This is a genomic window from Arthrobacter sp. ASL1, assembly GCF_056680475.1.
The window spans coordinates 3,895,244-3,952,377 of sequence record NZ_CM155284.1; the positions used below are offsets into that span (position 1 = coordinate 3,895,244).

A 57,134-nucleotide genomic window follows, 5' to 3' on the forward strand; every position below is an offset into this window, starting at 1 on the left:
CCTCAAGGGCACCATCACCGTGCTGGTGGACTCAGGGTTCACCGACGAGGAGTTGATCGCCTGGCTGCACACTCCCGACGAATCGCTTCCCGGGACCCCCATCGAGGCCCTGCGCCAGGGGCGGAAAACCGAAATCCGCAGGCGGGCCCAAGCGCTGGCATGGTAGGCCGGCTCACCTCGGCCCGGCCCGCGGTCCGCTGAAGACCGTGGATAAACTATGCCGCGCGGTTGATGACGGCCTCGCCAAGCGTTCGTAGCTGCGACCTGACGTCTTCGGAGACCGGAAGGCCCGCCAACGCGGAGAAGCCACGCTGGGAGAGCTCTTCGATGCTCGATTCCGTGGCCCGGAGGGCTCCGGATTTCTCGAGGATGCCGGTCATTCGGACGGTCTCATCTGCCGAGAGGTCATCGGCCCCCAAGCGTTCTTGGATGAAATCACGGTCGGTGCCTGAAGCCAGCAACAGCGAATGGGCGATCATCTCGGTTCGTTTGCCTTCCCGGAGGTCGTCCCCGGCAGGTTTTCCGGTCACGGCAGGGTCGCCGAAGACGCCCAGTACATCGTCCCGGAGCTGGAAGGCCTCCCCGATAGGCAGCGCGAATGCCGAATAGCCGGCCAGCAGGTCGCTGTCGGCGCCAGCCAGGGCGCCTCCCAGCAACAAGGGGTTCTCGGTTGAGTATTTCGCCGACTTGTAGCGAAGGACGGTCCGCGCCCGAAGCAGGACATCGGCGTCCGGGGACGTGGGACCAGCCGACTCCTCCAGCACATCGAGGTACTGGCCCGCCATGACCTGGGTTCGCATTCCGTCGAAGATCACGCGGGCAGGCGATCCGGCGGGAGCGGCCGTAGCGAACAGCTGTTCACTCAGGGACAGGCAAAGATCACCCGCGAGAATGGCTGCCGCCTCGCCGAATCTGGCACCATCGCGAGACCAACCTTGCCGCGCGTGGTTGTACTCGAAGTACTTGTGGACGCTGGGACGTCCTCGGCGGGTCGCAGATCGGTCGATGACGTCGTCATGGATCAGCGCTGCCGCCTGGAAGAGCTCCAAGGCTGCCGCTGCGCGCACGATGCCATCGTCGTTAGGGTCGCCACCGGCACCGATATAACCCCAGTAGGCGAAACGGGGACGTAGGCGCTTCCCTCCTTGAACGAGCGACGCGATCGATGTGACCAGATCGCCCGCGGACTCGGAGATCTCGGCGACGATGCCGTACTGCTCGGCCAGGAACCCCGCAAGCGTCTCGTCCAGGCGTTTCGTGAAACCGCTTTCGCTGGACCTTTCGGCGAGGGGCAGTGGACCTGTGGCGTCGATGTGGTTCATGGCATCCATTGTCTGGGTGGGCGGGGTTGCCTCAACTCTATCTGTCGGCCAACCTCTCTAGAATTGGACCCATGGCCGTCGTTCCCGAGCACCGTACCGTCCTTCATGTGGACATGGATGCCTTCTACGTGTCCGTGGAGCTCTTGGAGCGGCCCGAGCTCGTTGGCCGCCAGGTCATTGTCGGCCACCCGGGGCCGCGCTCCGTGGTGCTTTCGGCTTCGTACGAATGCCGCGGTCTAGGCGTCAGGTCGGCCATGCCCATGGGCTCCGCAATGCGCCTCGCTCCTTCGGCCACTGTCATTGAACCGAGCATGGGTTCCTACCGGCGGTATTCCGGGCGCATCATGGCGATTTTCCATGAAGTCACGCCTCTCGTGGAACAGGTCAGTGTCGACGAGGCCTTCCTCGACGTGACCGGCGGCCTTCGGCGACTGGGTGGGCCAATGGAGATCGGGCGGATGATCCGTCGGAGAATCCGTGACGATCTCGGCCTGCCGGCAAGCGTGGGCATTGCACGGAACAAGTACGTCGCCAAAGTCGCTTCTACCCGGGCCAAACCGGACGGCCTCTTGCGGATTGCCCCGGAAGATACCGTGTCGTATCTGCATACCCTCCCTGTCGGCGCACTGTGGGGTGTTGGCGCAAAGACCACGGAGGTGCTGTCCGGGGCTGGGATCTCATTAGTCAGCGAACTGGCGCAGACCCCGGTGGCAACGCTCGAGAGACTGCTGGGCTCCAATGGGCTGCAGCTCTACGAATTGGCCTGGGGGAGGGACCCCCGGCCCGTTGAACCCATCCGGGAGGAGAAGAGCATCGGTGCCGAGGAGACCTTCGCGACCGACGTTCACGACGATGCAATGTTGCGTCGCGAACTGCTGCGGTTGAGCCACCGCGTCGCCCAGCGACTGCGCGAGGCCGGCCGACAGGGGCACTCGATTACGCTCAAAGTCAGATACGAGGACTTCACGACGGTCACGCGGAGTCGCCGTCTGGTCCAGCCGACGAATTCGGCTCAGACGGTGGTTGCGGCAGCCGAGGGCCTTCTCTCCGGTCTCGGTTCCCGTGCGCAAAAGGTTCGCTTGATCGGGATCCGTGTTGAGCAGCTATCGGACGCGGATGGCGGATTCCAGATGAGCTTCGAGCGCAGCGACGGCAACTGGCGCCAGGCGGAAGAAACCATGGACCTCATCCGCCAGCGCTTCCCCTCCGGGTCGCTGCGGCCCGCGACGCTGATGCCCCCACCGCGGGAGGGGAAGGATACCGAAGGGTAGTTCTGCTTCCCGGTGGTGCGGAAGGGGACTATCCTAGGTAATCCAACGGTATCGAAGATCACGTTGGACATACCCGTGAAAACGGGAACAATGGAGTAGCAGGAACCGTTGAAACACATATAGGGGCTTCCTGCCAGGAAGCCAATGGACACGAGGGATTGGGGAAGGGATCATGCCACTTTCCGAACACGAGCAGCACTTGCTTGAGCAGCTGGAGAAGCAACTGCACGAGGACCACAAGTTTGCCTCCTCGATGAAATCCAATGCCTCTCCTGGAGGTTTCTCCACGCGGAACATTGCCATCGGAGCACTTGTCGGGGTTATCGGGATCGTCGTCCTCCTGGTCGGCGTCTCGAACCAGTGGATTCCCTTGGGAGTTTTGGGCTTTGCATTGATGTGCGTCGGTGTTTACGTTGCCTTTTCGAAGAACGCCTTTGGCAGGGTCGGCAAAGGCCGCGCCAAGAATGGTCCGCAGAAGAGTTCCTTCATGTCGGATCTCGAGTCGAAATGGGAAGCGCGGCACCGCGACGAACACTAACTAATCCACGGGCCTGATCGAACAGGTTCCAGCCGGTTTCCCGCAAATAGTAGGGCGCGGACCTTAAAAAGGTCGGCGCCCTTTGTGTTGCCCTGGGCCGCCTCCGCCCCCCAGAAGGGAAGTGACCCGTGCGATTGGTCACGTAGTCGACGTCGCAGGCCGGGCTTTCGCCCGTCCTGCGGCGGGCCCTCCACTTCGCGCCATGGCTTCCTCCACTTTGCACCACTCCGGGCCGCTGCACCATGAATACCGCCGAATCCGTCTGTTATTCGCCACTTATCGGGGTTCCGGCCACTCCTCGATGCGAAATTCCCTCCACGACCCACCACCGACTTCCTTCCCAGTAATCTCGCGGAAAATATTCAGAGTTTCGGTGGAAGAACCCCTCGTTGTGATTGACAGTGGAGGTAAGTGGAGTAAAGTGGGGGACTGTAGAGGTGAATGGGGACGACGGGGTGAATTCGGCTCCTTGAAGACGGGAAGGCGGTGCGTATGTTCCTCGGGACGTACACGCCGCGCCTGGACGAAAAGGGACGCATCATCCTTCCTGCCAAATACCGGGACGAACTGGCGAACGGGCTGGTCTTGACCCGGGGGCAGGAACGCTGCATTTACGTTTTCAGCCAGCGGGAGTTCGAGAACGTCCACGAGCAAATGCGTCAGGCACCGCTGGCATCAAGGCAGGCGCGGGACTACATTCGCGTCTTCCTGTCCGGTGCATCGGATGAGATGCCGGACAAGCAGGGCAGGGTGACCATCCCGGGGGCACTGCGCAGCTACGCCGGACTGGACCGGGAGGTCACCGTCATCGGTGCGGGATCGCGAGCCGAGATCTGGGACACCCAGGCTTGGAATGCATACCTCGAGGAGCAGGAGAACACGTTCTCCGAGACAGACGAAGAAGTACTACCGGGCATCTTCTAGCAACTGCTGGAAAGCACGGTGGGGTTGGACCAGATCTCCAGCCGCCCGAAAAGCACCATCCTGGCTTCACTTCCCCGGAGCCAGGCGGGAGCCGGTCGGGTCGGAGGGGGATCTGGCCTAATCCCTACACCACGATTGCAAGCTGTGACACGCTGAAAGGGGGCAGGGCATGACCGACGACAACACGCCCCGTCCCACCTCCGAGCGGCACATACCCGTGCTGCTCGAACGTTGTGTGGGGTTGTTGGCGCCGTCGATCCAGGCAGGGATCGATGAGCGCGAACGGGCCGTCGTTGTGGATTGCACCCTGGGCATGGGGGGACATTCCGAGGCGTTGTTGAGCCGGTTCGACCGATTGCACTTGATCGGTCTTGACCGCGACGAGCAGGCGCTGGCGCTGGCCGGGGAAAGACTGGCGCCGTTCTCCGACCGGACCGACCTGGTCCATGCCGTTTACGACGAGATCGATGATGTGGTCGCCGATCTCGGATTCGACGGCGTCGACGGTGTCCTTTTCGACCTGGGCGTTTCATCGCTCCAATTGGACGAACGCGATCGAGGTTTCGCCTACTCCTTTGACGCCCCGCTCGACATGCGGATGGACACCTCGACGGGACCGACCGCCGCGGATGTCGTCAACAACTACGTCGAGGCCGACCTGGTGCGGATTATTCGGAGCTGGGGAGAAGAGAAATTTGCGGGACGCATTGCCTCGGCCATTGTGCGGGACCGCGCCACGAGCCGTTTTGAAACCACGGGGCAGTTGGTGGAGAGCATCCGCAGCGTTGTCCCCGCCGCGGCAGCACGGACCGGTGGGCATCCGGCAAAGCGCACCTTTCAGGCATTGCGCATCGAGGTCAATGAGGAGCTCGATGTGCTGGACCGGGCGCTCCCTGCCGCCATGGACGTGCTGCAAGTTGCAGGCCGCGTCGTGGTGATGAGCTACCACTCCCTCGAGGACAAGCTGGCCAAGAAGCACTTCTCCGCCGCGTCGAAGTCCTCGGCGCCCGTTGGCTTCCCGGTGGAACTCGAGGAGCACAAGGCTCGCTTCCGAAGCCTGACCAAAGGCACGGAAAAGCCCACCGAGTTGGAAATTGACGAAAACCCCCGCGCGGCCTCGGCAAAACTGCGAGCCGTTGAACGAATCCTGAGGAGGAGCTGAACATGAGCACCGCAACCCAGTCGCGTGCAGTTCACGCCGGCCACAGCACTGTCGGCATGAACGATGGCGCAAACGCCCGTGCGTGGGCGCCTTCGCCGCTCAGGCACGCCGAACCGAAGCAGCGGACTCCGCTGTCGTTGGTTCCGGCCACGAAGCGGAGCCGACGCGCCGGGTTTGCTGCATTTTGCTTTGCCCTGCTGCTCGCGGCGTTGGTCGGGGTGCTGGTCGTCAACGTCAATGTTGCCAACTCCCAGTACGACATTGTGGGGCTGAACGCGCATGAGCAAACCCTGAATCAGCAGAACGAGGCGCTGACACAGGAACTCCAAAATCTCCAGGCTCCCCAGAATGTGGCCGCCAAGGCGGCAGAATTGGGTATGGTCACGCCAGGATCGGTGGCCTCAATCAATCTGGATAGCCAGAAGATCACCGGAAAGTCCACACCAGCGGAGAAGGGCAAGACGCCCACCACGCTCGTGGCCGCCCCGGAGGTTCCCGGCGGCCAGGTCGAAAGCAAGGCGTCCGACGAGCAGGCGACGGCGGGCGAGGGGTCCACGACAACGGGGACTTCTGAACACCAGGCTCCCGAGGGCAACGCAGTTGCCGGAGGGGCGTCAACCGACCAGAGCAATACCGAGACCCCCCAGGATTCATCGGCGAATGAACTGAACGGCGGAACCATCCCGGCTCCGGCGCAGCAGGACTCCGGACGCTAGGGCCGCCAGCCTGTTCGGTCCGGGCCCCGGGGGAGAATCGATCAGCAAAGCAAGGAAATGAACTATGGCCAGGCCGTCCGCCCGGAACAGCAAGAAGAAGCCACAGCGCACGGAGCCCCGCCGCTTGCGAACTGGATTGGCGATTGCCATGGTTCTCCTCGTCCTGTTGGGGGGGCGGCTTTTCCTGGTGCAGGGCCTGGATCCGACGGCCGCCGCCGAGCAGGCCACGGGACAGAGAATCCGCGAAAGCGTTGAACAACCGGTCCGTGGAAGCATTCTGGACAGCTCGGGCAAAATCCTTGCCGCCAGTTTCGAGCGGTATGACCTGGTCGTCGACCAGCGTCAAGTGCAGAGCGAGTTCAAGCGCAGGAACGACCAGGGTGGCCGCGACATCGTTCAGACCCAGGATGCGATCAAGGAACTGGCCCCGATCCTGGGCATTGACGAGAAGGAGCTGACGACATCCATAGTCGGCGCAGAGGGCGCGAAGAAAAAGGGCTACTCGGTGGTGGCGAAGGGGATTACGCCCCAGACCCGGAACAAGGTGATCGACGTGGGGCTGCCGTGGATCACCAGCCAGAACCGATTTGAACGCGAATACCCGAACGGCACCGTCGCCGGTTCGGTTCTGGGTTTCCTGCGTTCCAGCGAGGACGGTACCTCGCAGACCGGCGCCGAGGGGCTGGAACTCAGCCAGGACCGGGCATTGTCCGGGACCCCCGGTAAGAAAACCTACGAGATTGGTGCCGATGGGATCAGGATCCCCATGGCCACCCTCAAGGAGCAGCCGGCTGTTGATGGCAAGGACGTCAAGCTGACGATCAACAGTGACGTCCAGTGGGCCGCCCAGGAGGCGGTGATGGCCAAGCAGAAGCAATTCAACGCGGAGTGGGTGAACGCCGTCGTGATGGAGGTCGAAACCGGCAAGATCCGCGCCTTGGCCGATTCGACTACCGTCGATCCCAACGACCCCGGTGCAACGGAGGCCAAATACCGCCGTTCCACCACCGTTTCGCAGTCCTTCGCGCCCGGCTCCACGGGCAAGGGGCCCACCTTCGCGGCGGCCCTCGAGGAGGGAGTCATTACTCCGACCGACCACTTCAAGGTCCCGCACGCGTTCAAGATCGGCGGCGAGGTGATCCACGACTCGCTCGAGCACCAGACGTTCAATATGACGGCGGCCGGGATCTTCGCCCGGTCCTACAACACCGGCACCACCATGATCGGCAGCAAGCTCAGCAACGAGCAACGCTACGAGTGGATGAAGAAGTTCGGCATCGGCCAGGGGATCGACATCGGACTGCCGGTGAACAAGGGCATCTTCGTTCCCCCAGACCGCTGGGATCGCCGCCAGCAATACACGACCATGTTCGGCCAGGGCTACACCCAGACCGCCTTGCACACGGCCAAGATCTTCCAGACCATTGCCAACAACGGTGTCCAGATCGAACCGTCACTGATCGAGTCCTACATCGACCCCGACGGCACCGAGCATGAGCGCAAGAACGTCGACAAGACCCGCGTCATCTCGAACAAGACCTCGAAGGAAATGCGGCGCATGATGGAAACGGTTGTCACCGACGGAACCGGATACGCGATGGACATCGACGGGTACCGCGTCGGCGGCAAGTCCGGCACGGGACAGGCAGCAGGACCGACCGGAAAGCTCGACGGATACACCAGCTCATTTGTCGGCATGGTGCCCATCGACGACCCCAAGTACCTGGTGGTGGTGACCATGCAGCGCCCGAAGGGCAACTGGCGCAGCTTCAGCGTCGCCGATACCTTCAAGACCATCATGTCCCAGACCCTGAACAGCTATAACGTCCCGCCCACGACCGACAAGCCCAACCCCTATAAGGTCTTCGTCGGCAAGAAGCAGAACTACGGATGGTAGCCCCAGTGCAGCCCACCCCCCAGGATGCGGAGCGTGCGTTCCGCCCCGCGACCGCGCCCCAAGTGACCTTGCAGGAGCTGGCCAGGCGGATCGGGGAGCGGGGCATCACGACACATGTGGAAGGCAATGGCGGTGCCGTGGTGTCCGGGGTTTGCCTCGACTCCCGCGCCGTACTGCCAGGGGACCTCTACGCCGCGGTTCCCGGCGCACGCAGCCATGGTGCGGACTTCGCCCCTGCCGCCGCGGCTGCGGGCGCCAGCGCCCTCTTGGCCGACCCGGACGGCGCGCGGCGGTCGGCGGGCGTGGACTTGCCGGTCCTCGTCGTCGAGTCCGTACGGGCAGCCGTCGGGCCACTGGCCGCCTGCCTGTATGACACCGTGGGCAGCGGGCCTGCCTTGCTCGGGGTCACCGGAACCAACGGCAAGACCACCACGACCTACTTCATCACGTCGCTGCTCACGGCCTTGGGCCAACGCACCGGCCTCATCGGTACCATCGAGATCCTGGCGGACGGCACGCGCATTCCCAGCGTCCTGACAACCCCGGAGGCCCCGCAACTGCACTCATTGTTGGGGCGCATGCGTGCGACGGGCGTCGACACGGTGGCCATGGAGGTGTCCTCACACTCGATCGACTACGAGCGGGTCGGCGGCATGCGGTTCGACGTCGCCGGATTCACCAACCTCACGCAGGACCACCTGGATCTGCACGGCAGCATGGAAGCGTATTTCTCCACGAAGGCGCGGCTCTTCGAAGCCGATCGAGCCCGGCGGGCCGTGATCACGGTCGACGACGAATGGGGTCGGCGGATGGCACGGACAGCGGGATCCGAGGTGCTGACGCTGCGCACCCTGCCTGCGGGTCGCGGAGACCTGGATGTGTCCGGAAATGCCTGGCACGTGGCGTCGATGGGGCAGCGTGGGCTTGGGCACGACTTCGAGCTCCACGGTCCCGATGGTGCCGTATTGCGGGCACACACCGGCCTGCCCGGCCTCTTCAACGTCTCCAACGCGGCGTTGGCCGTGCTCATGGTCCACGCCTCCGGGGTGCCCCTCGACGCCCTGCAACGCGTCCTGGACGCCACCGACCCGTTGACCGTTGCCGTGCCGGGGCGGATGCAGGTCATCTGCCAGGAGCCCGCAGCGATCGTGGATTTCGCGCACAACTCCGACGCGCTCGAACGGGCCATCGGCGCGGTGCGCGGGGAACGGCCCGGATCGCGGGTGATCGTCGTCTTCGGCGCCACCGGGGACCGGGACGCCACGAAACGCCCCACCATGGGTGCGATCGCGGCGCGACACGCCGATGTCGTCATCGTCACGGATGATGATCCCCACAGCGAGGAGCCCGCCGGAATCCGCCGCCAGGTCCTGGACGGCGCACTGGGTGCCATCATGGCCGAGGGCCTCTCCAGCAGCGCCACAGAGGTCTTCCCCCGGGCCGAGGCCATCACCGCTGCCGTGGCCATGGCGCGGGCCGAGGACACCATCCTGGTGGCCGGGCGTGGACACGAGGTCTGGCAGGAGGTCAACGGGGTGAACGTGGCCCTTGACGACCGGGTCGAGCTGCGCCGTGCACTCGAGGCAGCCGGATTCAGCCCCCGCCCTGCCGGGACGGATGCCGCCGACGCCGCGGGCAACGGGTAAAGTCGGAGTGCCATGATTGAACTGACTACAGCCGACATTGCGTCCATCACCGGTGGCCGCATCACGGCCACCGCCGAGCCGGGGGCCACGGTCTCCGGTGTCGCCACCGACTCCCGGGAGTGCGCGGACGGTTGGCTCTTCGTCGCCAAGCCCGGGGAATTCTCCGACGGGCACCACTTCATCGACCGTGCCTTCGCCGCCGGTGCCGTGTTGGCACTGGCCGAACGCGAGACCCTGGACCCGAACGGTGCGGTGCACCCGGCGGTGGTCGTCGACGACGCCGTGATCGCCATGGGCGCGCTGGCCGCGCACATCGTTGATCTGCTCCGCGGCCGGGGGGCGCAGGTCGTCGGCATCACCGGTTCCGCCGGCAAGACGACCACGAAGGACCTGCTCGCCGCGATCCTGCAGACCGCAGGTCCCACGGTGGCACCGATCGGCTCCTACAACGGCGAGGTCGGCGTTCCCCTGACCGTGTTCGGCGCGACCGCCGAGACCCGCTACCTCGTCATCGAGATGGGGGCGACCGGCATCGGGCACATCAGCTACCTGACGGACATGGTCAAGCCGAGCACCGGCGTCGTCCTCTGTGTGGGCACCGCCCACGCCGGAGAATTTGGCGGCGTGGAGAACATCGCCCGGGCCAAGGGCGAACTGGTTGAGGCCCTGCCCCCCGAGGGCACGGCCATCCTGAACCTGGACGACCCCCGGGTCGCCGCCATGGCCTCGCGCACGAACGCCACCATCCTCGGTTTCGGCGTGGATGACGGCGGGACGGCGGCAGCGGTCGCCGCGTCCGACATTGTCGTCGGCCCGGACGGATGTCCCGAATTCACCCTCACCCTGCCCGGCGACGGCTCGTACCGGATCCGCAGCGGGCTTATCGGACGACACCATGTGGCGAACATGCTCGGTGCCGCGGCCGCCGCCCACGCCCTGGGGATCGACGGGGCCGCCATCGCCGCAACCTTGCAGGACCGCGGGGCCGCGAGCCGCTGGCGCATGGAACGCACCGAGCGTGCCGATGGCGTGAGCATCATCAACGACGCCTACAACGCGAACCCCGAATCCATGCGTGCGGCGCTGCGGACCCTGGCGGAACTCGGCCTGTCCGACGCCGGGGGAACCGCCCGGCGCACGTGGGCGGTGATCGGCGAGATGCTCGAACTCGGTGCCGACTCGATCCACGAACACGACCTCGTCGGCCGCCTCGCGGTGCGACTCAACATCAAGAAGCTGGTGGTGGTCGGCCGGGGGGCGAAGGCCGCCCACAACTCAGCGGTCCTCGAAGGCAGCTGGGGGGACGAGGCGTACTACGTCGACACCCCCGACGAGGCCGAGCAGCTGCTACGTGACCAGCTGGAACCCGGAGACATCGTCTTGTTCAAGTCCTCCAACTCATCGGGTCTGCGCCACCTGGGCGACCGGGTGGCCGCCCACACCGCAGCCGGCGCTGCCGCCGCGACCACGGCACCCGGAGCGGGGGACGCCCGGTGATCTCACTGCTGGTGGGCGCCTCGATCGCCCTGGTCATCACATTCGTGGGAACGCCAGCCTTCATCAGGCTGCTGACCCGCAGGAGCTACGGCCAGTTCGTCCGCGACGACGGCCCGACCTCCCACCACACCAAGCGGGGGACGCCCACCATGGGTGGGGCCCTCATCGTGCTCGCGGTCCTGGTCGCCTATTTCGGCACCCATGGCATCCTGATGCTGACCGCGGACCATTCGCCCGGCCCCACGGCCAGCGGGTTGATCTTGTTGTTCCTCATGACCGGCATGGGGTTCGTGGGCTTCCTGGACGACTACATCAAGATCTCCAAGCAGCGCAGCCTGGGCTTGCGCGCCTGGCAGAAGCTTTCCCTCCAGGCCGCTGTCGGGATCGTCTTTGCCGTCCTGGCCCTGCAGTTCCCGAACGGCAAGGGCCTGTCGCCGGCCTCGACGCACATCTCCATCACCCGGGACACCGCACTGGATCTGGCCTTCTTCGGGCCCGTGGGCGGGGCGATCCTCTTCATCATCTGGTCCAACGTCATCGTCACCGCGGCCACCAACGGCGTCAACCTGACGGACGGCCTTGACGGGCTGGCCACCGGTGCCTCGATCATGGTCTTCGGCGCCTACACGCTGATCGGGATCTGGCAGTTCAACCAGGCCTGCGGCTCCTCCCGCTCCATCGGATCGGTCTGCTACGAGGTCCGGGACCCCATGGACCTGGCGCTGCTCGGCGCGATCCTCAGCGGTGCACTCGTGGGCTTCCTCTGGTGGAACACGTCGCCGGCCCAGATCTTCATGGGCGACACCGGGTCGCTGGCCATCGGCGGCGCCGTCGCGGCCTTCGCCATCCTCTCGCGCACCGAGGTGCTGCTCATCGTGCTGGCCGGGCTGTTCGTGATCATCTCGCTTTCGGTCATCATCCAGGTCGGGTACTTCAAGCTCTCCGGCGGCAAACGGGTCTTCCTCATGGCGCCGCTACAACACCATTTCGAGCTCAAGGGCTGGGCCGAGGTCACCATCGTCGTCCGCTTCTGGATCCTGTGCGGCCTGCTGGTCGCGGCGGCCGCGGGGATCTTCTACGGCGAATGGGTGCTCGGCCTGTGAGCGCCGACCTCGGCGCATTGACCAGCTGGGACGCCGACTGGAAAGGCCTGCGCGTGGTCGTGGCGGGGCTGGGCCTGTCCGGGTTCTCGGCGGCCGACACGCTCGCTGAACTCGGTGCGACCGTCGTGGTGGTCGACTCCGGGACCGGCGGGGAGAACCCGGCGCGGGCCGAAACGCTGAAGATCGTCGGAGTCCACGAGGTGTTGCTCGGGCCGGAACATGCCCAGGCGCTGCCGACCGTCGACGGCCAGGCCGCCGAACTCGTCGTCGCCTCCCCGGGGTGGCCTCCGCACCACCCGATGCTGCGTGCCGCGGCCGACGCCGGCATCCCGATCTGGGGCGACGTGGAGCTCGCGTGGCGGGTCAACCACCGCGAGGGCCGAAAGACCGCCGAATGGCTGGTCATCACCGGGACGAACGGCAAGACCACGACCGTGGGAATGACCGAGGCCATGCTGCGCGCCGACGGGTTGCGGGCCATCGCGGCCGGCAACGTCGGCACCCCCATCCTCGATGCCGTCCGCGACCCCGAGGGATTCGACGTCATCGCCGTGGAACTCTCCAGCTTCCAGCTGCACTACACCCACACGATGTCCCCGCTGGCCTCGGTCGTGCTGAACATCGCGCAGGACCACGTGGACTGGCACGGCTCCTTCGAGCAGTACCAGGCTGACAAGGCCAGGATCTACGAACGAACCCGGGTTGCCGCCGTCTACAACGTCGAGGCGCCCATCACCGAGACGATGGTGGAGAACGCCGACGTCGTCGAGGGGTGCCGGGCCGTTGGTTTCACCACCGGGGTTCCGGCCCGGAGCATGCTCGGCGTCGTGGACGACCTGCTGGTGGACCGCGCCTACATCGACAACCGCCACGATTCCGCCGTCGAGCTGGCTTCGCTCGAGGACTTCGGCGGGGTGGCCCCCCGCCACATGGTCGCCAACGCGTTGGCCGCCGCCGCACTGGTGCGCGCCTACGGGGTCGGGGTCGACGCCGTCCGGGAGGGACTGCGCGGCTTCGACCGCGGCGAACACCGGATCCAGGCCGTGGCACGCCGCGACGACATCCTGTGGGTCAACGACTCCAAGGCGACGAATCCGCATGCTGCGGCGGCCTCGCTCTCGGCATTCACCTCGGTGGTCTGGATCGCCGGCGGCCTGTCCAAGGGAGTCGACTACTCCGAACTGGTGACACGATTCGCCGGCAGCCTGCGGGGCGTCGTCCTCATCGGAACCGACACGACGTCGCTGCGCGAGGCATTGGGCCGACACGCGCCGACGGTGCAGGTGATCGCGGTGCCGGTGAGCGAAACTGGTACACAGACAACGGAAGCGGGGGACCGGGGGTCGAAGGTCATGACCGCGGCCGTCCAAGCCGCGGCGGGCATCGCCCGGCCCGGCGACACGGTGCTCATGGCACCCGCGGCCGCGTCCATGGACCAATTCACCTCCTACGCCCACCGTGGCAACGCATTCATCGAAGCCGTCAGCCGGCTCATGGAGGACGAAGAGAACTAAGGAGAACGCGTGGAACCCCCCACAACACGCCCACCCGGAGGAACGGGACGCAAGCCCCGGATCCGCAGGACGGGCAGCAGCGGGGGAACCAGCCGGCCAGCCGGCCAAGACGCCTCCACCACCCGCCAACGGCCGCCACAACCGCGCATGGACCGCCCCGCCGTCGTGTCCCGCACCTCCGCCGGAAAGGGAACCGCCGACCGCGCGGCCAAACGCTCCGGCGACGGCGAACGGCCCATCGCCCGTTTCTGGCGCTGGATCGAGGGGGACCCGGCCAAGGACGGGCGCACCGGCTACTACCTGATCCTGGGCAGCACCCTGGCCCTGACGGTGATCGGGCTGATGATGGTCCTGTCCTCCTCGTCCGTGGAGGCCATCAGCAAGAACCCCGATGCCTCCTCGTACGACCAGGTCATCAAGCAGGGCTCCTCGGCAGTCGTCGGCGTCGTGCTGATGCTGGTGATCTCCCGGTTCTCCCTGCCGACGTTCAAGAAGCTGGCGTGGCCGGCGTTCTTCATCGCCGTGTTCCTGCTGCTGCTGGTGCTCACGCCGCTTGGCGTCGAGATCTACGGCAACCGCAACTGGATCCAGATCGGGCCCGTCTCCGCTCAGCCCTCGGAGGCGGCCAAACTGGCCCTGGCCGTCTGGTCCGCAGCGGTCCTGAGCAAGAAGGCGAAGCTCATCGGGGAGACCGGCCATGCGCTGATCCCCGTGCTCTTCCCCGGCGGGCTCCTGCTGATCGGGCTGGTCATGCTCGGACGCGACCTCGGAACCGCCATCGTCATCGGCCTGGTCCTGGTCGCGGCGCTCTTCCTCGGCGGCGTGAGGCTCAAGCTGTTCGCCATGGCCGGCGTGGTCGGCGCCATCGGCGCGATCTTGATGGTCCTGGTCTCCGGCAACCGCATGACCCGCATCTACGCCTGGCTGGGGCTGAACTGCGACACCGATCCGGCCGCCTGCTACCAGTCGACCCAGGGGCTCTACGCCCTGGCCTCCGGCGGCTGGTGGGGCGTCGGCTTGGGCCAGTCGCGGCAGAAGTGGAACTACATCCCCGAGGCCTCGAACGACTTCATCTTCACCATCCTCGGCGAGGAATTGGGCCTACTGGGCACCATCGTGGTGCTGCTGCTCTTCGCGATCCTGGCCGTGGCGATGTACCGGGTGGCGGCCCGCCACCAGGACAACTTCGTGCGCATCGCCACCGGCGGCATCATGGCGTGGCTGATCGGCCAGGCGTTCCTGAACATCGGCATGGTCACCGGACTGCTGCCCGTCATCGGCGTCCCGCTGCCGTTCATCTCCTCCGGCGGCTCGGCGCTGATGCTCGCGTTGATGGGGGTCGGCGTCGTGCTCTGCTTTGCCCGGCACCGGCCCGACGCCAGCTCCGAACCGGCGAAGGCCACCACAGCCGGCACCTCCAGGAAGGGCACCCGATGAACCCCACCGCCTCCGTGGTGATGGCCGGCGGCGGCACCGCCGGGCACGTTTCGCCCCTGTTGGCCATGGCCGACGCGCTCCGCGCCGCGGAGCCGGGCATCGCCCTGCGCCTGGTCGGCACCCCCTCGGGCATGGAGACACGGCTCGTCCCCGCGGCCGGATACGAGCTGGAGACCATTGCCCGCGTCCCGCTCCCACGCCGGCCCTCGCTCGACCTGCTCAAACTGCCCTTCCGCTTCGCCGCGGCGGTCCGGGGCGCCAAGGACATCCTGCGTCGCGCGGAGGCCGACGTGGTCGTCGGCGTCGGCGGGTACGTCTGCACCCCCGTGTACCTGGCCGCCCGCAGCCTCGGGATCCCCGTCGTCGTGCACGAGGCCAACGCCAAGGCCGGGCTGGCCAACAAGGTCGGGGCCCGGTTCGCGGCACATGTCGGCACCGCCTTCGAGGGCACCGGGCTGCCCGGCGCCGAACTGGTCGGCATGCCCATGCGCGCCGGGATTGCCGGGCTCGACCGCGATGCTGCACGGGACGGGGCCCGCCGCGCCCTGGGCCTGGACCCGCACACACCGACCCTGGTGGTCACCGGGGGTTCATCCGGGGCCCAATCGCTCAACCGCGCGCTCATGGGCGGATTGCGCCGGCTCGCTGCCGAGGCGGGGGAGTCCCGCCCCGGATTCCAGGTCCTGCACGTCACCGGGCGCGGTAAGGCCATGAAGGACGACGACGGTGCGCCGCTGGCGCTGCCCGGGTACCACCAGGTCGAATACATCGACGGGATGGAACAGGCCTACGCGGCCGCCGATTTGCTCGTTGCCCGGGCGGGCGCCGGAACGGTGTGCGAAATCGCCGCCGTCGGACTGCCGTCGGTCCTGGTGCCACTGCCGATCGGCAACGGCGAGCAGGCCCTGAACGCGCGTGGCCTTCGGGAATCCGGTGCCGCCATCGTGGTGGCCGACGGGGAATTCACCGCAGAATACGTCGCCGGCACCCTTCCCGGGCTCCTCGGGGACGCCGCCGGGTTGCGGGCCATGGCCGATGCGGCCCGTGGACAGGGACGCCGGGACGCCGCCGAGCGGATGGCCGCGATCGTGCTGCAGACGGCCGGCACCGCCGGAGCCGACCCGAAGATGGGAAACTAGGAAACATGCAACAACTTCACACGGTGGCCGAACTTGGTCGCGTCCACCTCATGGGCATCGGCGGCGTCGGGGTCTCCGCCGTGGCCCGGCTCATGCTCGCCCAGGGCGTCGCCGTCACCGGCAGCGACGCCAAGGACCTGCCAGTGCTGGACGAACTGCGCGCCCTGGGGGCCTCCATCCACGTCGGCTACTCCGCCGCGGACCTGCCGGAGGCCGACACCGTGGTCATCTCATCGGTCATCAAGGCAGGCAACCCCGAATACGATGCCGCCTGTGAACGCGGGCTGCGCATCCTGCACCGCTCCGAAGGCCTCGCCGCGACCATGGACGGCCACCACGTCGTCGCCGTGTGCGGCACCCACGGGAAGACCACCACCTCGTCCTTGATCGCCGTGATGCTGCGGGAGGCGGGGCTTTCGCCGTCGTTCGCCATCGGCGCCAATGTCGCGGGGCTCGACGTCAATGCCGAGCACGGGTCCGGACGGATCTTCGTGGCGGAGGCCGACGAGTCGGATGCCTCCTTCCTCAACTACCGGCCCGACGCGATCGTGGTGACCAATGTCGAGGCCGACCACCTGGACCATTACGGCACCGAGGCCGCCGTGCACGAGAGCTTCCACCGGTTCGCGTCGCTGCTACCCGACGGCGGCCTGCTGGTGGCCTGCGCGGACGATCCGGGGTCGATGGACCTGGCCCGGCGGATCCGCAGCGAACGTCCCCTGGTCCGGGTGCAGACCTATGGGTTCGCCGACGGGGCCGACCGCCGGCTGAGCGACTCGGCCCCCGCGGGGGGACGCTTCGCCTGCCGGCTGGATTGGGGCAGCGGGGAATCGGGGCGGCTCTCGTTGTCGGTGCCCGGCGACCACAACCTGCTCAACGCCGCCGCGGCTTTTGCGATCGGGCTCGATTGCGGCCTCACCCCCGACCGGGCGGCCGCCGGCCTTGCGGCGTTCACCGGTGCGGCCCGGCGCTTCGACTTCCGCGGCGAGGCTGCCGGCATCCGGGTCTACGACGACTACGCCCACCACCCCACGGAGGTCCTGGCCGCGTTGCGTGCCGGCCGGGCCGTGGCGGGGGACGCCGGACGCGTCCACGTCGTCTTCCAGCCGCACCTGTTCACCCGCACCCGTGAATTCTGGGCGGCGTTCGCCGAGGCGCTCTCGCTGGCCGACACGGCACTGGTGCTGGACATCTACCCGGCGAGGGAACAGCCGCTGCCCGGTGTCACCGCGGAACTCGTTGCCGATGCACTGCAGACGAACGGCGGGCTCGTCTCCCGCGGCGAGGTCACCGCCAGGATCGCCGAGGTGGCCCGCAGCGGCGACATCGTCATGACCATCGGCGCCGGGGACGTCACCGAACTCGGACCCGACATCGTCACCGCCCTGGGGGCCTGCGCATGAGCCCGGACACCCGCGGCGGCGCGAATGTCGTCACCCTGCCCGAGACCGCCGGGCGGCGGTTGCGCCGTCGCGTCCTCTGGATCGGCGGTTCGGTGGTCGCCCTGATCGTGGCGCTGATGCTGGTCCTGCTGTTCTCGCCGTTGCTTGCCGTGCAGACGATCACCGTCGAGGGCAACAAGCTGGTGTCCACGAAGACCATCCACGCGTCGCTTGCCCCGCTCAAGGGCGTCCCGTTGCCACGGATCGGCCCGGCCCAGGTCAAGGAGCTGCTCGCCGACCAGGCGCCGATCCAGGACGTCGTCGTGCAGGCCCATGCACCCGGCACCCTGGAAGTGCAGATCGTCGAATACGCCCCGGTCGCCGTCGTGAAGAACGGCTCGAAATCCTATGACCTGGTCGACGAGGAGGGGCGGACGCTCTCGACGGTGAAGAAGCGCGACAGCGTGAAGCTGCCGCTGATCGACGCGAAGAAGTCCGCCCAGGACCCCGAGGTCTTCGCCTCGCTGACCCACGTGTTGGCGGCCCTGCCGGCATCGGCGCTGAAGAAGCTCGACCACGCCAGCGCGCAGACGGTCGACTCGGTCCAGTTGACCCTGACCAACGGGCAGAAGGTCCTCTGGGGCAGCGACGAGCGCAGCGGTGACAAGGCCAGGGTGCTGACCGCCTTCCTGAAGGACAACAAGCAACAGGGCGTCGACACCTTCGACGTCAGCACCCCCGACCACCCGGTCACCCGATAGCCCCGGCGGGCCCCGCCGGAAAAAAGGAATCACGGTAATGGGGCGACACGCGGTGGCGGTCGTTGCATGCCGGGGACGCAAAACATAGCGTCTTAGTAGCAGGTACTTGACATAACTCTAACCCTCAACTTGAGGGTTAACGTTGGTCCGGTTGAAGCTTCCTAGACTCAGCAGCACATCGAACAAGGGAAACAGGACGTGGCAGCTCCACAGAACTACCTCGCCGTCATCAAGGTCGTCGGTATCGGCGGTGGCGGCGTCAACGCCGTCAACCGCATGATCGAGGTCGGCCTTCGCGGCGTCGAATTCATTGCGATCAACACCGACGCGCAGGCGCTCCTCATGAGTGACGCCGACGTGAAGCTCGACGTGGGGCGCGAACTGACCCGTGGCCTCGGCGCGGGCGCCAACCCGGAGGTCGGCCGCCAGGCGGCGGAAGACCACGCCGAGGAGATCGAGGAGGTCATGCGCGGCTCCGACATGGTCTTCGTGACCGCCGGCGAGGGCGGTGGCACCGGCACCGGTGGCGCGCCCGTCGTGGCCCGCATCGCCCGGTCGCTGGGTGCGCTGACCATCGGCGTGGTCACCCGCCCGTTCACGTTCGAGGGCCGCCGCCGCGCGACCTCGGCCGAGTCCGGCATCGACGCGCTGCGCGACGAGGTCGACACCCTGATCGTGATCCCCAACGACCGGCTGCTGTCCATCAGCGACCGCAACGTCTCGGTGCTCGATGCCTTCCGGTCCGCCGACCAAGTGCTGCTGTCCGGCGTCCAGGGCATCACCGACCTCATCACCACCCCGGGGCTGATCAACCTCGACTTCGCCGACGTGAAGTCCGTGATGCAGGGGGCCGGTTCGGCGCTCATGGGCATCGGCTCGGCACGGGGCGACGACCGTGCTGTCAAGGCCGCGGAACTGGCCATCGCCTCGCCGCTGCTCGAGGCCTCCATCGATGGCGCCCACGGCGTGCTGCTCTCCATCCAGGGCGGATCCGATCTCGGCCTGTTCGAGATCAACGAGGCCGCCCGGCTGGTCCAGGAAGTGGCCCACCCCGAGGCGAACATCATCTTCGGCGCCGTCATCGACGACGCCCTCGGAGACGAGGCCCGCGTGACGGTCATCGCCGCAGGCTTCGACCAGGTCGACGTCACCAGCACCCCCGCCCAGCCGAAGCAGGTGCCGCAGCAGAACACCCAGCAGCAGGCACCCCAGCAGGCCATCCCCACTACCGTGCCGGGCACCATCCCGCTGGCCCCCGCGCAGGGCGCCGCCTCGGCACAGTCGTACCAGGGCGGCTACTCTGCCGCGTCCGCGCCGGAAGCCGCCCCGGTGGCCTCCGCCGGGTACGAGGAACTGCCGACCGTCGTCGAACAGGACTTCACCTCGTCGTCGTCACACGACGACCTGGATGTCCCGGACTTCCTGAAGTAGCACCCCGGGCCGCCCACGGCCCCGACGGCGCGTTTCCCGGTCCCGCCGGGCGGCGCGCCGTCTCCCTATCCACGAGGTGGTTGAGATGCTCCGCTATGAATTCCCGGGCCGGACGCCGGCACAGGTGGCCTTCACCTCGGTGGCCGAGGGGAACCTGGCATTGCATGTCGGTGACGTGTCCGGTGACGTCCTGCGGCGCCGGCGTTCGCTTGAATCCGGGCTCGGGATGGTTCCCGGGACCATGCAGTTCATGAACCAGACGCATTCGGTCCGCATCCACGAGATCCCGTCCGCCGGGTCCACCGGTCCGCGGCCCGACGGGCCCGATCCCGTGGCGTGGGGACCCGACGCCGACGCGATGATCTGCCGGGACGGTTCGGTCCCGTTGGCCGTGATGGTCGCCGACTGCCTGCCCGTCGTCTTCGCCGCGACGGGGAACGACGGCGGACTGGTCACCGCGGTGGCCCACGCCGGCCGCAAGGGACTGCTCGGCGGCATCCTGCAGGGCACCGTCGACGCCATCCGTGCCGCGGGTGGCCACGGCCTCCACGCCTGGATCGGCCCCGCGGTGTGCGGCGCCTGCTACGAGGTGCCGGCCGACATGGCCGCTGAGGCCGAGGCCGTCGTACCCGGCATCGCCGCCACGAGCCGGTGGGGGACCGCCTCCCTTGACCTCCCGGGTGCCGCCACGCGGCTGCTGGCCGACCGTGCGGTCGATGTGACCGTTTCGGCGTCCTGCACTTTGGAAGACGCCGACTACTACTCGTACCGCCGGGACCCGCAGTCCGGACGACTGGCCGGGATCGTCTGGCCGGCCCCGAGCGTCCCCGCAGCCTAGGAGACCCCATGCCCACCGAACCCGCAACAGGCGCCGCCGACGCCCGGCGAGCCGACCTTGAGCGGCGCCTCGGCGCAGTAAACGCACGGATTTCCGCGGCCAGCCGCGATGCCGGACGCGAACGGACCCCCGAACTGGTTGTCGTGACCAAGTTCTTCCCCGCAGCGGACGTGCGCCTGCTGCACGAACTCGGCGTCCGCCAGGTCGGGGAGAACCGCGATCAGGAGGCGGCAGCCAAGGCCGCCGAACTGCCAGACCTCGACCTGGCCTGGCACTTCATCGGGCAGCTGCAGGGCAACAAGGCCAAATCAGTGGTGCGCTACGCCAGTGCATTGCATTCACTGGACCGCTCCTCCCTGGTGGCGGCCCTGGGCAAGGCCATGCAGCGCGAAAACGAGCGCCGCCAGGAGGGCGGCTTGGCGCCGCGGGAGCCGCTGGCCACCCTCGTGCAGGTCGACCTGCGGGATGCCGCGCAACGCGAGGCGAACGACCACGGCGTCGGCCGGGGCGGAGCGGCGCCTGGGGACGTCGGGCGGCTGGCCGATCTCGTGGCGGCCACCGACGGGCTGGAGCTGGCCGGCATCATGGCCGTTGCGCCCCTGGGGTCCGACCCGGCACCGGCGTTCGAGCGCTTGGCCGCGATCGCCGCCGCCGTGCGGTCCGGGCATCCCGGGGCCAGCTGGATATCGGCCGGGATGAGCCACGACCTCGAACAGGCCATCGCCGCGGGTGCGACACACCTACGGGTGGGCTCCGATGTCCTCGGTCCACGTCCGCCGGTGCTGTAGCGTCATTTGCAGCGGAGACTCAAGCGGGAGAAGACCCCTCGCCGCGCACGATCATAAGGAGAAGACCATGGCTGGCGCCCTGCGCAAGACGATGATCTACCTGGGACTCGCCGACGGTGACGAGCACTACGAGGACGAGAAATACGAGGTGGCGGAGCAGCAGCGGCCCGACCCTGCCCGTGCGGAGCACGAGAAGGCCCCCATGGCCGTCGCCGCCGAACCGGAGACGGAATACCGTGCACCGGTCACCCCCATCAAGCGCGCGCCTTCTTCCAGGGATGAGGATTCTTCATTGCGGCAAATCACGACGGTTCACCCCCGTTCCTACAACGACGCCAAGATCATCGGGGAAAGCTTCCGCGAGGGCATCCCGGTCATCATGAACGTCACCGACATGGGTGAGGGCGATGCCAAGCGGCTGGTGGACTTCTCCGCCGGTCTGGTGTTCGGCCTGCACGGCAGCATCGAACGGGTCACCAACAAGGTGTTCCTGCTCTCGCCGGCCACTGTCGAGGTGCTGGGCGAGGACAAGAAGTCCTCCGAAGACACGGCAACCTTCTTCAACCAGAGCTAGCCCCGTCTCGCCCCGTGGATATTCTTCTTGGACTGGTCTATGCGGTCCTGACGGTCGTTCAGGTCCTGCTCATGCTCAGGATCGTGTATGACATCGTGCAGATGTTCGCCCGCTCGTGGCGCCCCCGTGGGCTGGCCCTGGTCGTGGCCAGCTTCGTGTACCGCATCACCGACCCGCCGATGCGGTGGCTGCGCTCCCGGATCAAGCCGCTGGACCTGGGCGGGATGCGCCTGGACCTGGCATTCCTGATCCTGTACTTCGCCGTCATCATCGCGAAGGTGATCGTGTTGCAGATCGGCGCCTAGCCGCATCCGGGCCGGTTCGTACCGAGGTTCGTCTTCGGTGCGGAAAACGTTATAGTCTTGAAACAGGAAGCGCGACCGGGCACCAGGCCGGCCGCGCTCACACAAACCGGTGTAATCGCCCTCGGGTCGCAATCAGGCGGCCGGGGAGAGAACTAAGTATCGAGGTGACCAGATGGCGCTCACGCCTGAAGATGTAGTCAACAAACGTTTCCAGCCAACCAAGTTCCGGGAGGGCTACGATCAGGACGAAGTTGACGACTTCCTGGACGAGATCGTCGTCGAACTCCGCCGCCTGACCCAGGAGAACGAGGAACTGCGCCAGCGCGTCAGCGGCCTCGGGAACTCCGACGCCGACACCGGCACCGTCCCGGCCCCCGTTGCCGCGGCTCCGGCCGCCGAGGCAGCACCGGCCAAGCCCGCCGACGAGAAGCCCGTCGTGGCCTCCGTGGACGAGCAGGAGCAGGCACCTGCGGCCGCCGAGGAAACCCCGGCCGCCGCCGAAGCCGAGGCTGTTCCGGCTCCCGCCGCCGCTGCCGCACCCGTCGCCGACAACACCGCACCGTCGGCTGCCGCCACGGGCGGTTCCGCCGAATCGGCCGCCGGTGTCCTCGCCATGGCCCAGCGCCTGCACGACGAATATGTCGGTGCCGGTGTCGAGCAGCGGGACAAGATCATCGCCGAAGCCCAGCTGCAGGCCACCAAGCTGGTCAACGACGCGGAGGACAAGAGCACCAAGACGCTCAAGTCCCTGGAAGAGCAGAAGTCGGTCCTCGAGCGGAAGCTGGACCAGTTGCGCGGCTTCGAGCGTGATTACCGGGCCCGCCTGAAGTCCTACATCGAGGGCCAGCTCCACGACCTCGAGTCGCAGGGTTCCATTTCCTCGCAGGACTCGAAGGACAACGCCTAGCCAACCGTTGCCGGTGGGCCACCCCGGTGGCCCGCCCACACCACTGACTGTCGGCGGCCGGGACTCCCGGCCGCCGACAGCATGTTAAGGACCAAGATGGATCAGGACCCTGCAGATCGACCCGATGATGCCGACGCCGATGCACCCGCTCCGGTACGCGGCCGACCCGTGCTGGTCGCGGTCTCGCTGGCCATCGCCGTGCTCGGCGTCGGACTGGACCAGGCCACCAAGGCATTCGTGCAGTCCACGATGGAGCTCGGGGAGAAGATCGACGTCCTCGGCTCCGTGCTGAGCTGGCATTACATCCTGAACCCCGGGGCGGCGTTCTCCATGGGCACCTCCGTGACCTGGATCTTCACCATCGTCATGGCCGTGGTCGTCGTGTATGTGCTGACCCTGTTGCGCAAGGTACGTTCGCGTCTGTGGGCCGTCGCGCTGGGCGGCCTGCTGGCCGGGGCGACCGGCAACCTGATCGACCGGCTCTTCCGTGAACCCTCCTTCGGGATGGGGCACGTCGTGGATTTCATCGGTGTCCGCAATTTCGCCATCTTCAACATCGCCGATTCGTTCGTGGTCTGCTCGATGATCGGCATCTGCCTGCTGCTCTTCCGCGGCATCGGCGTGGATGGCCTTCCGATCGAGGACAAGCCGGCACGCAAGGGCAGGGAAGCCGGGACGCCGTGAACGCCAGTTCGTTCACGGCCGGCCCCGCGGACGCCGGACGCCGGATCGATGCAGTGGTCGCCTCCGCACTGGGAGCCACGCGCAGCGCTGCCGCGCACTGGTGTATGGGCGGCCACGTGCTGCTCAACGGCAGCGCGGTGGCCAAATCCCGCAAGGTCGAGGCCGGGGACGCCGTGACCGTCGATCCCCCCGAGGAAACCGACCCGCTGGAAGTGAGGGCAGAATACGTGGAAGCCATGGGCATCCTGGCCGAGGACGACGACTACGTGGTGATCGACAAGCCCGTCGGCGTCGCCGCCCACCCCTCACCGGGATGGGTGGGCCCCACCGTCGTCGGTGCCCTGGTGGCCGCCGGCTACCGCATCTCCACCTCCGGCGCCCCCGAACGCCAGGGCATCGTGCACCGCCTGGACGTCGGCACCTCCGGGGCGATGGTCGTGGCGAAGACCGAACGGGCCTACACCGCGCTCAAACGCGCGTTCAAGGAACGCACCCCGGCCAAGACGTACCACGCCCTCGTCCAGGGGCTGCCCGACCCGCTCGAGGGGACCATCGACGCGCCGATCGGCCGCCACCCCGGTCATGACTGGAAGTTCGCCGTGCTGGAAGACGGCCGCGATTCCGTGACGCACTACAAGGTGCTGGAGGCGTTCGGCCGGGCCAGCCTGGTGGAAGTCCAGCTCGAGACCGGGCGGACCCACCAGATCCGTGTGCATTTCTCCGCCCTGCGGCACCCGTGCGCGGGCGACCAGACCTATGGGGCAGACCCCCGGCTGGCCGCCGCACTCGGGCTGACCCGGCAGTGGCTCCACGCCCACCGCCTCGGTTTCCCGCACCCGGTCACGGGGGAGTGGGTGCAGGTCGAGAGCGGCTATCCGCGGGACCTGGCGCATGCCCTCGAGATCATGCGCGACGGCGACCTGCGCTACTAACCGGCGTTCCGCCGTCGTGCACCGCCCGGCGTGGTCGAGCCGTAGGCGTGGGGATCATCACCCGCCCCGCGCGGGGTCCTCGGCCACCGTCCCCGGAGGCCTAGACTGGATCGGTGGCCAGCTCAAAACGTGACGGATTCGTCCACCTCCATACGCACACCGAATACTCCATGCTCGACGGCGCGGCGCGCCTGACCGACCTCTTCGAGGAGACCGAACGCCTGGGCATGCCCGCCTTGGCGACGACCGACCACGGGTATCTGTTCGGGGCCTTCGACTTCTGGAGCAAGGCCACCAACGCGGGGATCAAGCCCATCATCGGGGTCGAGGCCTACGTCACCCCGGGGACGGCGCGCACCGACAAGACCCGCGTGCGCTGGGGCGAACAGCACCAGAAGCGCGACGACGTCTCCGGTGGTGGCGCCTACACCCACATGACGCTGCTCAGCCGCAACAACGAGGGCATGCGCAACCTGTTCCGCGCCTCCTCGATCGGCTCGCTGGACTCGGTGTTCGGCAAATGGCCGCGGCTGGACCGGGAGCTGCTCGAGCAATACAGTGGCGGGCTCATCGCCACGACGGGATGTCCCTCCGGGGAGGTCCAGACCCGGCTGCGGTTGGGCCAGTACGAAGAGGCGAAGCAGGCCGCCAGCGAGTACCGCGACATCTTCGGCGCGGAGAACTACTATTGCGAGCTGATGGACCACGGGCTGGAGATCGAACGCCGGGCCACCAAGGACCTGCTGCGCCTGTCCAAGGAACTGGGTATCCCGTTGGTGGCCACCAACGACCTGCACTACACCCACGAACACGATGCCAAGGCGCACGAGGCGCTGCTGGCCATCCAGTCCGGGTCCACGCTGCTGGAGCCCAGCTACGACCAGGGCGGTTCGCGCTTCGCCTTCTCGGGGACGGGGTTCTACCTGAAGTCCCCGCAGGAGATGCGCACCCTGTTCGCCGAGTTCCCCGAGGCGTGCGACAACACCCTGGACATCGCCGAACGCTGCGAGGTCTCCTTCAACACGGACGCGAACTACATGCCGAAGTTCCCGTGCCCGCCGGGGGAGGACGAGACCAGCTGGCTGGTCAAGGAGGTCGACACCGGACTGAAGTACCGGTACCCGAACGGGGTGCCGGATGCCTCGCGCAAGCAGGCGGACTACGAGTTGGGCATCATCACGAAGATGGGCTTCCCCGGCTACTTCCTGGTCGTGGCCGACTTCATCAACTGGTCCAAGGACCACGGGATCCGCGTCGGTCCCGGCCGTGGTTCCGGCGCCGGGTCCATGGTCGCCTACGCCATGCGCATCACCGACCTGGATCCGCTGCAGCACGGGCTGATCTTCGAGCGCTTCCTGAACCCGGAGCGCGTCTCCATGCCCGACTTCGACGTCGACTTCGATGATCGGCGCCGCTCGGAGGTCATCAAGTACGTGACCGAGAAGTACGGTGACGAACGCGTGTCGATGATCGTGACCTACGGGTCGATCAAGACCAAGCAGGCGCTGAAGGACTCCGCCCGCGTGATGGGCCACCCCTTCAGCATGGGCGAGACGCTGACCAAGGCCCTGCCGCCAGCGGTCATGGCCAAGGACATCCCGTTGGCCGACATCGAGGACACCAAGGCCAAGCGCTATGCCGAGGCAGCTGACTTCCGCCAGCTGATCTCCAACGACCCCGAGGCCGCGAAGGTCTTCGAGACCGCGAAGGGCATCGAGGGGCTCAAACGCCAGTGGGGGGTCCATGCCGCAGGGGTGATCATGTCCTCGGATCCGATCATCGACGTCGTGCCCATCATGCGCCGCTTCCAGGACGGGCAGGTCATCACCCAGTTCGACTACCCGACCTGCGAGGGCCTGGGCCTGATCAAGATGGACTTTTTGGGCCTGCGGAACCTGACGATCATTTCCGACGCCATCGAGAACATCAAGATCAACCGCGGGGAGGACCTGGACCTCGAGCACCTCGAGGTCGATGACCGCGACTCCTACGACCTGCTGACGCGCGGGGACACCCTGGGCGTCTTCCAGCTCGACGGCGGCCCCATGCGGTCGCTGCTGCGCCTGATGCGCCCCGACAACTTCGAGGACATCTCCGCGGTCATCGCGCTGTACCGGCCGGGCCCCATGGGTGCGAACTCGCACAACAACTATGCGCTGCGCAAGAACGGGCTGCAGGACATCACGCCGATCCACCGCGAGCTGGAGGAACCGCTGGCCGAGATCCTGAACACCACCTACGGGTTGATCGTGTACCAGGAGCAGGTCATGGCCATCGCGCAGAAGGTCGCCGGCTACTCGCTGGGACAGGCCGACATCCTGCGCCGCGCGATGGGCAAGAAAAAGAAGTCCGAGCTGGACAAGCAGTACGCGGGCTTCCATCAGGGCATGCTCGACAACGGATTCTCCGAGGCGGCCGTCAAATCCCTGTGGGACATCCTGCTGCCGTTCTCCGACTATGCGTTCAACAAGGCGCACTCCGCCGCCTACGGGCTCGTCTCCTACTGGACGGCATACCTGAAGGCGCACTACCCGGCCGAATACATGGCGGCCCTGCTCACCAGCGTGGGCGATGACAAGGACAAGTCGGCCCTCTACCTCAACGAATGCCGGCACATGGGCATCACCGTGCTGCCGCCGGACGTGAACGAGTCCCAGCTGAACTTCACCCCGGTGGGAGCCGACATCCGCTTCGGCATGGGCGCCATCCGCAACGTCGGCACGAACGTCGTCAACGCGATGGTCGAGGCCCGGGCGGAAAAGGGGAAATTCGAGTCCTTCAGCGATTACCTGCAGAAGGTCCCCGCCGTCGTCTGCAACAAGCGCACCATCGAATCGCTGGTGAAGGCCGGGGCCTTCGACGAGATGGGGCACCCGCGGCGGGCGCTGGCCATGATCCACGAGGAGGCCGTCGATTCGGTCATCGTGCTCAAGCGCAACGAGGCGGCCAACCAGTTCGACCTCTTCAGCGCCATGGACGACCCGGCGGCCGGGGCCGGGCTGGCCATCGAGGTCCCGGACCTGCCCGAGTGGGAGAAGAAGGACAAGCTCTCCTTCGAACGCGACATGCTCGGCCTCTACGTCTCGGACCACCCGCTGCAGGGGCTGGGCAGCCTGCTCGAACAGCACGCCGACCTCTCCATTACCCAGGTGCTCTCCGAGGACGGGCCGCGCGACGGGCAGATCGTCACCATTTCGGGGATGATCACCTCCCTGCAGCGCCGCATCGCCAAGAACAGCGGCAACCCGTACGCCCGCTGCGAGGTCGAGGACCTGGGCGGCTCGATGGAGGTCATGTTCTTCGGCCAGGCCTATGGGCCGATCGCCAGCGTGCTGGCCGAGGACCTGATCGTCGTCGTCAAGGGCCGGCTGCAGCGCCGGGACGATGGCGCCGTGTCGCTCAACGCCCAGGAACTGACGATCCCGGAAATCAGCGAGGACGGGCTCGCGGGCCCCGTCGTCATCTCCATGCCGGCGCACAAGGCCACCGAAGCAGTGGTCTCCCAGCTGGGCGAGGTCCTGCAGACCCACTCGGGGAACACCGAGGTGCGCGTCAAGCTCTCCGGCACGCGCAGCGTCGAGCTCATGCGCCTCGGCATCGAATTCCGCGTCAACCCCAACCCGGCGCTCTTCGGCGACCTCAAGGTGCTGCTCGGGCCGGCCTGCCTGGACATCTGAGCGTCCCGGGCCGCCGCAACAGTCGGCGGCCCGGTGGGCCGCGTCGTAAACTTGGACGGTGACGAATTCAGCCAACACCCCGGAATCCTTCAGTGCCCTGCGCACCATCGACCTGCGGGACACCGCCCTGGGCCATGCGGCGCTGAAAGCCGCGCTGCCCCGGACCGGAAACGACGGCGCCTCGGCCGCCGAAACGGTCCAGCGGATCATCGACGACGTCCGGGGCCGCGGCTTTGCCGCCCTGGCAGAACTCGCCCTGCGCTTCGACGGCGTCGAACAATCCACCACCCACGTACCCGCCGAGGCCCGGCGCCGGGCCCTGGAGGAGCTGGACCCGACCGTGCGCCGCGCGCTGGAGGAATCCATCCGCCGGGCCACGCGCTTCGCCGCCGCCCAGGTGCCAACGCCGGCGGCTGTCGACTTCGGGGACGGCGCCACGGTGACCCAGCGGTGGGAGCCGGTCCGCCGGGTCGGCCTCTATGTCCCGGGCGGTCTCGCCGTCTATCCGAGCTCGGTCATCATGAACGTTGTGCCCGCCCTCGCCGCCGGCGTGGGATCGATCGCCCTGGCCTCGCCGCCGCAGCGCGAGTTCGGCGGCCTGCCCCACCCCACGATCCTCGCCGCGGCCGAACTGCTCGGCATCACCGAGGTGCATGCAATGGGCGGGGCCCAGGCGATCGCGGCCTTTGCCTACGGGATCGACGCCGCCGGGACTCCCGGGTCCGCCGGGATCGAACCGGTCGATGTCATCACCGGCCCCGGCAACGTCTTCGTGACCACCGCCAAGCGGCTGGTCAAGGGTGCCGTCGGGATCGACGCCGAGGCCGGGCCCACCGAGATAGCCATCCTCGCCGATGCCGACGCCACCCCACGCTACGTCGCCGCCGACATGATCAGCCAGGCCGAGCACGACCCCAACGCCGCGGCCGTGCTGGTCACCGATTCCCCGGAAGTGGCCGAGGCGGTGCGCGGCGAACTGGACGTCCAGACCCGGACGACCAAGCACTCGGACCGGGTGTTGGCGGCCCTGTCCGGCCGCCAGTCCGCTGTCATCCTCGTCGACGACCTGGAGGCCGGGCTGCGCGTGTGCAACGCGTACGCCGCCGAGCACCTGGAGATCCTCACGGCCGACCCCGCCGCCGTAGCCGCCCGGGTCACCGCGGCCGGTGCGGTCTTCGTCGGCGAACACAGCCCGGTATCCCTCGGCGACTACAGTGCCGGGTCCAACCACGTGCTGCCCACCAGCGGGACCGCCGCCTTCGCCTCGGGGCTGAACGTGTTGACCTTCCTCAAGGCCATCCAGGTCATCGACTATCCCGAAGCGGCGCTGCGTGACGTCGGGGAGCATGTCATCGCGCTGGCCGATGCCGAGGACCTCCCGGCCCACGGCGATGCGGTCAGGCACCGGCTCGAACGCGGATAGGACCGCAGACGGCGGCGGGAGCCCGGCATGTCGAACGTGACATGATGGTCCCGTCGGCACGGCACAAATGACATCGGCGCGGGCATCGGGCCCGGCCCACGACCATGGAAGGGATGGAGCTCATGCGTTGTCCATTTTGCAGGAACTCCGACTCCCGGGTCGTCGACAGCCGCCTGACGGAGGACGGCTCCTCCATTCGCCGGCGCAGGCTGTGCAGCTCCTGCGAACGCCGGTTCACCACGTTGGAGACGACGAGCCTCAATGTCGTCAAGCGCTCCGGCGTCGCCGAACCCTTTGACCGGGCGAAGGTCATCTCGGGGGTCGGCAAGGCCTGCCAGGGTCGTCCGGTGACCGATGACGACCTGGCGCTGCTGGCCCAGGAGGTCGAGGAGACCGTCAGGGCCTCCGGTGCTGCCGAGATCAACGCCAACGAGGTCGGGTTGGCCATCCTGCGCCCGCTGCAGGATCTGGACCAGGTCGCCTACCTGCGCTTCGCCAGCGTCTACCAGGGATTCGACTCGTTGGAGGACTTCGAGACGGCCATCGCCAAGCTGCGCAACGAGGGGAAGGGCGCCCCGGAGGCCGGCAACCAGCGGCCGCTGACCGCCGAATAGGCCGGACCGCGGCACCTGCCACGGTCCGCCGGCCGTTAATTGCTACTTGCGCAGGCCGAAGTGGATGGCCGCCTGCAGGGCGCCGCCGACGATTCCCGCGTTGTTCTTCAGCGCCGCCGGTTTGATCGGTGTGCGCAATGCCAGCTGGGGCAGGAAGTCCTGGGAGCGCTTGGAGATCCCCCCGCCGACCACGAACAGCTTCGGGGAGAAGAGGAATTCGACGTGCGAGAAATAGCGCTGCAGGCGCACCGCATAGTCGTCCCACGCCAGGTCCTCGCGTTCCCGGGCCGAGGCAGAGGCCCGTGACTCGGCGTCGTACCCGTCGATCTCCAGGTGGCCCAACTCCAGGTTCGGCACCAGGACGCCGTCGTGGATCAGCGCCGAACCGATGCCGGTGCCCAGGGTGATGACCAGCACCGTCCCCTCGACGCCCTCGCCCGCGCCGTACCGCACCTCCGCGAGGCCGGCCGCATCGGCGTCGTTCATGACCTGCACGGGACGGTGCAGCACGTCGGTGAAGAGCGTGTCCACGTCGGTATCGATCCAGGACTTGTCGACGTTGGCGGCCGAGAGGGCGATGCCCTCGTGGATGATGGCCGGGAACGTGATGCCGACCGGGGCGTCGGCGTCCGGTGCACCCTCGCGCGAACCGAGCTCGGCGACGATCTGGCCGACGACCTCGGCCACTGCGGCCGGGGTGGAGGGCTTCGGCGTGTCGATCCGGTACCGGTCGCCGAGCAGCTTGCCCCTCTTCAGGTCGACGATGCCGCCCTTGATTCCGGTGCCGCCGATATCCAGGCCAATGGCGGTGGAGATCTTGTTCTTCTTGGTCTTCTCGTCCTGCGACATGGGGGCTCCTCAGCGGATGGGTGGGTCGGTGGGGGCGGGGTCAGGCCAGGGTCAGGATCTCGGCGCCGGAATCGGTCACCAGCAGGGTGTGCTCGAACTGGGCGGTGCGGCTGCGGTCGCGGGTCACGGCGGTCCAGCCGTCGTCCCACATGTCCCAATCGATCCCGCCGAGGGTGAGCATCGGCTCGATGGTGAAGACCATGCCGGGTTCGATGACACGCGAGTAGGCCGGGGCGGCGTCGTAGTGCGGGATGATCAGCCCGGTATGGAACGCCTCGCCGACGCCGTGGCCGGTGAAGTCGCGGACCACGCCGTAGCCGAAGCGCTTGGCGTAGGCGGAGATGATGCGGCCGATGACGTTGATCTCCCGGCCGGGCATGACCGCCTTGATGGCCCGGCGCAGCGACTCCTGCGTGCGCTCGACCAACAGGCGGGAATCCTCGTCGACGTCCCCGGCGAGGAAGGTTGCGTTCGTGTCGCCGTGGACCTGGCCGATGTAGGCGGTGATGTCGATGTTGACGATGTCCCCGTCGCGGACGACGGTGGTGTCGGGGATGCCATGGCAGATGACCTCGTTGATCGAGGTGCACAGCGACTTGGTGAATCCGCGGTAGCCCAGCGTGGAGGGGTAGGCGCCGTGGGCCACGAGGTGGTCATGGCCGATGCGGTCCAGCTCGTCGGTGGTCACCCCGGGGACCACGGCCTCGCCGACGAGTGCCAGCGCCTCGGCGGCGATCCTGGAGGCATGGCGGATGCGCTCCACCGTCTCCGGGGACTTCACCTCCGACCCCTCGAACTTCGCGGGGGCGGGCTTGCCCACGTATTCGGGGCGTTCGATCGACGCCGGGACCCGGCGCATCGGTGTGGGGGTTCCGGGGACGAGGTTTCCCAGGGGGGCAGTTGACGTGCGTGGCATGCCATCGATCCTATCGCCATCCGAACCCGCCGGAGTATGGTGGGCTGGCAGACCCACGCCCCGGGACCCCGGGGCCTTGCGCTAATGAAGGAGCACGATGAGCGACGGCAGCGGAACCACGGGCGGCGACTTCTGGTTCAACGTCAACACGAAGCAGGTCGAAGCAGGTGCGCAGTCGGACTGGTCTCAGCTGTTGGGCCCCTACAACACGCGGGAGGAAGCCCAGGGAGCGCTGGCGCAGGTGGAGCGGAACAACGAGTCCTGGGACGACGACGCCGAGGCCTGAGCCCCCGCCGGGGCAACCGGTGGGCTAGAACCCGTGCTCGTCGGCGGGGAACGTCCCGTCCACCACGTCGCGGTGGTAGTCCGCGGCGGCCTGGCCCATGACCTGGCGCAGGTCGGCATATTTCTTCACGAAACGCGGCAGCTTGCCGGGGTTCAGGCCCATCATGTCCTGCCACACCAGCACCTGCCCCGTGGTGGCCGCTCCGGCCCCGATGCCGATCGTGGGAACGGACACGGCGGCGTCGACGGCCGCGGCCACGTCCGCCGGCACCATCTCCAGCAGCACGCAGAACGCGCCGGCGGCCTCCAGGGCCAGCGCGTCCTCGATCAGCCGTGCGGCGGCATCCCCGCGTCCCTGCACCTTGTAGCCACCGAGTGCGTGTTCTGCCTGTGGGGTGAACCCGATGTGCGCCATGACCGGGATCCCGGCATCGACGACGGCCCGGACGTGCTCCGCGCGGCGGGCGGTGCCCTCCATCTTGACCGCATGGATTCCCGTTTCCTTCATCAACCGCACCGACGATTCAACGGCCAGCTGCGGCGAGGCCTCGAAACTGCCGAACGGCAGGTCGCAGACGACCAGGCTGCGCTTGGCCCCGGCGGTGACCGACCGGGCGAAGACACCCATCTCGTCGAGGGTGATGGGCAGCGTGGTGGCGTGGCCCATCACGTTGTTCGCCGCGGAGTCGCCCACCAGCAGCACCTCGATGCCGGCCTCCTCGAAGATCGAGGCCGCGTACTGGTCGTAGGCCGTCAGCATCGCGAAACGCCGGCCCTCGGCCTTGGCGTGGGCCAGGTGGCCGATCCGGATCCGGCCGGCCGGACGCGGTGCGGGGGAGGGCTGGCCGGAGGCGTAGGGGGGTGGCTGTTCGTGCGACATGTCCCTCAGGATACGGCACCGGCGGGCCCCGGACACCCGGTTGACTACGGTTTCCGAGTAGAGTTGGCGTCGGTGGGACGGCCCGGAACCACCGCAGCAATCGCCGGATCAGACGAGGAGCCAGCCCATGGACCGCCAGCAGGAATTCGTGCTCAGGACCATCGAGGAACGCGACGTGCGATTCGTGCGCATGTGGTTCACCGACGTCGTCGGCTCGCTGAAGTCGGTGGCCCTGGCCCCGGCCGAGGTCGAGGGCGCCTTCGAGGAGGGGCTGGGCTTCGACGGGTCCTCCATCGAGGGCCTGTCGCGGATCTACGAATCGGACATGCTGGCCCAGCCGGACCCCTCCACGTTCCAGATCCTGCCGTGGCGCGGGGAGATCGAGCCGACCTCGCGGATGTTCTGCGACATCCTCACCCCGGACGGCGAACCGTCGCCGGCCGATCCGCGGCATGTGCTCAAGCGCCAGCTCGCCGCCGCGGCAGACATGGGCTTCACCTGCTACACCCACCCCGAGGTCGAGTTCTACCTGCTCAAGTCCGACGCGCTGGACGCCAACGGCGAACCGACACCCGTGGACTACGGAGGCTACTTCGACCACGTGACCGGCGGCGTGGGCCAGGATTTCCGCCGTCGTGCCGTGACCATGCTCGAGGCGGTGGGCATCTCGGTGGAGTTCAGCCACCACGAGACCGGACCCGGCCAGAACGAGATCGACCTTCGCTACGCCGATGCCCTGCAGACAGCCGACAACATCATGACCTTCCGCACCGTGGTCAAGGAGGTCGCGCTGCAGCAGGGCATCTACGCGACGTTCATGCCCAAGCCGTTCTCCAGCCACCCCGGGTCCGGGATGCACACCCACTTTTCGCTGTTCGAGGGCGATACCAATGCGTTCTTCGAGGCCGGCCAGGAGTACCAGCTTTCGCAGACCGCCCGGCAGTTCATCGCCGGGGTGCTGCGCCACGCCCCGGAGTTCACTGCGGTCACCAACCAGTTCGTGAACTCCTACAAGCGGCTCTGGGGCGGCGGGGAGGCGCCCAGCCACCTCTCCTGGGGCCACAACAACCGTTCCGCCCTGCTCCGGGTTCCGCTGTACAAGCCGAACAAGGGCCAGTCGGCGCGCGTGGAATACCGCGGCATCGACTCCGCGGCCAACCCCTACCTTGCCTACGCCGTCATCCTGGGCGCCGGGCTCAAGGGCATCCAGGAGGGCTACGAGCTGCCCCCGGCGACCGACGACGACGTGTGGGGCCTCAGCGCCGCCGAACGCCGTGCCATGGGCCACGCCCCGCTGCCCGGCTCGCTGCATGACGCGATCCGGTCCATGGAGGACTCCGAACTGGTCCCGGAGATCCTCGGCGAGCAGGTCTTCGACTCCTTCCTGCGCAACAAGCAGGACGAGTGGAACGAATACCGCCAGTACGTCAGCCCCTTCGAGACCTCCCGCTACCTCGGCATCTTGTAGGGGCACGCCGTGAGCCTGACCCGACAGCTGATCTCCGCGGGGTTCGACGACGTCGAGCGCGCCAAGCGGTTCCTGGCCGACGACGTGCTCGCCGACGCCGACGAGGCGGCCCTGCTGTCCGGATTGCGCGCCGCCGCCGACCCGGACCAGGCGCTGCTGCTGCTGTTGCGCCTCGCCGAGCGGGAACCGGCGATCCTCGAACGCGTGCACGACGCCGGGGCCGCGGTTCCGGTCATGCGTTTCCTGGGTGCCTCACAGGCACTCGGGGACTTCCTCGTGCGGCACCCCGATCACCTGGACATCTTCGAGACGGTGCCACCTGCCGATGTGGCCACGACGGACCCGGGACCGGCCCGGGAAGGGGACCCCTCCGCCGTCGTGCCTGCCACCGCACCCGCGGTGCCCGCCGGGTGGAAGCCGGTGCCGCCGGCGGTGCTGCGCGCCCGCCTGCTGGCCGCCGTCGGAGCCGATCCCGAAGCCGCCGTCCCCGTGGCCGAACACACCGGCAAGGACGGGTACTCCCGGTTGCGCGTGGCCTATCGGGCCGGACTCGCCTGGCTCGCCCTGCGGGACGTCGGCGCCGACGACCCGTCCCGGGTCCTGCCGGTGGTGGCCGCCGAATTGGCGGACCTGGCCGGTGCCGCCGTCGACGCGGCGCTGGCCGTCGCCCGTGCCGAGGCGGTCGAGCGCTTCGACGCGCAGGACGTGGCGGCGGTCCGGCTCGCCGTCATTGGCATGGGCAAATGCGGTGCCCGGGAACTGAACTACATCTCCGACGTGGACGTGATCTACGTGCACGAGGCAGAGGGCCTGGACGACGACCGGGCAGCGGACATCGCCGCGACCCTGGCCATCGGCATCGGACGCGCCATCAACAGCCCCGGCCCCGAGCCGGCGTTGTGGGAGGTCGACGCGAACCTGCGGCCCGAGGGCAAGGACGGGGCGCTCTCGCGCACGCTGTCCTCCCATGTGGCGTACTACGACCGCTGGGCCCAGAGCTGGGAGTTCCAGGCCCTGCTGAAGGCCCGCTGCATCGCCGGCGACGCGGACCTGGGCCGGGCCTACGAGCAGGCCATCGCCCCCATGATCTGGAGCTGCTCCGAACGCGACGGATTCGTGGAGTCGGTCCAGGGGATGCGCAAGCGGGTGCTGGCGAACATTTCCTCTGACGAACTCGCCCGGCAGATCAAACTGGGCCCCGGGGGGCTGCGTGACGTCGAATTCACGGTCCAGCTGCTGCAGCTGGTGCACGGGCGCGTCGATGAGACGTTGCGCGTGCGGGATACGACTTCGGCCATCACGGCGCTGAGCGAGGGCGGCTACATCGGACGGGGCGACGCCGCGGATTTCGACCTGGCGTACCGCTACCTACGGGTCCTGGAGCACCGGATCCAGCTAGTCAACCTGCGGCGGACCCACCTCATGCCGGTCAAGGAGGAGGCCCTGCGGGTCCTGTTCCGTGCCTCGCGCGGCCGCGCGGTCAGCGGGCGCAAACCGGCCGAGGAACTGACCCGGCAATGGCAGAGCACCAAGCGCTCCGTGCGGCGGCTCCACGAGGCGATCTTCTACCGGCCGCTGCTCGCGTCGGCATCGAACCTGTCCACCGACGAGGTCCGGCTCTCGCCGGCCGCGGCCCAGGCGCGGCTGGCTGCCCTGGGGTACCTGGACCCGCAGGGCGCCATGCGGCACATCGAGGCACTGACCTCCGGTGTCCGACGTCGCGCATCGCTGCAGCGCCAGCTGCTGCCCGTGCTGCTCGAATGGCTCGCCGACGGGGTGGACCCCGACGCCGGGCTGCTCGGCTTCCGCCGGCTGAGCGAGGCATTGGGGGAGTCGCACTGGTACCTGGGCATGCTGCGCGATTCGAGCGCCGCCGCCGAGCGGCTCTGCCATGTGCTCTCCGGATCGCGGTTCATCACCGATCTGCTGGAGGTCTCGCCGGAGTCGGCTGCCTGGTTGGGCGATGACCGCGAATTGCGCCCGATGCCCTTCGAACAGCTGTGGCAGGAGAACGCCGCCAAGCTCAAACGCCACAAGAACCCCGAATCCGGGATGCGCCTGGTGCGACTGAACCGCCGGAGGGAGATGTTGCGCGTTGCGCTGGCCGATTCGGCGAAGCTGATGGACATCGACGAGATCGGCACGGCGCTGTCCGACATCGACCGGGCAGCCGTCCTGGCCGCCTTGCGGGTGGCGGAGGAGCACGAATTCGCCTCCACCGAACGCCTCACCGATCTGCTGGTGGTCGCCATGGGACGCCAGGGCGGTCGCGAGATCGGCTACGGCTCGGATGCCGACGTCCTGTACGTCCACCGGCCACGGGACGGCGCGGATGCGCAGTCTGCGCAGCAGCAGGCACTGCGGATCTTCGCCCATGTCGGCAAGCTGCTGACCCAACCGCTCAAACCCGCGGTGCTCGCCGAGCCCAAGCTCGTGGTCGATGCCGCGCTGCGCCCCGAGGGGAAGAACGGGCCGCTGGCCAGATCGCTGGCCTCCTACCGCGAGTACTACGATCGCTGGGCGCTGGTCTGGGAACGCCAGGCACTGCTGCGCGCCCGCCCCATGGCCGGGGACGACGACCTGGCCGCGGAGTTCATGACGCTCGTGGACGGGATCCGGTACGGTCGGGGCCTCGGCGCGGATGAAGTCCGGGAAATCCGCAGGATCAAGGCCCGCGTCGAAGCGGAGCGGCTGCCACGCGGCGCGGATTCCACGCGCCACGTCAAGCTCGGCCGTGGGGGGCTGAGCGACGTCGAGTGGCTGGTCCAACTGCTGCAACTCGAACACGGCAAAGACCATCCCGAGTTGCGGACCACCTCGACCCGTGAGGCCCTGGCAGCGCTGGCACGGCTGGAGATACTCCCCGCGGGGGACGTGGAGCTGCTGGACCGGGCGTGGTCGCTGGCCACCCGGATCCGCAGTGCCTCGGTGGCCTGCACCGGCCGGGCGTCCGACGTGCTGCCGCGGTCCTGGCGTGACATGGAGGCGGTCGCCCGCTGGTGTGGATACCCCGCCGGGGGCGCCTCGGAATTGGACAACGACTACCGCCGCGTCACCCGCCGGGCGCGCAGCGTCTTCGAACGGCACTTCTACGGTTTCGAGGAGACGGGCCAGCATTAAGGTCGACGGCGGTGCCGATCCGTGCCGCCATGGATGAAGAGGAGAGTGGGAACCATGCATGTGAGCAAGGCTGAACTGGATGAGCTGGTCGCGGAGCACCTGGAACGGGCGAAGTCGGCTCCGCATCGGCGCAGTGCCACGGCGGTACTCAAGGACGGGCGGTTGCGCCAGACCCTGATGGCCCTCGACGCCGGTTCCGAACTGGCGGATCACTCCAAGCCGGAATCCGCGACGCTGCTGGTCCTCCACGGGTCCGTGACGATCCGTTGGGACGGCGGCGAACAGGAAGTGGGGCACGGAGGGCTGTTCATCATTCCGGACGTGGTGCACAACGTCGTGGCCAAGGAGCCGGCGGCCTTCCTGCTGACCACCATCGCCGGTTAGGCACACTCCGCACCACAGGCTCCGGGTACGACGGCGATGCGGACCAAAGGGCATTGTCAAGTGTTCTTGACATCGACTCTGAGTCAAGATAGCTTGACATCATGGAGGTGGAACAGATGAAGACACTTGTCGGGTCCATGGGTTCGGGAGGCCCTGTGCAGCGCTTGCAGGCGGTCGCACAAATGAACACGGAGCTCCGTCGCGCCGAAGCGGCACTCGTCCGCAGGGCGCGAAGCGAAGGTCTGTCGTGGGAAGCGATCGCCCAAGCGCTGGGGGTGACCCGGCAAGCCGTTCACCAGCGGTACGGAAAACGTACCTAGTCCCTTCTCGTCCCGGGCCGGGCGTGCGGGTCCGTCGCCGCCGCGTCACAGGCCTGCACGGATTTTCCCGCCGTGGTGGTATCCACACTTGGGGCCTGGTTCCAAACCGTCGGTGGCGGCTGGCATCGTGGAGACATGGAACAGGTTGCGGACGAGGTCGAGGTCACCGGGTGGCGCATGACCCGGCTGGCTGGATCGTCCGTGACCGGGTCGGAGCGACTGAAGTCCGCCGAGTCTTTGGCTCGTTTTGCCGAGGCAGAGAAGTTCCGTGCTGCGGCGATGCTCCACGACGAGGCACAATGCGCCGTCGAACCGCGTCTGGAGGCGCTGGAGGGCCGTCCTGGAATGCAGATTTCCTTGCGTACAGGCCGGACGGTCTTCTTCGCGGCCACCGATAGTGCCGCCATGGAGATCGCCTTGGTTGCTGGGCTCTCCCAAGGCCAAGCCCACCGTGTCCTGGACCAGGCGGAGACAATGGTCATGGATACCCCCGAAGTCCTGGAATCGCTGGCCTTGGGCCGTATCGGCGCCAGCCATGTGCAGCGCATCCTCGAGCACGCCCAACACATTGTTCCCGAGCCGCTGCCCTTGCCGCCGACGGCAGCCGACGAGGCAACGAAGGAACAATGGGAACGGGAGATGGCCCGGAGGGCGGACAAGGCACGGGAGGATCGCCGTGATTTCGGCGCGGACATGTTGGCTGCAGCGCCCGGAAAATCCCCCGCGCAGTTACGCGTCAGAGGCCGTCAGCTCTTGGAAAAGTACTATGGCATCTCCTACACCAAGCGCTCCCGCACCGAGCTGCGCGACCGGCGCATCACCCTGGAGGAGGCCAACCACGGCATGACGTGGTTTTCGGGGTATCTCCCGACCGCGAGCTGCCAGGCCATTTTCTCGAAGATCGATGGCATGGCCCGCCTGCTCAAAGCAGATCCCGACTCAGCCGCGGCGGTCGCCCGTGCGGCGGCGAAAGCAGGGGCCGGTGAAGCTGACACCCAGCCGATGGACGACCCCTCCGAAGTCCGGACACTGGACCAGCTGCGGGCCGATGTCTTCACAGATTGTTCCGATTCTCAGATTATTCCGAGAAGGGTTGGTGTCGTTGCTGGACGGGCGCGTGACCTGGGGCGGAGTTGCACCGGTGGTGCGGTTGTCGGGATAAAAGGGTTAGCCTCCGGTGAGGCCGCATAGGCGGGTTGCGTCCCCTGGAGTGGTGTAATTTCCCTAGTCAGCGAGTTGCACGCTTAAAGTAGCGAGCCATCGTGCGATGGTCAGTGAGTACCGATCAAAGAACTCACGGAAAGACACAAACACACGATGGCTCTAGACCAGTCTGCCCTTCTCGAACTCCTCGGACAACTCAAGCTCACCGATGTCCCCGACCGGATCCGCACCGCGACCGAAACCCTATACCAGCAGCTCATCGAGGCGGAGGCGACCGCGTTCATCGGCGCCGCCCCCTTCGAGCGCTCCGAGGGCCGCACCAATCAGCGAAACGGCTCCCGGCCCAGGACGCTGAGCACCACCGCCGGGGACCTGAACCTGAAGATCCCCAAGCTGCGCAACGGCTCGTTCTTCCCGGCCCTGCTCGAACGCCGACGCCGCGTGGACCAGGCCCTCTACGCCGTGGTGATGGAGGCCTACCTGCACGGCGTCTCCACCCGCAAGGTCGATGACCTGGTCAAGGCCCTGGGCGCCGATACCGGGGTCTCGAAGTCCGAGGTCTCGCGGATCTGCCAGGACCTGGACCACGAGGTCGCCGCCTTCCGGGACCGCGACCTCTCCGCTCTGGGCTACCCGTACGTCTTCCTCGATGCCACGTACTGCAAGGCCCGCGTCGGGCACCGCGTCGTCTCCCAGGCGATCGTGGTCGCCTTCGGCGTCGCCGCCGACGGTCGCCGCGAGGTCCTGGGCTTCGACGTCGGGGACAGTGAGAACGAGGGCTTTTGGACGGCGTTCCTGCGGCACCTGAAGGCCCGCGGCCTGGACGGGGTCAAGCTCGCCATCTCCGACGCGCACACGGGGCTTAAGAAGGCCATTGCGACCGTGTTCCAAGGGGCGGCGTGGCAGCGTTGCCGGGTCCATTTCATGCGAAACGTGCTCTCGATCGTGCCGAAGGGCTCCCAGGAGATGGTCGCCTCGATCATCCGCACCGCCTTCGCCCAGCCCGACGCCGAGCACGTGAACACCCAGTTCGACGAGGTCATCCGGATGCTTGCCAAGTCCCATCCGAAGGTTGCCGGGATGCTCGGCGATGCCCGCGACGACGTGCTCGCGTTCACCGGATTCCCGAACCGGCATTGGCGCCAGATCTGGAGCACGAATCCCATGGAGCGGGTCAATAAGGAGATCAAGAGACGGACCGATGTCGTCGGGGTATTCCCCAACCCCGCGGCCCTGCTCCGGCTCGCCGGCGCGGTCCTGGTGGAGCAGCACGACGAGTGGGAAGCCGGGGACCGCCGCTATCTCTCGGAGGCGTCCATGGCCGCGCTCCAGACCGTCGAGGCGGCGCCCGCGGCAGAGGTCGAGGAGGCGATTTTGATCCCCGAACTCACTGCCTCATAATCAGATCACTGACCCGCACGGTGTCGAGGTAAACTCCACCACTCCACGGGACGTGACCCATAGGCGCTGGATGATGTCCTCGTGGTGGTGCCAGATCGGTACGGCTGGTGGACTGGTGCTGATTCCGCCGGTGGCTTTGGCGAGGGCTTGACGTTTCATTTCAGTGTCAGCGTGTGCGTAAATCAGCGTGGTCTCGGGGTCAGCGTGACCGAGCCATTCGGTGAGTAGCGCCAGGGGCATGCCTGCTTGGTAGAGGTGCATGGCCCGGGAGTGCCGCAGCATGTGGGGGTGGATTTTCTCTGGTATTTCGGGGCAGCTTTCACGGGCCTTGGCACCGTGCTGCCGCAAGAACCTGGCGACGTTGTCGTCGGACATGGGGGTCTTGCGGTGTCCGTGGATCGTGTAGAACAGCGGTTGCGCCGGGTCAGGATCGGGGTGGAAGGCTGCGGTGTAGCGGCGGCAGTGGGCGGCGGTCTCGGTGGTGATGGGCAGGCGGCGGGGTTTGGATCCCTTCCCTGTCAGCTCGACGGTGAGCCGTTTGACGTCGATGTCGCCGAGGGTCAGGGCGAGCAACTCGGCGTCGCGGGCGGCCAGGTCATACATGAGGATCATGAAGAACTGGTCTCGCGCACCGATCCTGGTGGCGGGGTCGGGAGTGGCCAGCAGGGCGGCGATGGCGGTGGTCGTCAAGTGGCGAACGGTCGGGGTAGCCGGGGCCTTCAGCGCGGGGATGCCGTTGAGCTCGGTCAGGTGCATGGCCAGTGTCGGTTCGGCGGTGGCGGCGTACCTGAAGAAGGAACGGATACAGGCCAGGCGCTGGTTGTAGGTCGTCGCCGTCCATCCACGTGTGGTCCTCATGTGCTCCAGGAATCCGAGGACGCAGGCACGGTCCAGGATCGTGAAGGTGATCCGGTCCAGCGGAACTTGTCGGCTCTCGGCGAGGTAGGCCAGGAGCATGTTCCAGGTGTGGCGACAAGAGGTGATGGTGTGCGGGCTGGCGCCGCGTTGCCGGGGCAGGAACACGGTGAACCACTCGCGCAGATGCCGGTAGAAGCTGTCGTTAGACGTGGTCATGGCGTCACTTCCGGGATGATTCCTGCCACGCCGGTCAGCCCTGTGGCGGACAGTCTCTCGGGCAGCAAATGGATGTAGTAGGCGGTGCCGGAGTAGCTCTCGTGGCCCATGTAGGCCGACAGGTAGGGCAGCCACACGTTGAGGTCGCGGCCTTCCTCGACCCAGCGCGTCAGGGTGCGTGTGGCGAAGTTGTGGCGCAGCGTGTAGGGCGTCGAGCCAGGTGCCAGGTCCCCGGCGATGGCGCAACACCGGTGGTACGAAGCGGTCAGCCAACGGCCCGGATATGGCTGTCCGGGGTGGTATTCGAAGAAGAACTCCCGGTCGGGGCGGCGCAGGTTCGCCAGTTCCTCATAGCGGGCCAGCAGGGCGGCCATGCCGGCATCGATCGGGACACGGCGGTCCTTGTTGCGCTTTGACTGTTCGATCACCACGACCGCCTGGTCGTAGTCGATGTCACGGCGGCGCAGCCGCCGGGCTTCCTGCGGCCGTAGCCCGCAGCCGAGCACCAGCCGGAACAACACCGGGATCGTGTATTCGCGGAACGGGCTTGCCGGGTTCGCCGGGAATGAGTCAGTCGCTGCGAAGAAGCAGGTCAGCTCCTCGTCGGTGAACATGTGCGGCAGGGTCCTGGCGGGGCGACTGATCCAGTCGGAGGGCAGGAGGAACGCTTCGATGCCGATCATCGTCAGGTACTTGCCGAACTCGCGGATCGCGCGGGTTTTGTACGCCGGCCATTCGGTGCAGGTTCCTTCCGCGCACCAGGCCGTCACCAGCTCCCGCGTCAGAATCGTCTCGCCGGGTCGATGGGTCTGGCAGAACTTGTCGAAGCGCTGCATCGGATAGGCCAAGGTCCTCGCGTAGCCCAGACCGGTCCGCCATTCGAGCATCGCCTCGATGTGGGAGGCGAAGCCGCTGCCGAACAACGCGTTCATCGCAGGGCCTCCATGGTGGGGGCGAACTGGTCAAGCGGCAGGCAGCATTCCCGCAGGGACCCGTCGGCCAAGGCGATGTAGCGCCTCGAGGAGTCGAGGCGGCCGTGGCCGAGGACCTGGGCGGCCAGCTCCAGCTCGGCGCCGGACTCGACCAGGCGGGTGCCCGTCGTGCGACGCAGGGCGTGGAAGGTCTTGCCGTCGTGGGCCCGGTGGGACACGCCGGCCTTGGGGAGCCACCGGTTCATGACCTGCGCCCCGGTCGGCCCGCTCAGCTTCACGAACGGGGCGCGGACGCGGACGAAGACCTCGGGCGCATGGCATGCCGGTCTGCCATGCAGGAGCCAGTCCGCGATCGCATTGCCGGCCTCTGCCGACAGCGGCAGCGTCAGCGGTGCCGAGGTCTTGTGCTGGACCAGGCGGATCTCATCCCGGTGCCAGTCGATCTGCTCCAACCTCAGCGAGAGGATGTCGCCGCAGCGCAATCCGGTCGACAACGCCAACCGGACCATCGCGTAGTCCCTCTTCCCGCGCGCAGAGCCGGTCTCGATCGCGGCGAGGATCCGGGCGGTCTCCTCGGGTGTGAAGCACGGCAGCGCCCGTACTCGCCGCGGCCCGACTCTGGCCAGCATCACCTCGACCCCCAACATCGAGTAGCCCTCCTGGTTGGCGAACCTGAAGAACCGTTTGATGGCCCACACGGTGTTGCCCATGCCCGAGGTGTGACGGGGCCCGGCCTCGACGAGGAAGCCGCGGACCTCATCAAGCGTCACAGATCCAAGGGTGCAGCCGGTGCCTTCCAGATAGCGCAGGAACTGGCGCACCTCGCCGACCATCGAGCTCACCGAACGCGATGCCAGCTCGTCATGCAGCGACTCCGCGAAGGCAACAAGGACTGATTCCCCCGGTGTTCCCAAGCCCGAGGGCGGCCTGCGCCGTCGCCAGAGAACGGCACCGGTCTGCTGGAACTGCAGCATCATCTCGGCTGTCTTCTCCAGCGTCGACCGCGTCATGGGACCGATCTGGCCACGCTGCACCCGTTCGTCCATGGCCGGCAGGAACTCCGCCACGATCTTTTCTGTCAACCGATCGATCCCCCGGCTCTCGCAGTACCGAACCACCACGCGGCAGCAGCTTCGGTAGTACCCGACTGTCGAATCGGCCAAGCCAATGCGCTTGGCTTCCGCCAGCACGCCCCCGACAAGCGTTGATAGACCCTTCTCCATGACCCAGACCTCCATCGGATGGTCGCGGCCACTCGGGAACGGGCCGCGGTCACACCACGATGCACAGGCCACTCTTCCCGAGTCCATGGGGAATTCCCCGGCCCAGGATGCCGGGCGCTAGCTTCCGGGCCCAACAGGTTTATCCCGATCGCAAGGAGAGATCGTACAAGCCACAGGACCGCTCACGCAGAAATCGGAATAATCTGAGAATCGGAACAATCGGTGTTATTCCGACCTCGGAATAACACCGACATGGTGCTTAACGGGCCGCGGGGCCAGGGACTGGAGACGGTCAACGCAGAGGTTTTCGTGGCGATCCCCGCCACGATGCTTCCGGGGACCCCCGGCGGACCGTCTTCTGTCGACGACACGGTTGTTGATGGCCGGGCCCCGGAGCCCGGCCCGGTCCGCGAAGTGCCGCAAGTGTCGACCGGCCCGGTCGACGACCGGCTCAACGACGCCGGTGCTCTCGCCATCGCACAGCTCCCTCCGGGTGCCCCCGTCCCCACCATGCTCGGTGCCGGCTCGATCGATCAGGAGTCAGCCGCGAAGTTGATGAGCGCGGCGAAGACCTGGTGGCGGTTGATCACCGATCCGATCACCGGGGCCATCATGGAATTCGGCCAGGACCGATACCGGCCCACTGCTGCCCAACGCGCGGCGCTGCGGTTCCGGGACGGCGGATGCACGACTCCCGGATGTACGGGACCGGCGCGAAATTGCGAAGTCGACCACACGGAGGAATGGCAGGACGGTGGTGGTACGGACATCGCCAACACGCAGCTGAGGTGCAAACGCTGTCACAGATTGAAGTCCCTGGGGCTGATCGAGGTGGAGCAGTGTGCCGGGGGGACGACGCTTGTCACGAGCCTCTTTGGGACCCAGCGTGTCAGATATCCGTCTGCACCCTGGGCCGTTGCCGACAGGCGGCAGCCGAGTGTCCAGACCGGTACCGCCGGTTGCCAAGCCCCGCCGATCGATCCGGATGCGCGGATTCCACGCGTCTCCGAGCCGCAACACGCGGGAGCCGCAGACCATGCCGTGGCGACCCTGACCCGGACGGATTTCCTGGCCACGATCCAATGGGAGCGCTGGCTATGGAAGGACCTCGAGCCCGATGATCCACGGGACCTGTATGGCACGGAATCGAGAAAGATCGAGTCAGCGCGATACCAGTCCCTGCAGATCAGGGAGTGGGGACGCATACAGGACGTACCGGATAGTTCGAGCGAAAACCCAGAGCACGGCCGCTATGCGCGCAGCAAATGGGGCAAGGCGACCCGGAAACGGCGCCTGAAGCGCAATGCCGGCGAATATGGCCCGCCTGCCATCCAGCGGCCGGACGATCGTGACAATCCCTGGGGCGGCGCCCGTCCGCCGCTCCCGCCAACGCCGGAGGATCCACCCTTCTAAGCGGCGTCGAAAGGGGCCTCGGGCTAGCGGCCCATCACGCAGGGAAGCCAGACACCGGGAGTCCGGTGTCTGGCTTCCTGTACTGCTGCCTAGGTTCTAGCAGCCGTAGTAGAGCTCAAACTCGTAGGGGTTCGGTCGCAGCGAGAGCGGCTTGATTTCGTTCTCCCGCTTGAAGTCGACCCAGGTCCGGATCAGGTCTTCGGTGAACACATCGCCGGCGAGCAAGAACTCGAAGTCCTCTTCCAGTGCCAGGAGCGCTTCCTCGAGGGAGCCGGGGGCCACCTGGATGTCCTTGGCCTCTTCGGCCGGGAGCTCGTAGAGGTCCTTGTCGATCGGGTCAGCCGGCTCGATGCGGTTGCGGATGCCGTCCAGGCCGGCCATCAACTGTGCTGCAAAGGCGAGGTACGGGTTGCCGGAGGCATCCGGCGCGCGGAACTCGATGCGCTTGGCCTTCGGGTTCGATCCGGTGATCGGGATGCGGATGCCAGCCGAACGGTTGCCCTGCGAGTACACCATGTTGACCGGGGCCTCGAAGCCCTTCACCAGGCGCTTGTAGGAGTTCACTGTCGGGTTGGTGAAGGCGAGGACCGCCGAGGCGTGCTTGAGCAGCCCACCGATGTACCAGCGGGCGACGTCGGAGAGCCCCGCGTAGCCCTTCTCGTCGTAGAACAGCGGGACGCCATCGGTCCACAGGGACTGGTGGCAGTGCATGCCCGAACCGTTGTCGCCGAAAATGGGCTTCGGCATGAACGTGGCGGACTTGCCCCAGGCATCGGCGAGGTTCTTGACGATGTACTTGAACTTCAGGATGTCATCGGCCGAGTGGGTCAGCGTGTTGAACTTGTAGTTGATCTCGGCCTGTCCCGCGGCGCCCACTTCGTGGTGGGAGCGCTCGACCTCGAGGCCCGCGGCCTCCAACTCCAGGCAGATCGCGTCGCGCAGATCGGCTTGCTTGTCCGTGGGGGAGACCGGGAAGTAGCCGCCCTTGTACGGCGTCTTGTACGCCTGGTTCCCGCCCTCTTCCTTCTTGCCGGTGTTCCAGGGTGCCTCGACGGAGTCGATCTTGTAGAAGGAGCCCTGCGGCTTCGACTCCCACTGCATGTTGTCGAAGATGAAGAACTCGGCCTCGGGGGCGAAGAACGCGGTGTCGGCGATACCGGTGGAGGCCAGGTAGGCCTCGGCTCGCTCGGCCACGCCACGCGGGTCGCGGTGGTACGGATCGCCCGTGCGCGGGTTCACGATGGAGAAGTTGAAGGCCAGCGTCTTCTCGACACGGAAGGGATCGAGGAAGCCGGAGGTGACATCAGGGATCAACTGCATGTCGGAGTCGGCGATGCCCTGGAAGCCCTTGATCGACGAGGCATCGAAGAGCTGCCCGTTGACGAAGAAGTCGGCGTCGACCGTCTTCGCCGGGACGTTGAAGTGCTGCTGCACCCCCGGGAGGTCCGTGAATCGGATGTCGACGAATTTAACCTCTTCGTCGGCAATGTACTTGAGGACTTCGTCCGGGTTCTTGAACATCTGCTACTGCTCCTAAGAGATCTGCTCAGGCCAGGGAAGCACGCGGCTTTTGCACGTGTCGGCCCCTCGCTGTTACCCCTACCCTAGCGAATTCTGGTTTCCCGACCGTGACACATTTGTTTCGGTGACGTTACAGGGCGCGGGAACGGGCGGGGATCCGGGGGGAGGAATCGTGCGCGGTCGGCAACGCAGGTCGGGTCCACGGTCGCCAGAATGCGTGTGTTTCCGGGCACGACGCCGGTGAACGACAAGAGCGCCACGGTAAGGTGGTGGGGTGGAAAGAAAAGACGTCGGTTCGTGGCTCGAGGGCCCGCCGCAGCTCAACCCCGAAGACTGGCCGGGCCAGCGACTCGGCCGTCCGGAGTCCGGGCCGGGGTCGGTCGTCCGCATCGGCCGGCGCGTGGCGGCCCTATGCATCGACTGGGCGCTGGCCATGGTCCCATCCTTCATCTTCTTCAACGGCAGCTCCCTGGCGAACCTGACGATCTTCGCGGCCATGCAGATCGTCTTCGTCGGCGTAACCGGTCACTCCATCGGCCACCGCATCCTCGGGATGCAGGTCCAGGGGATGGACGGCTCCGCCATCAGACCCCTGCAGGGCCTCATCCGCGGGATCCTCGTGTGCCTCGTCGTTCCGCCGTTGGTGACCGACCCCGACCAGCGTGGACTGCACGACCGCGCCATCAAAGCGATCCTCGTCCGCATCTGAGCACGGCTCACGACGTCGTTCCACACATGCAAATGCCGGCCCCCAAGGGGAGCCGGCATTTGCATGTGACGGTTAGCGGCCGCGCATGGACCGGCGGTCGGGGCGCGCCTTGGTCGGATCGATGCCCTTCGGGATCGGCAGCTTGGCGCTTCCCAACGTCGACAGGCGCATGTCCACCGCGTGGACCTCCTGCTTGTTCAGCGCCTTCGGGAACTTCTTCATCTTCTTGGCAACGTCACCGAGAGCGGTCTGGCCTTCGCCCGATCCGGCATTGATGACGTGGATCGGGACGTTCGGCAGCACTCGGCTCATCCGGCGCCGTTCGGAATCCACGAGGGGGCGGACCCGGCTGGTCGGGCCCTCGGTGACCAGCACGACGCCGGGGCGGCCGATACCGCGGAAGACGAGGTCCTGGGTGCGCGGGCTGATGGCCACTGGCTGCTCGGTGAGGATCCAGCCGCGGCGCAGGACCGACATGGAGGCGCCGGCGGCGCCGGCCTTGCCCTCGAGCTGCTTGAAGGCCGCCCGTTCGGCACGGCGGGAGAGGATCAGCAATGCGGCCAGCAGGCCCAAGGGAATGGACACCAGCAGCGTGGTGATCCAGTTGTCGATCAGCAGCCCGACGACCAGGCCGATGGCGATGATGCCGACGAAGGCCAAAACCATCCACCAAACGGCGTTCGGGTCGTTGCGCCGGGTCATTTGGAAGACCTGGCCGAGCTGCTTCAGCCGACCCGGTTCCTTGGCGGCTTTTTCGGCTTTGGGCTTGCGGGAGAACAAGGAACGCTTGGGCTTCGCATCATCATTTGCGGGAGAGTTAGGGGTCTTGGCCATAGTGGTTCGATTCTACGCGATCGGCGAGGTGCTAGTGGGCGGCCAGGAGGGTCGCGGCCTCCTGCTTGGTCGTGCCTGAGCTTTCGATGTGTGCCAGTTCCTCGGGGATCGGCAGGCCCTTCTTGCGCATCGCACCTGCCCACAGGCGGCCTGCCCGGTAGGACGAGCGCACCAGCGGGCCCGACATCACGCCGAGGAAGCCGATCTCCTCGGCCGCCTTCTGCAGGTCGACGAATTCCTGTGGTTTGACCCAGCGCTCGACCGGGTGGTGACGTTCGGTGGGGCGCAGGTACTGCGTGATGGTCAACAGGTCGCAGCCGGCGTCGTGCAAATCGCGCATGGCGTCGACAACTTCTTCGAGCGTTTCGCCCATGCCGAGGATGAAGTTCGATTTGGTGATCATGTTGTGGTCGCGCCCCTGGGCGATGACATCCAGGGAGCGTTCGTAGCGGAATGCCGGACGAATCGATTTGAAAAGGCGAGGTACCGTTTCGACATTGTGGGCGTAGACCTCGGGAGCCGAAGCACAGATCTCGTCCAGGAATTCCTTCTTGCCCGAGAAATCGGGAATCAACAGTTCGACGCCGGTGCCCGGGTTGAACTGGTGGATCCGGCGAACCGTCTCCGCGTAGAGCCAGGTGCCCTCATCCTCCAGGTCGTCACGAGCCACGCCCGTCACGGTCGCATAGCGCAGGCCCATCTGCTTGACGGACTGGGCGACCTTGAACGGTTCGGCCCGGTCGACGGCCTGCGGCTTGCCGGTGTCGATCTGGCAAAAGTCGCAGCGCCGGGTGCATTCGGACCCGCCGATGAGGAACGTCGCCTCGCGGTCTTCCCAGCACTCGAAGATGTTGGGGCAGCCGGCTTCCTCGCAGACGGTGTTCAGGCCCTTGTCCTTGACCAGTTTCTTGAGTTCAACGTACTCCGGCCCGATTTCGACCTTCGCCTTGATCCACTCGGGCTTTCGTTCCACGGGGGTGGCCGAGTTGCGCTGTTCAATGCGCAGCATGCGACGTCCTTCGGGGGCGAGGCTCACAGTAGGGCTCCTTCATCAGCGATCGGTTGGAAGTTCTTGATGGCGGGTTCGAGGAGCCGGGTCAGCTCCTCCTGCACGCGGTCGAGTACATCGACGGCGCGGACGGGGCGCCCGCTCTCCCGGGTAATGCTCGTCGTGGACGCATCGGCGATCCCACAGGGGATGATCCGCGAGAACGCCGCATCGTCATTGTCGCAGTTCAGGGCGAATCCGTGCATGGTCACGCCGTGGTCGACGCGGATGCCGATGGCGGCGATTTTCCGGTCCTGGCTACCATCGGTGCCCAGCACCCACACCCCGGCCCGGCCGGGAACGCGTTCGGCCTCGATACCGAAGTCGGCGACGATGTTGATGAGCATCTCCTCGAGGCGGTGGACGTAGTCGCGGATGCCGGCATGGTTCGCCAACTCCACGATCGGGTATCCCACGAGCTGTCCCGGACCGTGCCAGGTGATCTTGCCGCCCCGGTCCACGTCGACGACAGGAGTCCCATCGACCGGAAGGTCCTGTGGCTCGGTTCGTTTGCCTGCCGTATAGACGGCAGCATGTTCGAGAAGCAGGACTTCTGGCCCCCGCTTACCGGCAGCCACGTCGTCGTGGATGCGGCGCTGCAAGTCCCAGGCCTCCTGGTAGTCAACGTAGTCCGGGGCAAAGCCCAGCCGCTGGAAGGAAATGGTCATGAGGGCAACGCTACTCGTCGGCGTGCACAGGTTCGAATTGCATGAAGCCCCCGTTGCCTGTGGATAACTTCTGCGGTGACCCGGCAAACGCGGTAGAAATGGGATATGGATGCACCGAAAACGACGGCAGGGCACCCCCATCTGGAAGATTGGTCCATTGAATCCGAGATCGGCAGCGGGGGTAGCGGAACCGTCTACGTTGTCCGGAACCGGCTGACAGGCGATCGTGCCGCCCTGAAGGTCCCTTTGGGTTGGACCGGCGACGACGGCACGACGGCTGAAATTTCTGCGTTGGCGTCCATGAAGCACCAGCACATCGTCGACTTGGTGGGGACTATTCGGACCGACCGGGGTGACGCCATCCTGATGGAGTACCTTCCGGGTGGTTCCGTCGCCGATCTCATCGCGGCCCGTGGTCCGTTGAGCCTGGGGGAGGCGGTCACCGTCATTGCCCCGATCGCCGGTGCACTGGCCTTCCTGCACGACCACGGCGGTGTCCACGGGGACGTCGCACCGGGAAACGTGCTCTTCACCGCCGCGGGCATGCCCAAGCTGGCCGATCTCGGACTCGCCGTGCTCGTCGGGGGCCTGCAATCCGAGTCCGGCACCCCTGGTTTCCGCGCCCCCATGCTGGCCGGGGACGATAGTGGGGGCAAGCGGCTGCGGCCCGCCCGCGATGTCTTCTCGCTCGCCGCACTCACCTGGTACATGGTCACGGGAAGGATTGCCGGGCCGACCCAGCAAAGGCCGCCCCTGTCCAGTCTCCTAGGCAGGGTGCCCGGCCAGCTGGTGGAGCTCCTCGAAGACGGCCTGGCCGAGGACGAATCGCGTCGGCCCGGCGCCGCCGAGTTCAGCCGGCGGATCTTCGAGGTGGCCAAGCCCCAACCGATCAGCCTCCGTGATGCGGTCCGTCCCGAGGCACTGCCCCACATGGTGACACACGTGGTCGCCCGCCAGCCGGCAGGCCCGGTGCGGAGCCCCTGGAAGTTGATGCGAGCATGGGCAGATAGCCGTCGGAACTTAAACCGGCAAGCCGGGCAACGTGCCCGGGGGCGGGACAGGCGCGTGTGGCGAAATGTCGCGGGAAAGCATGGCGGCCGCCCACGGGAGGAAAGCAGCGGTATCCGGGCCCGGCACCGCCGCTCTGCGGTCTGGCTGGCGGCGATGGCAGTCGCCCTGTTCGCGGGGCTCGGTGCCGTCGGGGTCGCTGCCCTGGACCAGCAGCAGGCGGCCAGCCCGGCACGAGTCTCCGGGATCCCGTCACACGAGCAGGCGCCGGCGGTGGCACCGGCCCAAGGGCAGCAGGAAACGGCCCCGGGCCCGGACGCCACGCACCCGGCCCGTCCGGTACAGGAGAACGCGGCGTTCCGAGAGCCGGTACCGGATGATCCGCTCGGGGCCGCCAAAGTTCTCAGTGCACGGCGGGATCTGGCCCTGGCGGCCGCCGATGCCGCCGCACTCCGGCAGGTTCACGCACGTCGGAGTTCCTCGCTGGGGCCGGACTTGGCCAAAGCCAGTCAGCTACGGGCCCAGGGGCTGCATTACGAAGGGCTCGCGACCAGCCTGTCCGATGCGACGGTTCGGAGGGGGTCCGTCCGGGAGACCGTCGACGTCGTCGTGACCAGCACCATCGGCGCCTACCAGGTCATCGGCGCCGACGGGGCGATCGTGGCAAGCGTTGATGACCCGGAAATCCAGCGGGTGACACTACGGTTGGTCCGCGCCGAGAACGGCTGGCTCATCTCCGGGGTCCTCGACGCGTCGGAGACCGGGAAGAAGAAGTCCTGATGCGCCGCCGATGACTCCGGCACGCCGTGTCGATAGGATCGGACAATGAGTCCCAGTAGCTACCTTCGATACCCTCATGTCTTCGACCAGCTGGTCACCTTCGTCGCCGAAGACGATGTCTGGCTGGCCCCGGTTGCCGGCGGCCGCGCTTGGCGCCTCTCGGCCCAGGGCATTCCGGCCCGCAATCCGCGCTTCAGCCCCGATGGCCAGACGGTCGTCTGGACGATCCTCACCGGAGCATCCCAGGAGATCGTCGCCGCGTCAGTGGACGGCGGTGACTACCGGCAACTGACGCACTGGGGCCACCCCTCGACCAGGAACCGTGGTTTCACCCCCACCGGGGAGGTACTGGCCATCACCTCCCTGGGGCAGGGCGACTCCCGGCTGACGTGGGCGCGGACCGTTCCCCTGGACGGCTCGCCGGGGAAGTCCCTGAAGTATGGCCCGGTGGATTCCCTGGCGTGGGGATCCTCGGTCGGGGACGAGCGCCCATTGGTCGTCGGAAGCGCCCTCAGCAGGGAACCGGCATGGTGGAAACGCTATCGCGGCGGTACGGCCGGCAAGCTCTGGATCGATCGGGAGGGAGGGGAGAACTTCGAACGGCTTCTCCCCGAGATCGACGGCAACCTTTGTGATCCGCACTGGATCAGCCAGCGCGTGGCATTCCTGTCGGACCACGAAGGCTACGGAAACGTCTACTCCGTGGACACCGCGGGTGGAGATCTGCGTCGCCACACCGACAATGACCGCTACTACGCTCGCCATCTGGCCTCGGATGGGAGTCGTCTGGTCTACGAATCAGCCGGCGAACTGTGGATCCTGGACGACGTCGATGCGGAACCGCGTCGGATCGAGGTCTCCCTGGGATCTGCCGGTCATGGTCGGCAGCCGGCTGCCCTGGATGCAGCAGCCCACCTGGTGCGCGCCACACCCAACGGCGCCGGAAACGCCAGCATCATCGAGAGCCACGGAACGCTCCACCTCCTCATGCACCGGCGGGGACCTGCCCGGGCCATCGCAGCCAAGCCTGGCGTTCGTGCCCGGCTCGGAAGTTTCTTGGGCGCGGATCAGGTCGTCTATGTCAGCGACGAGGACGGTGTGGAGGCCGTCCGGATTCGGCAGCTGGACGTCACTGCGGCGCGGAACCCCTCCATTGCCGGCAGCGGAGCCGACGGGGCCGTCGCCGGTTCCGGAAAGAACACCGGAGACGAGGCCGTCGACTTGCCGCAACCGGTCAGTGCCGCGGGACTTTCCGTGCCAACGGACCTACATGACGCGGGCAACGCTGCGGAATCCGGTCCGGCCACCGGCCGCGAGGACGCCGCCCGGGCCGCGGACACGGCCGATGAACCGAAGGGAACGCCGGAAGAACATGGCTTCCCGCTTCCCGCTGGGCACCGCGTCCGTGCACTGGCTTCCAGTGCCGACGGACGGTGGGTCGCCGTGGCTGCCGAAACCGGCCACATCTTCCTGCTGGATCCCCTGGCGGGGACGTGGCATGAGCTCAGTCGTGGCCGCCATGGAGGCGCCGACCGTCTCGCGTTTTCGCCGGACGGCAGCTGGCTGGCCTTTGCCGAGCCGGTGACGGCGTTCGGCGCCCGCAGCCGGATCCTTCTCGTCTCCACCGACGATCCCGATGCCGCCCCGATCAATGCAACGGACGGCCGTTTCCGCGACCATGCACCATCGTTTACCCCCGATGGGAAGTACTTGGCCTTCCTGTCGGATCGGAGCTTCGACCCGCTCTACGACACCCACACCTTCGACTTGGCGTTCCCGGCATCGACCAAACCGTTCATGCTTGCCTTGGACGACCGGACCCCCTCGCTCTATGGACCACAGGTCTACGGGGCCGATCCCCAGCCTGCTCGACTAGACACGGACGGTGCCCCGGCAATCGAGGATTCGGCGACGAATTCGGGACCTGCCGCCGGCGTAGGACCGGCACCCCGAACCACAGTGGTGGTCCAGGGCCTGCCGTCCCGCCTGTTCGCGGTTCCCGTGCCGCAGGGACGCTATGAGTCCCTGGAGGCCGTCCAAGGCGGCCTGCTGTGGCTCACCGACGTCTCGACGGGCGTCACCGGTGACGGGCGGGCCCCGGACGCGTCCGCCGAGGCACGGCACGTGGACCGTTTCGACCACGACACACAGCAGACCACGACGCTGTTGGATGCCGCCGAGGCATTCCTGGTCAGCGGGGACGGGAAGCGGCTCGTGGCCGTCAATGACGGTACGGTTCGCGCCGTGCCGTCTGACAAGCCAGCCGATAAGGACTCACTCGATGCCCGGGATATCGACTTGGGCCGGATCCGGGTCCGCCTGGACCCGGCGGCGGTGTGGGCGCATGCCTTCGACGAGGCGTGGCGGCTCCAGCGCGACTTCTATTGGGTACAGGACATGGGCGGACAGGACTGGGATGCAGTGGCCGAGGCCTACCGTCCGCTGGTGCAGCGGCTCGGATGCCACGATGACCTCGTGGACTTGCTGTGGGAACTGCACGGTGAGCTGGGCACATCTCATGCCTATGTGACTCCAGTGCCCGCCGGTGGTGGCGAACGGCAGGGCCTGCTGGGCGCCGACCTTGAATATTTCGGCGGGGAATGGCGCATCGCCGACGTCCTGGCCGGCGAATCGTCGGACCCCCAGGCCTACTCGCCATTGGCAGCCCCCGGCGTTGGAGTGCGAGCCGGAGACACGCTGGTGGCCATTGACGGCATCGACATCCCGCCGGGCGGGCCGGCGGAGCTACTCCAGGGCGCCGGGGGCAAGACCGTGGAGCTGACCCTGCGGGATGGTGGGCAGTCGTCGGCGCCGGGGACCGTTCGACGGGTGGGGGTGGTCCCGGTCCGCGATGAACAGCGGCTTCGCTACCACCAATGGGTCGAGCGCAATCGGCGGGAGGTCCGTGAGGCTTCCGACGCACTGTTCGGCTATCTGCACATCCCCGACATGATGCCCCTGGGGTGGGCCCAGCTCTTCCGGGATCTGGATCAGGAAGCGTCGCGGGATGCCCTGCTCATCGACGTCCGTCGCAACCGTGGTGGGCACACCTCGCAGCTGGTCGCCGAGGTGATCTCCCGCAAGGTCACTGCCTGGTCGGTGGCCCGGGACATGGAGCCGTGGACCTACCCGGCCAGCGCCACCCGGGGGCCAGTGGTCATCCTCACGGATGAATGGGCTGGATCCGATGGCGACATCATCACCCAGGTGAGCAAGCTGCGGGGGATCGGACCCGTGGTCGGCATGCGGACGTGGGGTGGGGTGATCGGCATCGACGGATTGTTCGACCTGGTCGACGGCACCAAAGTCACACAGCCCCGCTACGCAACCTGGTTCACCGGCGGCGTGGGCTGGGCGGTGGAGAACCGGGGCGTGGATCCGGATATCGAGGTCCCGTTCCCTCCGCATGCCTATCTGGCCGGGCAGGACCCGCAACTGGAACAGGGCATCGCGGTGCTCAAGGAGATGCTCCGCGAGATCCCGACCCAGCTGCCGCCCGAACGTACCGGCTACCCGAGCCGGAAGCCTGGCCCCCTGCCGACACGCCCGCAGGGCCCGTTGGCCGGCTGAACCGGCGTGACGGCGACGGTGATGCCCCTCCGCCGCGGGTGACGCAGAAGAGCGCCGGAACCATCAATGGTTCCGGCGCCCTACTGCGAGAAGACGTGTACGCCTAGGAAACGAGGGTGGCGTCCAGCTTGATGCTGGGCACCGAAGCCAGGGCCTTTGAGACCGGGCACCCTTCCTTGGCGCCCTGTGCGGCCTCCTGGAAGGCGGCGTCATCGATCCCCGGCACGGTGGCCTTGAGGACCAGCCGGATCTCCGAGATCAGCGGGCCGTTGCTGGTATCGAAGTCGACCTCGGCGGTGGTCTCGAGCGATTCCGGGGCGAATCCGGCTTCCTTGAGCACGTTGCTCAGCGCCATCGAGTAGCAGGAGGCATGCGCCGCGGCAATGAGCTCCTCGGGGCTGGTCTTGCCTTCCGACTGCTCGGCGCGGGCCTTCCAGGTGATGTCGTAGGTTCCGATGCCGGACGTTTCGAAGGTGGTCTGGCCGCTGCCGGAGAAAAGATCGCCGTTCCAAACGGTGCGGGCTGAACGGGTTGTAGCCATGGGGACTCCTCCACAAATGAGCTGGGCGGCCGGTTCCGGACGCCACCTCCCATCCTATGGGTCCACGTCCGGGTGGCAAGTGGAAGTCCCCGGACGTCAAACGACCCCCGATGATCACTGCAGATCCAGCGGGGGTCGTGCGGGTGGGAGTGGAATCAGACCCAGAGAACAGCGATGGCGATGTTGACCAGGGCCAGACCGCCCACAGCGTGGGCGATGCCGGTGGGGACTTCGTCATTGGCCTTGATCTTCTTGCGGCCAATCCAGGCGGCGACGAGGATGCCCAGCCCGATGATGAGCTTGATGCCCAGCTTGATCCGGTTGGGTTCGCCATCGCCCATTTCGAGCAGGCCGAACATGATGACCCCGGTGACGACCTGGGTGATGGCACCGATCCACTGCCACCGCCCGACGGTGGGCGTCTTGAAGGAGGCGAGCCAACCGCCGAAGATCGCGGCTGCACCGAGGATGTGCAGGAAGATGAGCAAGGTGAAGAGGATGTTCATGGGCCCAGTCTATGGCCGACTTCGACAGCCTGTCGAAA

General features: G+C 67.1%; 50 protein-coding genes (1 of these 50 cut by a window edge). 37 read left to right on the forward strand and 13 right to left on the reverse strand.

Features of this window, described 5'->3' with window-relative positions; genetic code table 11:
* Positions 1–166: the 3' portion of an Rv2175c family DNA-binding protein gene (locus tag AC1MEQ_RS18415; RefSeq protein WP_479792767.1), read on the forward strand. 155 nt of this gene lie to the left of the window's left edge; only the last 166 of its 321 coding nucleotides appear in the window; its start codon lies beyond the left edge, outside the window; the stop codon is at positions 164–166.
* A gap of 49 nt (positions 167–215) precedes the next feature.
* On the opposite strand, the gene AC1MEQ_RS18420 is transcribed toward AC1MEQ_RS18415, so the two are convergent.
* Entirely contained in the window at positions 216–1,322 is a 1,107-nt protein-coding gene (locus tag AC1MEQ_RS18420) for a polyprenyl synthetase family protein (protein WP_479792768.1), read from the reverse strand.
* 113 nt (positions 1,323–1,435) lie between these two features.
* On the opposite strand from AC1MEQ_RS18420, the gene dinB reads away from it, so the two are divergent.
* From dinB to nrdR, 25 genes are all read left to right on the forward strand, one after another.
* The gene (gene dinB, locus AC1MEQ_RS18425) at positions 1,436–2,593 is read left to right on the forward strand and encodes a DNA polymerase IV (RefSeq protein WP_479796179.1); all 1,158 of its coding nucleotides are present in this window, start codon (positions 1,436–1,438) and stop codon (positions 2,591–2,593) included.
* 172 nt (positions 2,594–2,765) lie between these two features.
* Positions 2,766–3,131, forward strand: coding sequence for a DUF3040 domain-containing protein (locus tag AC1MEQ_RS18430; protein ID WP_479792769.1), 366 nt, complete (start codon positions 2,766–2,768; stop codon positions 3,129–3,131).
* Positions 3,132–3,623: 492 nt separating this feature from the next.
* Positions 3,624–4,055 carry a division/cell wall cluster transcriptional repressor MraZ gene (gene mraZ / locus AC1MEQ_RS18435; protein WP_343902098.1) on the forward strand — a complete coding sequence of 144 codons (432 nt, stop codon included), beginning with the start codon at positions 3,624–3,626 and terminating at the stop codon, positions 4,053–4,055.
* Positions 4,056–4,224: 169 nt separating this feature from the next.
* Positions 4,225–5,217, forward strand: coding sequence for a 16S rRNA (cytosine(1402)-N(4))-methyltransferase RsmH (gene rsmH, locus AC1MEQ_RS18440; protein WP_479792770.1), 993 nt, complete (start codon positions 4,225–4,227; stop codon positions 5,215–5,217).
* 2 nt (positions 5,218–5,219) lie between these two features.
* Positions 5,220–5,933 carry a cell division protein FtsL gene (gene ftsL, locus AC1MEQ_RS18445; RefSeq protein ID WP_479792771.1) on the forward strand — a complete coding sequence of 238 codons (714 nt, stop codon included), beginning with the start codon at positions 5,220–5,222 and terminating at the stop codon, positions 5,931–5,933.
* A gap of 64 nt (positions 5,934–5,997) precedes the next feature.
* Positions 5,998–7,830 carry a peptidoglycan D,D-transpeptidase FtsI family protein gene (locus AC1MEQ_RS18450; protein WP_479792772.1) on the forward strand — a complete coding sequence of 611 codons (1,833 nt, stop codon included), beginning with the start codon at positions 5,998–6,000 and terminating at the stop codon, positions 7,828–7,830.
* A complete protein-coding gene (locus tag AC1MEQ_RS18455) occupies positions 7,824–9,476 on the forward strand; it encodes a UDP-N-acetylmuramoyl-L-alanyl-D-glutamate--2,6-diaminopimelate ligase (RefSeq protein ID WP_479792773.1) in 1,653 nt (550 codons plus the stop codon). Before AC1MEQ_RS18450 ends, AC1MEQ_RS18455 begins: the two co-directional genes overlap by 7 nt.
* Before the next feature lie 12 nt (positions 9,477–9,488).
* Positions 9,489–10,973, forward strand: coding sequence for a UDP-N-acetylmuramoyl-tripeptide--D-alanyl-D-alanine ligase (locus AC1MEQ_RS18460; protein WP_479792774.1), 1,485 nt, complete (start codon positions 9,489–9,491; stop codon positions 10,971–10,973).
* The gene (gene mraY, locus AC1MEQ_RS18465; protein WP_479792775.1) at positions 10,970–12,076 is read left to right on the forward strand and encodes a phospho-N-acetylmuramoyl-pentapeptide-transferase; all 1,107 of its coding nucleotides are present in this window, start codon (positions 10,970–10,972) and stop codon (positions 12,074–12,076) included. The genes AC1MEQ_RS18460 and mraY overlap by 4 nt, the downstream gene beginning before the upstream one ends.
* A complete protein-coding gene (gene murD / locus AC1MEQ_RS18470) occupies positions 12,058–13,590 on the forward strand; it encodes a UDP-N-acetylmuramoyl-L-alanine--D-glutamate ligase (protein WP_479792776.1) in 1,533 nt (510 codons plus the stop codon). Before mraY ends, murD begins: the two co-directional genes overlap by 19 nt.
* Positions 13,591–13,599: 9 nt before the next feature.
* Positions 13,600–15,027 (forward strand): putative lipid II flippase FtsW, encoded by a 1,428-nt coding sequence (gene ftsW, locus AC1MEQ_RS18475; protein ID WP_479792777.1) that lies wholly within the window; start codon positions 13,600–13,602, stop codon positions 15,025–15,027.
* A complete protein-coding gene (gene murG, locus AC1MEQ_RS18480) occupies positions 15,024–16,166 on the forward strand; it encodes an undecaprenyldiphospho-muramoylpentapeptide beta-N-acetylglucosaminyltransferase (protein WP_479792778.1) in 1,143 nt (380 codons plus the stop codon). The genes ftsW and murG overlap by 4 nt, the downstream gene beginning before the upstream one ends.
* 5 nt (positions 16,167–16,171) lie before the next feature.
* On the forward strand, positions 16,172–17,569 hold the full coding sequence (gene murC, locus AC1MEQ_RS18485) for a UDP-N-acetylmuramate--L-alanine ligase (RefSeq protein WP_479792779.1): 1,398 nt from the start codon (positions 16,172–16,174) through the stop codon (positions 17,567–17,569).
* Positions 17,566–18,309, forward strand: coding sequence for a cell division protein FtsQ/DivIB (locus AC1MEQ_RS18490; protein ID WP_479792780.1), 744 nt, complete (start codon positions 17,566–17,568; stop codon positions 18,307–18,309). The genes murC and AC1MEQ_RS18490 overlap by 4 nt, the downstream gene beginning before the upstream one ends.
* A 198-nt stretch (positions 18,310–18,507) precedes the next feature.
* Complete coding sequence (gene ftsZ, locus AC1MEQ_RS18495) at positions 18,508–19,740, forward strand: cell division protein FtsZ (RefSeq protein ID WP_479792781.1); 1,233 nt, start codon at positions 18,508–18,510, stop codon at positions 19,738–19,740.
* An 85-nt stretch (positions 19,741–19,825) separates the two neighbouring features.
* Positions 19,826–20,578, forward strand: a complete 753-nt coding sequence (locus tag AC1MEQ_RS18500; RefSeq protein WP_479792782.1) for a purine nucleoside phosphorylase YfiH/LACC1 family protein — start codon at positions 19,826–19,828, stop codon at positions 20,576–20,578.
* Between the two features lie 8 nt (positions 20,579–20,586).
* Positions 20,587–21,366, forward strand: coding sequence for a YggS family pyridoxal phosphate enzyme (locus AC1MEQ_RS18505; RefSeq protein WP_479792783.1), 780 nt, complete (start codon positions 20,587–20,589; stop codon positions 21,364–21,366).
* A gap of 67 nt (positions 21,367–21,433) precedes the next feature.
* Positions 21,434–21,940 (forward strand): cell division protein SepF, encoded by a 507-nt coding sequence (locus AC1MEQ_RS18510; protein ID WP_479792784.1) that lies wholly within the window; start codon positions 21,434–21,436, stop codon positions 21,938–21,940.
* A gap of 14 nt (positions 21,941–21,954) precedes the next feature.
* Positions 21,955–22,245 (forward strand): YggT family protein, encoded by a 291-nt coding sequence (locus AC1MEQ_RS18515; RefSeq protein WP_479792785.1) that lies wholly within the window; start codon positions 21,955–21,957, stop codon positions 22,243–22,245.
* 172 nt (positions 22,246–22,417) lie between these two features.
* Positions 22,418–23,152: a DivIVA domain-containing protein gene (locus tag AC1MEQ_RS18520; RefSeq protein ID WP_479792786.1), complete on the forward strand. Its 735-nt coding sequence runs from the start codon at positions 22,418–22,420 to the stop codon at positions 23,150–23,152.
* Positions 23,153–23,248: 96 nt separating this feature from the next.
* The gene (lspA, locus tag AC1MEQ_RS18525; protein WP_479792787.1) at positions 23,249–23,836 is read left to right on the forward strand and encodes a signal peptidase II; all 588 of its coding nucleotides are present in this window, start codon (positions 23,249–23,251) and stop codon (positions 23,834–23,836) included.
* Positions 23,833–24,768 (forward strand): RluA family pseudouridine synthase, encoded by a 936-nt coding sequence (locus tag AC1MEQ_RS18530; RefSeq protein ID WP_479792788.1) that lies wholly within the window; start codon positions 23,833–23,835, stop codon positions 24,766–24,768. Before lspA ends, AC1MEQ_RS18530 begins: the two co-directional genes overlap by 4 nt.
* A gap of 170 nt (positions 24,769–24,938) precedes the next feature.
* A complete protein-coding gene (gene dnaE / locus AC1MEQ_RS18535) occupies positions 24,939–28,445 on the forward strand; it encodes a DNA polymerase III subunit alpha (protein ID WP_479796180.1) in 3,507 nt (1,168 codons plus the stop codon).
* A 58-nt stretch (positions 28,446–28,503) separates the two neighbouring features.
* The gene (gene hisD, locus AC1MEQ_RS18540; protein WP_479792789.1) at positions 28,504–29,868 is read left to right on the forward strand and encodes a histidinol dehydrogenase; all 1,365 of its coding nucleotides are present in this window, start codon (positions 28,504–28,506) and stop codon (positions 29,866–29,868) included.
* A 122-nt stretch (positions 29,869–29,990) separates the two neighbouring features.
* Positions 29,991–30,482, forward strand: coding sequence for a transcriptional regulator NrdR (gene nrdR, locus AC1MEQ_RS18545; RefSeq protein ID WP_479792790.1), 492 nt, complete (start codon positions 29,991–29,993; stop codon positions 30,480–30,482).
* A gap of 42 nt (positions 30,483–30,524) precedes the next feature.
* Here the strand turns inward: nrdR and ppgK are convergent, their stop codons facing one another.
* Together ppgK and map are read right to left on the reverse strand one after the other, a co-directional pair.
* Positions 30,525–31,331 carry a polyphosphate--glucose phosphotransferase gene (ppgK, locus tag AC1MEQ_RS18550; protein WP_479792791.1) on the reverse strand — a complete coding sequence of 269 codons (807 nt, stop codon included), beginning with the start codon at positions 31,329–31,331 and terminating at the stop codon, positions 30,525–30,527.
* Positions 31,332–31,371: 40 nt separating this feature from the next.
* The gene (gene map, locus AC1MEQ_RS18555) at positions 31,372–32,247 is read right to left on the reverse strand and encodes a type I methionyl aminopeptidase (protein WP_479792792.1); all 876 of its coding nucleotides are present in this window, start codon (positions 32,245–32,247) and stop codon (positions 31,372–31,374) included.
* 97 nt (positions 32,248–32,344) lie between these two features.
* Here map and AC1MEQ_RS18560 point away from each other — a divergent pair, with 97 nt between their 5' ends.
* Positions 32,345–32,533 carry an SPOR domain-containing protein gene (locus AC1MEQ_RS18560; protein WP_479792793.1) on the forward strand — a complete coding sequence of 63 codons (189 nt, stop codon included), beginning with the start codon at positions 32,345–32,347 and terminating at the stop codon, positions 32,531–32,533.
* A 24-nt stretch (positions 32,534–32,557) separates the two neighbouring features.
* Here AC1MEQ_RS18560 and panB read toward each other — a convergent pair whose 3' ends face one another.
* Positions 32,558–33,412, reverse strand: coding sequence for a 3-methyl-2-oxobutanoate hydroxymethyltransferase (panB, locus tag AC1MEQ_RS18565; protein ID WP_479792794.1), 855 nt, complete (start codon positions 33,410–33,412; stop codon positions 32,558–32,560).
* Between the two features lie 127 nt (positions 33,413–33,539).
* On the opposite strand from panB, the gene glnA (AC1MEQ_RS18570) reads away from it, so the two are divergent.
* The 6 genes from glnA (AC1MEQ_RS18570) (at position 33,540) to AC1MEQ_RS18595 (ending at position 41,269) form a co-directional block, all read left to right on the forward strand.
* Complete coding sequence (gene glnA, locus AC1MEQ_RS18570) at positions 33,540–34,880, forward strand: type I glutamate--ammonia ligase (protein ID WP_479792795.1); 1,341 nt, start codon at positions 33,540–33,542, stop codon at positions 34,878–34,880.
* Between the two features lie 9 nt (positions 34,881–34,889).
* Positions 34,890–38,000: a bifunctional [glutamine synthetase] adenylyltransferase/[glutamine synthetase]-adenylyl-L-tyrosine phosphorylase gene (locus AC1MEQ_RS18575; protein WP_479792796.1), complete on the forward strand. Its 3,111-nt coding sequence runs from the start codon at positions 34,890–34,892 to the stop codon at positions 37,998–38,000.
* 60 nt (positions 38,001–38,060) lie between these two features.
* Complete coding sequence (locus AC1MEQ_RS18580) at positions 38,061–38,384, forward strand: cupin domain-containing protein (RefSeq protein ID WP_479792797.1); 324 nt, start codon at positions 38,061–38,063, stop codon at positions 38,382–38,384.
* A 182-nt stretch (positions 38,385–38,566) separates the two neighbouring features.
* Positions 38,567–38,704 carry a helix-turn-helix domain-containing protein gene (locus tag AC1MEQ_RS18585; RefSeq protein WP_479796181.1) on the forward strand — a complete coding sequence of 46 codons (138 nt, stop codon included), beginning with the start codon at positions 38,567–38,569 and terminating at the stop codon, positions 38,702–38,704.
* Between the two features lie 135 nt (positions 38,705–38,839).
* Positions 38,840–39,895 carry a DUF222 domain-containing protein gene (locus AC1MEQ_RS18590; protein WP_479792798.1) on the forward strand — a complete coding sequence of 352 codons (1,056 nt, stop codon included), beginning with the start codon at positions 38,840–38,842 and terminating at the stop codon, positions 39,893–39,895.
* Between the two features lie 126 nt (positions 39,896–40,021).
* Positions 40,022–41,269, forward strand: a complete 1,248-nt coding sequence (locus AC1MEQ_RS18595) for an IS256 family transposase (protein WP_479792799.1) — start codon at positions 40,022–40,024, stop codon at positions 41,267–41,269.
* On the opposite strand, the gene AC1MEQ_RS18600 is transcribed toward AC1MEQ_RS18595, so the two are convergent.
* From AC1MEQ_RS18600 to AC1MEQ_RS18610, 3 genes are read right to left on the reverse strand one after another with little or no spacing between them, the layout of a single operon-like run.
* Positions 41,270–42,343, reverse strand: a complete 1,074-nt coding sequence (locus tag AC1MEQ_RS18600) for a tyrosine-type recombinase/integrase (protein WP_479792800.1) — start codon at positions 42,341–42,343, stop codon at positions 41,270–41,272.
* Positions 42,340–43,275, reverse strand: a complete 936-nt coding sequence (locus AC1MEQ_RS18605; RefSeq protein ID WP_479790705.1) for a tyrosine-type recombinase/integrase — start codon at positions 43,273–43,275, stop codon at positions 42,340–42,342. The genes AC1MEQ_RS18600 and AC1MEQ_RS18605 overlap by 4 nt, the downstream gene beginning before the upstream one ends.
* Positions 43,272–44,357 (reverse strand): site-specific integrase, encoded by a 1,086-nt coding sequence (locus tag AC1MEQ_RS18610; RefSeq protein ID WP_479790704.1) that lies wholly within the window; start codon positions 44,355–44,357, stop codon positions 43,272–43,274. The genes AC1MEQ_RS18605 and AC1MEQ_RS18610 overlap by 4 nt, the downstream gene beginning before the upstream one ends.
* Positions 44,358–44,750: 393 nt before the next feature.
* Here AC1MEQ_RS18610 and AC1MEQ_RS18615 point away from each other — a divergent pair, with 393 nt between their 5' ends.
* Positions 44,751–45,911: an HNH endonuclease signature motif containing protein gene (locus AC1MEQ_RS18615; RefSeq protein WP_479792801.1), complete on the forward strand. Its 1,161-nt coding sequence runs from the start codon at positions 44,751–44,753 to the stop codon at positions 45,909–45,911.
* 96 nt (positions 45,912–46,007) lie between these two features.
* Here the strand turns inward: AC1MEQ_RS18615 and glnA (AC1MEQ_RS18620) are convergent, their stop codons facing one another.
* A complete protein-coding gene (gene glnA / locus AC1MEQ_RS18620) occupies positions 46,008–47,432 on the reverse strand; it encodes a type I glutamate--ammonia ligase (protein ID WP_479792802.1) in 1,425 nt (474 codons plus the stop codon).
* Between the two features lie 274 nt (positions 47,433–47,706).
* Between glnA (AC1MEQ_RS18620) and AC1MEQ_RS18625 the strand changes: the two genes are divergently transcribed.
* The gene (locus AC1MEQ_RS18625) at positions 47,707–48,141 is read left to right on the forward strand and encodes an RDD family protein (RefSeq protein WP_479792803.1); all 435 of its coding nucleotides are present in this window, start codon (positions 47,707–47,709) and stop codon (positions 48,139–48,141) included.
* Positions 48,142–48,213: 72 nt separating this feature from the next.
* Here the strand turns inward: AC1MEQ_RS18625 and AC1MEQ_RS18630 are convergent, their stop codons facing one another.
* The 3 genes from AC1MEQ_RS18630 to lipB are packed head-to-tail and all read right to left on the reverse strand — an operon-like array spanning position 48,214 to position 50,691.
* Entirely contained in the window at positions 48,214–48,975 is a 762-nt protein-coding gene (locus AC1MEQ_RS18630) for a DUF4191 domain-containing protein (protein WP_479792804.1), read from the reverse strand.
* Between the two features lie 31 nt (positions 48,976–49,006).
* Positions 49,007–50,011 carry a lipoyl synthase gene (gene lipA, locus AC1MEQ_RS18635; protein ID WP_479792805.1) on the reverse strand — a complete coding sequence of 335 codons (1,005 nt, stop codon included), beginning with the start codon at positions 50,009–50,011 and terminating at the stop codon, positions 49,007–49,009.
* The gene (gene lipB / locus AC1MEQ_RS18640; RefSeq protein ID WP_479792806.1) at positions 50,008–50,691 is read right to left on the reverse strand and encodes a lipoyl(octanoyl) transferase LipB; all 684 of its coding nucleotides are present in this window, start codon (positions 50,689–50,691) and stop codon (positions 50,008–50,010) included. Before lipB ends, lipA begins: the two co-directional genes overlap by 4 nt.
* 105 nt (positions 50,692–50,796) lie before the next feature.
* Here lipB and AC1MEQ_RS18645 point away from each other — a divergent pair, with 105 nt between their 5' ends.
* On the forward strand, positions 50,797–52,479 hold the full coding sequence (locus AC1MEQ_RS18645) for a serine/threonine protein kinase (RefSeq protein ID WP_479792807.1): 1,683 nt from the start codon (positions 50,797–50,799) through the stop codon (positions 52,477–52,479).
* 45 nt (positions 52,480–52,524) lie between these two features.
* Positions 52,525–56,049 carry a S41 family peptidase gene (locus AC1MEQ_RS18650; RefSeq protein WP_479792808.1) on the forward strand — a complete coding sequence of 1,175 codons (3,525 nt, stop codon included), beginning with the start codon at positions 52,525–52,527 and terminating at the stop codon, positions 56,047–56,049.
* A 103-nt stretch (positions 56,050–56,152) separates the two neighbouring features.
* Here AC1MEQ_RS18650 and AC1MEQ_RS18655 read toward each other — a convergent pair whose 3' ends face one another.
* Both AC1MEQ_RS18655 and AC1MEQ_RS18660 read right to left on the reverse strand, forming a co-directional pair.
* Positions 56,153–56,590, reverse strand: a complete 438-nt coding sequence (locus AC1MEQ_RS18655) for an OsmC family protein (protein WP_479792809.1) — start codon at positions 56,588–56,590, stop codon at positions 56,153–56,155.
* Positions 56,591–56,745: 155 nt separating this feature from the next.
* Positions 56,746–57,096: a hypothetical protein gene (locus AC1MEQ_RS18660; RefSeq protein ID WP_479792810.1), complete on the reverse strand. Its 351-nt coding sequence runs from the start codon at positions 57,094–57,096 to the stop codon at positions 56,746–56,748.
* Positions 57,097–57,134 lie beyond the last annotated feature (38 nt).

What these genes read in the sequence shown, in the direction of transcription:
- AC1MEQ_RS18420 (WP_479792768.1), bottom strand. Translation starts at nt 1,322, where the DNA reads ATGAACCACATCGACGCCACAGGTCCACTGCCCCTCGCCGAAAGGTCC.
- dinB (WP_479796179.1), top strand. Translation starts at nt 1,436, where the DNA reads ATGGATGCCTTCTACGTGTCCGTGGAGCTCTTGGAGCGGCCCGAGCTC.
- AC1MEQ_RS18430 (WP_479792769.1), top strand. Translation starts at nt 2,766, where the DNA reads ATGCCACTTTCCGAACACGAGCAGCACTTGCTTGAGCAGCTGGAGAAG.
- mraZ (WP_343902098.1), top strand. Translation starts at nt 3,624, where the DNA reads ATGTTCCTCGGGACGTACACGCCGCGCCTGGACGAAAAGGGACGCATC.
- rsmH (WP_479792770.1), top strand. Translation starts at nt 4,225, where the DNA reads ATGACCGACGACAACACGCCCCGTCCCACCTCCGAGCGGCACATACCC.
- ftsL (WP_479792771.1), top strand. Translation starts at nt 5,220, where the DNA reads ATGAGCACCGCAACCCAGTCGCGTGCAGTTCACGCCGGCCACAGCACT.
- AC1MEQ_RS18450 (WP_479792772.1), top strand. Translation starts at nt 5,998, where the DNA reads ATGGCCAGGCCGTCCGCCCGGAACAGCAAGAAGAAGCCACAGCGCACG.
- AC1MEQ_RS18455 (WP_479792773.1), top strand. Translation starts at nt 7,824, where the DNA reads ATGGTAGCCCCAGTGCAGCCCACCCCCCAGGATGCGGAGCGTGCGTTC.
- AC1MEQ_RS18460 (WP_479792774.1), top strand. Translation starts at nt 9,489, where the DNA reads ATGATTGAACTGACTACAGCCGACATTGCGTCCATCACCGGTGGCCGC.
- murD (WP_479792776.1), top strand. Translation starts at nt 12,058, where the DNA reads ATGGGTGCTCGGCCTGTGAGCGCCGACCTCGGCGCATTGACCAGCTGG.
- murG (WP_479792778.1), top strand. Translation starts at nt 15,024, where the DNA reads ATGAACCCCACCGCCTCCGTGGTGATGGCCGGCGGCGGCACCGCCGGG.
- murC (WP_479792779.1), top strand. Translation starts at nt 16,172, where the DNA reads ATGCAACAACTTCACACGGTGGCCGAACTTGGTCGCGTCCACCTCATG.
- AC1MEQ_RS18490 (WP_479792780.1), top strand. Translation starts at nt 17,566, where the DNA reads ATGAGCCCGGACACCCGCGGCGGCGCGAATGTCGTCACCCTGCCCGAG.
- AC1MEQ_RS18500 (WP_479792782.1), top strand. Translation starts at nt 19,826, where the DNA reads ATGCTCCGCTATGAATTCCCGGGCCGGACGCCGGCACAGGTGGCCTTC.
- AC1MEQ_RS18505 (WP_479792783.1), top strand. Translation starts at nt 20,587, where the DNA reads ATGCCCACCGAACCCGCAACAGGCGCCGCCGACGCCCGGCGAGCCGAC.
- AC1MEQ_RS18510 (WP_479792784.1), top strand. Translation starts at nt 21,434, where the DNA reads ATGGCTGGCGCCCTGCGCAAGACGATGATCTACCTGGGACTCGCCGAC.
- AC1MEQ_RS18520 (WP_479792786.1), top strand. Translation starts at nt 22,418, where the DNA reads ATGGCGCTCACGCCTGAAGATGTAGTCAACAAACGTTTCCAGCCAACC.
- lspA (WP_479792787.1), top strand. Translation starts at nt 23,249, where the DNA reads ATGGATCAGGACCCTGCAGATCGACCCGATGATGCCGACGCCGATGCA.
- dnaE (WP_479796180.1), top strand. Translation starts at nt 24,939, where the DNA reads ATGCTCGACGGCGCGGCGCGCCTGACCGACCTCTTCGAGGAGACCGAA.
- nrdR (WP_479792790.1), top strand. Translation starts at nt 29,991, where the DNA reads ATGCGTTGTCCATTTTGCAGGAACTCCGACTCCCGGGTCGTCGACAGC.
- ppgK (WP_479792791.1), bottom strand. Translation starts at nt 31,331, where the DNA reads ATGTCGCAGGACGAGAAGACCAAGAAGAACAAGATCTCCACCGCCATT.
- map (WP_479792792.1), bottom strand. Translation starts at nt 32,247, where the DNA reads ATGCCACGCACGTCAACTGCCCCCCTGGGAAACCTCGTCCCCGGAACC.
- AC1MEQ_RS18560 (WP_479792793.1), top strand. Translation starts at nt 32,345, where the DNA reads ATGAGCGACGGCAGCGGAACCACGGGCGGCGACTTCTGGTTCAACGTC.
- panB (WP_479792794.1), bottom strand. Translation starts at nt 33,412, where the DNA reads ATGTCGCACGAACAGCCACCCCCCTACGCCTCCGGCCAGCCCTCCCCC.
- glnA (WP_479792795.1), top strand. Translation starts at nt 33,540, where the DNA reads ATGGACCGCCAGCAGGAATTCGTGCTCAGGACCATCGAGGAACGCGAC.
- AC1MEQ_RS18585 (WP_479796181.1), top strand. Translation starts at nt 38,567, where the DNA reads ATGAACACGGAGCTCCGTCGCGCCGAAGCGGCACTCGTCCGCAGGGCG.
- AC1MEQ_RS18590 (WP_479792798.1), top strand. Translation starts at nt 38,840, where the DNA reads ATGGAACAGGTTGCGGACGAGGTCGAGGTCACCGGGTGGCGCATGACC.
- AC1MEQ_RS18595 (WP_479792799.1), top strand. Translation starts at nt 40,022, where the DNA reads ATGGCTCTAGACCAGTCTGCCCTTCTCGAACTCCTCGGACAACTCAAG.
- AC1MEQ_RS18600 (WP_479792800.1), bottom strand. Translation starts at nt 42,343, where the DNA reads ATGACCACGTCTAACGACAGCTTCTACCGGCATCTGCGCGAGTGGTTC.
- AC1MEQ_RS18605 (WP_479790705.1), bottom strand. Translation starts at nt 43,275, where the DNA reads ATGAACGCGTTGTTCGGCAGCGGCTTCGCCTCCCACATCGAGGCGATG.
- AC1MEQ_RS18615 (WP_479792801.1), top strand. Translation starts at nt 44,751, where the DNA reads ATGGTGCTTAACGGGCCGCGGGGCCAGGGACTGGAGACGGTCAACGCA.
- glnA (WP_479792802.1), bottom strand. Translation starts at nt 47,432, where the DNA reads ATGTTCAAGAACCCGGACGAAGTCCTCAAGTACATTGCCGACGAAGAG.
- AC1MEQ_RS18630 (WP_479792804.1), bottom strand. Translation starts at nt 48,975, where the DNA reads ATGGCCAAGACCCCTAACTCTCCCGCAAATGATGATGCGAAGCCCAAG.
- lipB (WP_479792806.1), bottom strand. Translation starts at nt 50,691, where the DNA reads ATGACCATTTCCTTCCAGCGGCTGGGCTTTGCCCCGGACTACGTTGAC.
- AC1MEQ_RS18645 (WP_479792807.1), top strand. Translation starts at nt 50,797, where the DNA reads ATGGATGCACCGAAAACGACGGCAGGGCACCCCCATCTGGAAGATTGG.
- AC1MEQ_RS18650 (WP_479792808.1), top strand. Translation starts at nt 52,525, where the DNA reads ATGAGTCCCAGTAGCTACCTTCGATACCCTCATGTCTTCGACCAGCTG.
- AC1MEQ_RS18655 (WP_479792809.1), bottom strand. Translation starts at nt 56,590, where the DNA reads ATGGCTACAACCCGTTCAGCCCGCACCGTTTGGAACGGCGATCTTTTC.
- AC1MEQ_RS18660 (WP_479792810.1), bottom strand. Translation starts at nt 57,096, where the DNA reads ATGAACATCCTCTTCACCTTGCTCATCTTCCTGCACATCCTCGGTGCA.